58 protein-coding genes and 1 other annotated feature (2 of these 59 only partly in view) are annotated in these 57,671 nt (G+C 41.8%); of the genes, 7 read left to right on the forward strand and 51 right to left on the reverse strand.

What is annotated here, in order from left to right:
- Positions 1 to 377, reverse strand: the 5' portion of a protein-coding gene (locus QM968_RS03480) for a YbgA family protein (protein ID WP_270285316.1). It extends 1 nt beyond the left edge of the window; 377 of the gene's 378 nt are visible here — the first part of the coding sequence; it begins with the start codon at positions 375 to 377; the stop codon is cut by the window's left edge — 2 of its three bases fall inside, at positions 1 to 2.
- A gap of 107 nt (positions 378 to 484) precedes the next feature.
- Entirely contained in the window at positions 485 to 742 is a 258-nt protein-coding gene (locus QM968_RS03485) for a SemiSWEET family transporter (protein ID WP_040803284.1), read from the reverse strand.
- Between the two features lie 280 nt (positions 743 to 1,022).
- Here QM968_RS03485 and QM968_RS03490 point away from each other — a divergent pair, with 280 nt between their 5' ends.
- Positions 1,023 to 1,286 (forward strand): SemiSWEET family transporter, encoded by a 264-nt coding sequence (locus QM968_RS03490; protein ID WP_003012241.1) that lies wholly within the window; start codon positions 1,023 to 1,025, stop codon positions 1,284 to 1,286.
- Positions 1,287 to 1,653: 367 nt separating this feature from the next.
- Here QM968_RS03490 and QM968_RS03495 read toward each other — a convergent pair whose 3' ends face one another.
- From QM968_RS03495 to QM968_RS03530, 8 genes are all read right to left on the reverse strand, one after another.
- Entirely contained in the window at positions 1,654 to 3,639 is a 1,986-nt protein-coding gene (locus tag QM968_RS03495; protein WP_414382288.1) for an FtsX-like permease family protein, read from the reverse strand.
- Positions 3,640 to 4,398 carry an ABC transporter ATP-binding protein gene (locus QM968_RS03500; RefSeq protein WP_414382290.1) on the reverse strand — a complete coding sequence of 253 codons (759 nt, stop codon included), beginning with the start codon at positions 4,396 to 4,398 and terminating at the stop codon, positions 3,640 to 3,642. It lies immediately after the preceding gene.
- A 15-nt stretch (positions 4,399 to 4,413) separates the two neighbouring features.
- Entirely contained in the window at positions 4,414 to 4,542 is a 129-nt protein-coding gene (locus QM968_RS03505; protein ID WP_414382292.1) for a hypothetical protein, read from the reverse strand.
- 113 nt (positions 4,543 to 4,655) lie between these two features.
- A complete protein-coding gene (locus tag QM968_RS03510; protein ID WP_414382294.1) occupies positions 4,656 to 5,744 on the reverse strand; it encodes an AAA family ATPase in 1,089 nt (362 codons plus the stop codon).
- A gap of 4 nt (positions 5,745 to 5,748) precedes the next feature.
- The gene (locus QM968_RS03515) at positions 5,749 to 6,435 is read right to left on the reverse strand and encodes a hypothetical protein (RefSeq protein WP_368403768.1); all 687 of its coding nucleotides are present in this window, start codon (positions 6,433 to 6,435) and stop codon (positions 5,749 to 5,751) included.
- An 8-nt stretch (positions 6,436 to 6,443) separates the two neighbouring features.
- Positions 6,444 to 8,069, reverse strand: a complete 1,626-nt coding sequence (locus QM968_RS03520; RefSeq protein WP_070450363.1) for a hypothetical protein — start codon at positions 8,067 to 8,069, stop codon at positions 6,444 to 6,446.
- Positions 8,070 to 8,084: 15 nt separating this feature from the next.
- On the reverse strand, positions 8,085 to 9,059 hold the full coding sequence (locus tag QM968_RS03525) for a sensor histidine kinase (RefSeq protein ID WP_414326099.1): 975 nt from the start codon (positions 9,057 to 9,059) through the stop codon (positions 8,085 to 8,087).
- Positions 9,052 to 9,729 (reverse strand): response regulator transcription factor, encoded by a 678-nt coding sequence (locus QM968_RS03530; protein ID WP_414382297.1) that lies wholly within the window; start codon positions 9,727 to 9,729, stop codon positions 9,052 to 9,054. Before QM968_RS03530 ends, QM968_RS03525 begins: the two co-directional genes overlap by 8 nt.
- A 169-nt stretch (positions 9,730 to 9,898) precedes the next feature.
- On the opposite strand from QM968_RS03530, the gene QM968_RS03535 reads away from it, so the two are divergent.
- Positions 9,899 to 11,083, forward strand: a complete 1,185-nt coding sequence (locus QM968_RS03535) for a DUF2974 domain-containing protein (RefSeq protein WP_414382299.1) — start codon at positions 9,899 to 9,901, stop codon at positions 11,081 to 11,083.
- A gap of 239 nt (positions 11,084 to 11,322) precedes the next feature.
- On the opposite strand, the gene QM968_RS03540 is transcribed toward QM968_RS03535, so the two are convergent.
- The 3 genes from QM968_RS03540 to QM968_RS03550 all read right to left on the reverse strand — a co-directional run bounded on the left by QM968_RS03540 (position 11,323) and on the right by QM968_RS03550 (position 17,114).
- Positions 11,323 to 14,601 carry a pneumococcal-type histidine triad protein gene (locus QM968_RS03540; protein ID WP_414382301.1) on the reverse strand — a complete coding sequence of 1,093 codons (3,279 nt, stop codon included), beginning with the start codon at positions 14,599 to 14,601 and terminating at the stop codon, positions 11,323 to 11,325.
- A gap of 7 nt (positions 14,602 to 14,608) precedes the next feature.
- Positions 14,609 to 15,544 carry a metal ABC transporter solute-binding protein, Zn/Mn family gene (locus QM968_RS03545; RefSeq protein ID WP_414382303.1) on the reverse strand — a complete coding sequence of 312 codons (936 nt, stop codon included), beginning with the start codon at positions 15,542 to 15,544 and terminating at the stop codon, positions 14,609 to 14,611.
- A 307-nt stretch (positions 15,545 to 15,851) separates the two neighbouring features.
- Positions 15,852 to 17,114: a DUF6287 domain-containing protein gene (locus QM968_RS03550; protein ID WP_414382305.1), complete on the reverse strand. Its 1,263-nt coding sequence runs from the start codon at positions 17,112 to 17,114 to the stop codon at positions 15,852 to 15,854.
- A 248-nt stretch (positions 17,115 to 17,362) separates the two neighbouring features.
- On the opposite strand from QM968_RS03550, the gene QM968_RS03555 reads away from it, so the two are divergent.
- Together QM968_RS03555 and QM968_RS03560 are read left to right on the forward strand one after the other, a co-directional pair.
- The gene (locus tag QM968_RS03555) at positions 17,363 to 17,884 is read left to right on the forward strand and encodes a DUF2975 domain-containing protein (RefSeq protein WP_371495397.1); all 522 of its coding nucleotides are present in this window, start codon (positions 17,363 to 17,365) and stop codon (positions 17,882 to 17,884) included.
- A 10-nt stretch (positions 17,885 to 17,894) separates the two neighbouring features.
- Positions 17,895 to 18,101, forward strand: a complete 207-nt coding sequence (locus tag QM968_RS03560) for a helix-turn-helix domain-containing protein (RefSeq protein WP_003006064.1) — start codon at positions 17,895 to 17,897, stop codon at positions 18,099 to 18,101.
- A gap of 377 nt (positions 18,102 to 18,478) precedes the next feature.
- Here the strand turns inward: QM968_RS03560 and metG are convergent, their stop codons facing one another.
- From metG to QM968_RS03685, 25 genes are all read right to left on the reverse strand, one after another.
- Entirely contained in the window at positions 18,479 to 20,470 is a 1,992-nt protein-coding gene (gene metG, locus QM968_RS03565) for a methionine--tRNA ligase (protein WP_414382308.1), read from the reverse strand.
- A gap of 156 nt (positions 20,471 to 20,626) precedes the next feature.
- A complete protein-coding gene (locus tag QM968_RS03570) occupies positions 20,627 to 21,319 on the reverse strand; it encodes a phosphoglycerate mutase (RefSeq protein ID WP_042768625.1) in 693 nt (230 codons plus the stop codon).
- A 152-nt stretch (positions 21,320 to 21,471) separates the two neighbouring features.
- Positions 21,472 to 22,002 (reverse strand): hypothetical protein, encoded by a 531-nt coding sequence (locus QM968_RS03575; protein WP_414382311.1) that lies wholly within the window; start codon positions 22,000 to 22,002, stop codon positions 21,472 to 21,474.
- Between the two features lie 2 nt (positions 22,003 to 22,004).
- Positions 22,005 to 22,805 carry a hypothetical protein gene (locus QM968_RS03580; protein ID WP_414325082.1) on the reverse strand — a complete coding sequence of 267 codons (801 nt, stop codon included), beginning with the start codon at positions 22,803 to 22,805 and terminating at the stop codon, positions 22,005 to 22,007.
- Between the two features lie 45 nt (positions 22,806 to 22,850).
- Positions 22,851 to 22,979 (reverse strand): hypothetical protein, encoded by a 129-nt coding sequence (locus QM968_RS03585; RefSeq protein ID WP_277754531.1) that lies wholly within the window; start codon positions 22,977 to 22,979, stop codon positions 22,851 to 22,853.
- 129 nt (positions 22,980 to 23,108) lie between these two features.
- The gene (locus QM968_RS03590) at positions 23,109 to 23,567 is read right to left on the reverse strand and encodes a Fur family transcriptional regulator (protein WP_414325081.1); all 459 of its coding nucleotides are present in this window, start codon (positions 23,565 to 23,567) and stop codon (positions 23,109 to 23,111) included.
- A 553-nt stretch (positions 23,568 to 24,120) separates the two neighbouring features.
- On the reverse strand, positions 24,121 to 24,396 hold the full coding sequence (locus QM968_RS03595) for an HU family DNA-binding protein (RefSeq protein ID WP_003006038.1): 276 nt from the start codon (positions 24,394 to 24,396) through the stop codon (positions 24,121 to 24,123).
- A 110-nt stretch (positions 24,397 to 24,506) separates the two neighbouring features.
- Entirely contained in the window at positions 24,507 to 25,340 is an 834-nt protein-coding gene (locus tag QM968_RS03600) for a DegV family protein (RefSeq protein WP_414382313.1), read from the reverse strand.
- Positions 25,341 to 25,428: 88 nt separating this feature from the next.
- Complete coding sequence (locus tag QM968_RS03605) at positions 25,429 to 26,157, reverse strand: metallophosphoesterase (RefSeq protein ID WP_414382316.1); 729 nt, start codon at positions 26,155 to 26,157, stop codon at positions 25,429 to 25,431.
- Between the two features lie 22 nt (positions 26,158 to 26,179).
- Entirely contained in the window at positions 26,180 to 27,838 is a 1,659-nt protein-coding gene (gene recN / locus QM968_RS03610) for a DNA repair protein RecN (RefSeq protein ID WP_414382319.1), read from the reverse strand.
- Between the two features lie 6 nt (positions 27,839 to 27,844).
- Positions 27,845 to 28,279, reverse strand: a complete 435-nt coding sequence (locus QM968_RS03615) for an arginine repressor (protein ID WP_003012247.1) — start codon at positions 28,277 to 28,279, stop codon at positions 27,845 to 27,847.
- On the reverse strand, positions 28,269 to 29,087 hold the full coding sequence (locus QM968_RS03620; RefSeq protein WP_414382322.1) for a TlyA family RNA methyltransferase: 819 nt from the start codon (positions 29,085 to 29,087) through the stop codon (positions 28,269 to 28,271). The genes QM968_RS03615 and QM968_RS03620 overlap by 11 nt, the downstream gene beginning before the upstream one ends.
- Entirely contained in the window at positions 29,080 to 29,955 is an 876-nt protein-coding gene (locus QM968_RS03625) for a polyprenyl synthetase family protein (RefSeq protein ID WP_414382325.1), read from the reverse strand. Before QM968_RS03625 ends, QM968_RS03620 begins: the two co-directional genes overlap by 8 nt.
- Positions 29,952 to 30,164, reverse strand: a complete 213-nt coding sequence (locus tag QM968_RS03630; RefSeq protein ID WP_003006013.1) for an exodeoxyribonuclease VII small subunit — start codon at positions 30,162 to 30,164, stop codon at positions 29,952 to 29,954. The genes QM968_RS03625 and QM968_RS03630 overlap by 4 nt, the downstream gene beginning before the upstream one ends.
- Positions 30,142 to 31,482, reverse strand: coding sequence for an exodeoxyribonuclease VII large subunit (gene xseA, locus QM968_RS03635; protein ID WP_414382327.1), 1,341 nt, complete (start codon positions 31,480 to 31,482; stop codon positions 30,142 to 30,144). Before xseA ends, QM968_RS03630 begins: the two co-directional genes overlap by 23 nt.
- A 152-nt stretch (positions 31,483 to 31,634) precedes the next feature.
- A complete protein-coding gene (locus QM968_RS03640; protein ID WP_414382330.1) occupies positions 31,635 to 31,832 on the reverse strand; it encodes a hypothetical protein in 198 nt (65 codons plus the stop codon).
- 75 nt (positions 31,833 to 31,907) lie between these two features.
- Positions 31,908 to 33,362, reverse strand: coding sequence for a glycoside hydrolase family 32 protein (locus QM968_RS03645; protein ID WP_414382333.1), 1,455 nt, complete (start codon positions 33,360 to 33,362; stop codon positions 31,908 to 31,910).
- Positions 33,363 to 33,371: 9 nt separating this feature from the next.
- Positions 33,372 to 34,217 carry a carbohydrate ABC transporter permease gene (locus QM968_RS03650; RefSeq protein WP_414382335.1) on the reverse strand — a complete coding sequence of 282 codons (846 nt, stop codon included), beginning with the start codon at positions 34,215 to 34,217 and terminating at the stop codon, positions 33,372 to 33,374.
- A 1-nt stretch (position 34,218) separates the two neighbouring features.
- Positions 34,219 to 35,121, reverse strand: a complete 903-nt coding sequence (locus tag QM968_RS03655; protein WP_009732413.1) for a carbohydrate ABC transporter permease — start codon at positions 35,119 to 35,121, stop codon at positions 34,219 to 34,221.
- A gap of 84 nt (positions 35,122 to 35,205) precedes the next feature.
- Complete coding sequence (locus QM968_RS03660) at positions 35,206 to 36,519, reverse strand: ABC transporter substrate-binding protein (protein WP_009732412.1); 1,314 nt, start codon at positions 36,517 to 36,519, stop codon at positions 35,206 to 35,208.
- Positions 36,520 to 36,650: 131 nt separating this feature from the next.
- Positions 36,651 to 37,646 (reverse strand): LacI family DNA-binding transcriptional regulator, encoded by a 996-nt coding sequence (locus QM968_RS03665; RefSeq protein WP_414382338.1) that lies wholly within the window; start codon positions 37,644 to 37,646, stop codon positions 36,651 to 36,653.
- Positions 37,647 to 37,672: 26 nt separating this feature from the next.
- On the reverse strand, positions 37,673 to 38,551 hold the full coding sequence (locus QM968_RS03670; protein ID WP_009732410.1) for an NAD(P)H-hydrate dehydratase: 879 nt from the start codon (positions 38,549 to 38,551) through the stop codon (positions 37,673 to 37,675).
- 52 nt (positions 38,552 to 38,603) lie between these two features.
- A complete protein-coding gene (locus tag QM968_RS03675) occupies positions 38,604 to 39,377 on the reverse strand; it encodes an HAD-IIB family hydrolase (protein ID WP_227197633.1) in 774 nt (257 codons plus the stop codon).
- 13 nt (positions 39,378 to 39,390) lie between these two features.
- The gene (locus QM968_RS03680; RefSeq protein ID WP_227197634.1) at positions 39,391 to 40,245 is read right to left on the reverse strand and encodes a bifunctional methylenetetrahydrofolate dehydrogenase/methenyltetrahydrofolate cyclohydrolase; all 855 of its coding nucleotides are present in this window, start codon (positions 40,243 to 40,245) and stop codon (positions 39,391 to 39,393) included.
- A gap of 165 nt (positions 40,246 to 40,410) precedes the next feature.
- On the reverse strand, positions 40,411 to 40,641 hold the full coding sequence (locus tag QM968_RS03685) for a DUF1797 family protein (protein ID WP_003005989.1): 231 nt from the start codon (positions 40,639 to 40,641) through the stop codon (positions 40,411 to 40,413).
- Between the two features lie 248 nt (positions 40,642 to 40,889).
- Here QM968_RS03685 and QM968_RS03690 point away from each other — a divergent pair, with 248 nt between their 5' ends.
- The 3 genes from QM968_RS03690 (at position 40,890) to QM968_RS03700 (ending at position 44,079) form a co-directional block, all read left to right on the forward strand.
- Positions 40,890 to 43,145 carry an AAA family ATPase gene (locus QM968_RS03690; RefSeq protein WP_414382343.1) on the forward strand — a complete coding sequence of 752 codons (2,256 nt, stop codon included), beginning with the start codon at positions 40,890 to 40,892 and terminating at the stop codon, positions 43,143 to 43,145.
- Between the two features lie 114 nt (positions 43,146 to 43,259).
- On the forward strand, positions 43,260 to 43,709 hold the full coding sequence (locus tag QM968_RS03695) for an NUDIX hydrolase (RefSeq protein ID WP_009732406.1): 450 nt from the start codon (positions 43,260 to 43,262) through the stop codon (positions 43,707 to 43,709).
- A gap of 67 nt (positions 43,710 to 43,776) precedes the next feature.
- Positions 43,777 to 44,079 carry a DUF1827 family protein gene (locus tag QM968_RS03700; RefSeq protein ID WP_009732405.1) on the forward strand — a complete coding sequence of 101 codons (303 nt, stop codon included), beginning with the start codon at positions 43,777 to 43,779 and terminating at the stop codon, positions 44,077 to 44,079.
- 79 nt (positions 44,080 to 44,158) lie between these two features.
- Here QM968_RS03700 and QM968_RS03705 read toward each other — a convergent pair whose 3' ends face one another.
- The 13 genes from QM968_RS03705 to QM968_RS03765 all read right to left on the reverse strand — a co-directional run.
- On the reverse strand, positions 44,159 to 44,593 hold the full coding sequence (locus QM968_RS03705) for a GNAT family N-acetyltransferase (protein ID WP_414382346.1): 435 nt from the start codon (positions 44,591 to 44,593) through the stop codon (positions 44,159 to 44,161).
- Between the two features lie 60 nt (positions 44,594 to 44,653).
- Positions 44,654 to 47,446 carry an isoleucine--tRNA ligase gene (ileS, locus tag QM968_RS03710; protein WP_414382348.1) on the reverse strand — a complete coding sequence of 931 codons (2,793 nt, stop codon included), beginning with the start codon at positions 47,444 to 47,446 and terminating at the stop codon, positions 44,654 to 44,656.
- A 51-nt stretch (positions 47,447 to 47,497) separates the two neighbouring features.
- Positions 47,498 to 47,714, reverse strand: a binding site (T-box leader).
- Entirely contained in the window at positions 47,705 to 48,550 is an 846-nt protein-coding gene (locus QM968_RS03715) for a DivIVA domain-containing protein (protein WP_414382351.1), read from the reverse strand. It overlaps the preceding feature by 10 nt.
- 9 nt (positions 48,551 to 48,559) lie before the next feature.
- Positions 48,560 to 49,351: an RNA-binding protein gene (locus QM968_RS03720; RefSeq protein WP_414325055.1), complete on the reverse strand. Its 792-nt coding sequence runs from the start codon at positions 49,349 to 49,351 to the stop codon at positions 48,560 to 48,562.
- Positions 49,352 to 49,357: 6 nt separating this feature from the next.
- Positions 49,358 to 49,621 (reverse strand): YggT family protein, encoded by a 264-nt coding sequence (locus tag QM968_RS03725; protein ID WP_037614209.1) that lies wholly within the window; start codon positions 49,619 to 49,621, stop codon positions 49,358 to 49,360.
- Between the two features lies 1 nt (position 49,622).
- Positions 49,623 to 50,252, reverse strand: coding sequence for a cell division protein SepF (locus QM968_RS03730; protein WP_414382354.1), 630 nt, complete (start codon positions 50,250 to 50,252; stop codon positions 49,623 to 49,625).
- 9 nt (positions 50,253 to 50,261) lie between these two features.
- Entirely contained in the window at positions 50,262 to 50,930 is a 669-nt protein-coding gene (locus QM968_RS03735; protein ID WP_009732398.1) for a YggS family pyridoxal phosphate-dependent enzyme, read from the reverse strand.
- 2 nt (positions 50,931 to 50,932) lie between these two features.
- Positions 50,933 to 52,198, reverse strand: a complete 1,266-nt coding sequence (gene ftsZ, locus QM968_RS03740; protein ID WP_414382357.1) for a cell division protein FtsZ — start codon at positions 52,196 to 52,198, stop codon at positions 50,933 to 50,935.
- 15 nt (positions 52,199 to 52,213) lie between these two features.
- Positions 52,214 to 53,602 carry a cell division protein FtsA gene (gene ftsA, locus QM968_RS03745; RefSeq protein WP_009732396.1) on the reverse strand — a complete coding sequence of 463 codons (1,389 nt, stop codon included), beginning with the start codon at positions 53,600 to 53,602 and terminating at the stop codon, positions 52,214 to 52,216.
- A 133-nt stretch (positions 53,603 to 53,735) separates the two neighbouring features.
- Positions 53,736 to 54,959, reverse strand: coding sequence for a cell division protein FtsQ/DivIB (locus tag QM968_RS03750; RefSeq protein ID WP_414382360.1), 1,224 nt, complete (start codon positions 54,957 to 54,959; stop codon positions 53,736 to 53,738).
- Positions 54,952 to 56,025 carry a UDP-N-acetylglucosamine--N-acetylmuramyl-(pentapeptide) pyrophosphoryl-undecaprenol N-acetylglucosamine transferase gene (locus QM968_RS03755; RefSeq protein WP_414325049.1) on the reverse strand — a complete coding sequence of 358 codons (1,074 nt, stop codon included), beginning with the start codon at positions 56,023 to 56,025 and terminating at the stop codon, positions 54,952 to 54,954. Before QM968_RS03755 ends, QM968_RS03750 begins: the two co-directional genes overlap by 8 nt.
- A 1-nt stretch (position 56,026) precedes the next feature.
- The gene (murD, locus tag QM968_RS03760; protein WP_414382363.1) at positions 56,027 to 57,376 is read right to left on the reverse strand and encodes a UDP-N-acetylmuramoyl-L-alanine--D-glutamate ligase; all 1,350 of its coding nucleotides are present in this window, start codon (positions 57,374 to 57,376) and stop codon (positions 56,027 to 56,029) included.
- Between the two features lie 90 nt (positions 57,377 to 57,466).
- Positions 57,467 to 57,671: the 3' portion of a DUF3165 family protein gene (locus tag QM968_RS03765; protein WP_009732392.1), read on the reverse strand. 44 nt of this gene lie beyond the right edge of the window; 205 of the gene's 249 nt are visible here — the last part of the coding sequence; the start codon falls outside the window, past its right edge — the gene reads right to left on this strand; it ends in the stop codon at positions 57,467 to 57,469.

A 57,671-nucleotide genomic window follows, 5' to 3' on the forward strand; every position in this document is an offset into this window, starting at 1 on the left:
TATTGACCTCCTAGTAGCGTCGAGTCTTGTAAGTAGCGATTCGGGTAGCGCTCTAGGAGCGTCTGGATCCCCTTGATGAGATCCTCTTGACTAGCTTGTCCATGCTGATATTTCTCAAGTAGCAGCATGAAGTCAGCCTTTTCCTCAGGAGTCGCCTGCTTTTTAAAATAACCCCAGATATGCTGGAAGGCATTGGAGACCTGACCACGATTTTCCGGCAAGGCCAGCGCTTGCTGGATCAGGTCCTCGACGTGGCTGACCTCCACCTGGTCTTGCTTGAGGTATTCTCGAATCTCCTTGTAAATGTTGCTGGAACGACTGAGCACCAGGTATTTATTTTTCGCCCATAGGACCTGACAGTGATGTTTTTGATCCACTCGTGTCTCCTTTTGATCTTCTCTATGAATAGTCCTCCCATTATACCATGGAAATGGGTGAAGTCATAAAAAAAGAAGCCAGACTTTTGTCCAGCTTTTTTAATTAATTACAAGGCTGTGATCGCTGTGATCAAACCAAAGATGATCCCTGGTGCATTAGCTGCAGCAAGTGGGATATCGCGTTCTTTTTTGAAAAGTCCATAATAGACCCAAAGACTACAGTTGATGGCTGCGACAAGAGGTTGAATAAAGTTTCCTTTGTGACCAGCGAGATTATCTATAATTTGTGGGAAGTAAGAGACATACATCATCACAGACATAAAGGTCGCAACCCAACCAAGAATTTTCATTTGTTTTTCATTCATTTTCATGATACCTTTCGTTTTTTAAGTACGCACTATTCTAACGCTTGCCCTCTTAAAATTCAAGTACTTTTTTCAAATGTTACTAAACTGTAAAGTGTCACAATCTTGTGATTTTGCAGGAAGATGGATTTCTTTTCGAGTGAATTTTCTCTCTAGTTGCCATTTTTTGACACTTTGTCTAATTCTTTTGCAAATGTGATCGTTTTCATTTTGCGTAGCATGCAAATTAATTGCATTTTCTTCCTACTTATGCTATTTTGATACACAGAGGTAAAATTTTATGAATAAACAAAAAATCAACCAAATCGTTGGCTCGATCGGTGCCTTTATTGGGATTATCGTTTTCATTGCCTACATCCCACAAATTATTGCTAATTTACAGGGAAATAAGGCCCAACCTTTCCAACCCTTGTCAGCTGCTATTTCTTGCTTGATCTGGGTCATTTATGGTTGGACAAAGGAACCTAAAAAAGACTGGATTTTGATCATTCCGAATTCGGCAGGTGTCATCCTAGGGGGATTGACTTTCCTTACATCACTTTAATAGAAAGTGAACAAAGACTGAACTCTACGGGTTCAGTCTTTTTTGTGTATCCCTTTGAAAAACAAAAACAATCGCAGTCGGTTTTCGTACAAAAAAGCCCGCTATGAGCAAGCTAAAAAAATTGACAATTCTTTTCTTTGAATAACCTATGCTGGATTATTGTGCAAAAATATCCAAATAATATCTGATTATTATTAGAGTATATTGAAACTTTCCGCTGTGAGAAAAGTGCCTGAAATAATTATGTTTCAGGCACTCGGAATTATTGAGACCTTAGGCTCAATAATTAGTCATGGAACTTCTTCGAAGTTCGCTGACGTCCGTACTCACCTAAGGAAAGTTTCTAATTTAATTTGAGTTTCTTTTCCTAAATCTGCACAATCTTGCGATAACTCCGAGAGGTGATCCAAAAGACAACCAGGTAGGTGATGAGAAAGACAGCACAGACACTAAGGGTTACGATGAGGACTTGGCCACTATTAATGACGCCAAGGACTTTGAGGATCAGGCGGATCATATGGTAGGCAAAGGCCAGGTGGACAAAGGCAAAGATGAGGGGAAGGAAGAAGACGGTCCGCACTTGACGGTTGATGGTCCGTTTGACCTCATCTTCATCAAGTCCCACCTGTTGGAGGATGACAAAGCGGTCACGATCTTCATAGCCTTCTGAGATTTGCTTGTAGTAGATAACGATGACGGTTCCGACCATAAAGATCAATGACAAGAAAATACCGATAAAGAAGATGCCTCCAAAGAGGCTATTCAACTCTGCCACATCATTGGCTCGGTTGCCTCCATAGATAAATGTTCCTTGGGCCTGTTGGCTACTCAATTCATCGATCATCTTGTCATAGCTGGCTGCCAGCTTGAGTTGCTGGTCTTCGCCAACATTGACATTGAAGCCACCGTAGATATTGGTATTGATGGCAAGATCCGGAAACTGAGCGACAAAGGCTGAAAGGTCTGGCACGACCAGGTAATTGAAATCCTCCGTCAGCATGTTAAACATGTTTGGGACATGATCCGTGATAAAATCCTTGGTCACTTCTTCCTTGACTTGGAAGTCTTTCCCATTGATAGTGAACTGCTTTTGCCCTATCAGAGCCTTGTTATGAGCAAAGAGGATGACTTGGTTGCCGGTCAGATCGACTTTTTCTCCGGTCATTTGCTCATAGCTAGCTGCATCAAAGACCATAAAGACGGTTTTAGGAGTGACGCTGCGTTCATCGGCTGGAAAGACTGTGAAATCCGTACCCTTTTGTGATTTGACCCCAAAGTTGGCATAGGTCATCAGATCGCGATTTTTGATCTCAAGATGATGCTCAGAAGCAAACTCATCAAATTTCTGATTGATTTGCTCCAGGTCTACCCCTTTTCCTTGGACAGAGAAATCATGAGGAGCCATGATCTTCTTGAACATTTCGCCACCGACATAGATGTTAGTGGCAGCAGAGATCGTTACCAATACCATGGTTGAGAGGATGGCTATAGTCGCAAGCCCCACCGCATTTTTCTTCATGCGATAGATAAGGTTAGAGACCGAAATCATGTTGTTGGGTTGGTAATAATAGTTCTTCTTTTTCTTAAGCAGATGCAAGAAGACGGTGATCCCAGCATTAAAGAGCAGGTAGGTCCCGATCATAACCAAGACAACGGCTAGAAAGAAGATCAAAATCGCAGAGATGGGGTCTTTGACAGACAAAGCCAGGTAGTAGCCAAAACCGAGAGAGACTAAGCCCAGGATAGTTTGGGGCCACAAGAAGCGGGCTTTCTTTTCGCCACTAGCCTTCTCACGCGTCAGTTGTAGGGCATTCAAACGGAGAATGCGCCAAGCATTGAGAAGGACCAAGAGGGCAAAGATGAGACCAAAGGTGACAAAGACCAAGATGACAATCCCAGGTTGGAAGGTAGATACCAGCTGAACCTTCATCTTCATCAGTTTCAAGAGAAAGGCAAAGATCAGCTTGTCAAAGAGAGCCCCGATCAAGACACCGGCTGAGATAGTCACAAAGCCAAAGATCAAGAGTTCCTTGAAGATCATGCTGATGAGATGGCGTTTCTCAAGGCCTAGCATACTGTAAATTCCCAACTCCTTGGAGCGGTTTTTCATGACAAAGCTATTGGCATAGAGCACGATGATAGCCCCCGCAACATTTACCACGAACAGTCCCAATCCAAGGGTGAAGAGGATGGGAGATCCCCCTCGAAGCTCGTGAATATGGGGATTAAAGGTCAGGGAGTCAAAGAGGTAGGCGATGGTCACTGCGAGAATGACTGCAATCGCAAAGGGATAATAGAGCTTGCGGTTCTTGATCAGATTGGAGCAAGCTAATTTAGTGGTTAATCGAAACATCTACCCCACCTCACTTGCCATGACTGTCAGAGTATCTGAGATTTCTTGGAACATCTGACGCTCTGTCTTTTCTCCGCGGAAGATCTGGTTGTAGAGAATTCCGTCCTTGATAAAGAGCACGCGCTTGGCCCGAGCTGCCGCTGCGGTTGAGTGGGTCACCATGAGGATGGTTTGTCCCATTGTATTAATATCTTCAAAGACATCAAGCAACGCAGCTGAAGACTTGGAATCTAGCGCCCCTGTCGGCTCATCAGCAAGGAGGATTTCAGGTGAAGTGATGATGGCCCGTGCTACAGCCACCCGTTGCTTTTGCCCACCAGAGATTTCGTAAGGATATTTCTCAAGAAGTTGGTGAATGCCCAACTCCCTACTGACGCTATCCACCTTACTCATCATTTCCTTGACGGGTCTGCGAGAAAGGACCAAAGGTAAGAGGATATTGTCCTTGACGGACAAGGTATCGAGCAGGTTAAAGTCTTGAAAGACAAATCCTAGTTTTTCCCGACGAAAGCTCGAGGCATCCTTGTTCTTGATGGTCGAGGTATCGGTACCGTTGAGGTAGACCCGTCCTTCGGTCGGCTGGTCCAGCATGGCTAGGATATTGAGGAGTGTCGATTTCCCGGACCCTGATTCCCCCATGATGGCGACGTATTCCCCTTTTTCCACGGTAAAATGAATGTCCTTTAAGGCTTCGACCTGGGTTCCTTGGAAGCGGGTTTTGTAGATTTTTTTGATGTGTTGAACGTCTAGCAATGACATACTTTTCTCCTTTTACTAGTAGATCAAGAAAAATTCTTGGGTTTGGTGTAGGACTTGGCGACCAAATTCCACCTTTTCCAAATCAGTTTGCTCATTTGGTTTCTTAATCTTTTTGGGTTGTTTCATCCATTTCAAGAGTTTCATTTTCTTGACCTCCTTCATTTGATGAGACTATTGTATAAAAAATAAAAGGCGGCTACCATAACCTAACCTTTCATTTTACCGTTTATTTCTTACATTTTTGTAAGATGGAGATTCTATGCCTCAAAATCACACGATCTAAGTAATGACAAAACTGCTATATCATTTATCTTTGCTTTATCTAATCTAACAGATTGATTCATTACGAGATTTTCATATATATTTCGAACAAATCTTCCATTCGAAAAGTTCTTCTCATCATTTAGGATACTTGTTTTAAAATAATTGATCAATTTCAACTTCAGATTATCACTTAATCTATAGTCATCCTTTTGACACAAAAATTCTAATATTTTCAATAGTTCATCTGGTACATAATTCTCAAATTCAATGAAGTAATTAAATCTAGATTTCAACCCGGGATTTGAAGAAAAGAACTGTTCCATTGGTCTCGTATAGCCGGCAACAATCACAACTAAATCATCTCGATAATCTTCCAAGGCCTTGGTTAATTCTGTTAAGCATTCTCTACCATAAGAATCGGAATTTTCATTTTCAGTAATGCTATAAGCCTCATCGATAAATAGAACTCCTCCTTTTGCTTTCTCAATCACATTTTTGACCTTCAAAGCAGTTTGTCCTTGATATCCTGCAATTAAATCTGTTCGTGAAACCTCAATAAAGTGACCTTTAGATAACAAACCGAGTTGTTTATACATTTTTCCAACAATACGAGCTACTGTTGTTTTTCCTGTTCCTGGGTTACCTGTAAATGCCATGTGCAAAGTTCTATTCGGAATTTTCATTCCTTTTTCTTTCCTTACCTTTTGTATTCTTTGATAGGAAATCAGATGATTAACTTCTTCTTTGACATTTTGTAAACCAACTAATCGGTCAAGTTCTTTTTTTAAATCATCAAGTGAGCATTCTTCCGTCACTTGCTCATTTTTATTTTGTTTATAACCTTTTAGACTTACATAGCCTGCATATTTCAAAAGCGATTCTGACAATTGATTTGCTAGAGTGGCGATCTTTTGAGAACCCTCTTGTTTTTCAATAACTAAGTATTGCAAAATATCAATGACTAATTTTTCAGAGTAATCATTGAGCAAAATAATTACACGTTCAAGAAATTTTCCTTTTGAATCTGTTTGGATATCAAATTTTTTTGCTAGTTCAATTAATTCATCCTGATAACGGCTCATTTGCTTACCTCATCAATAAAATGATCAAAGTCACAACAGCAACCCCAGTAGCTATGCCTGTCAAAGCAAAAGAAGCTATTAGTTTATTTGATAGAATATTCAGTTGACTTTTTACAGAATCTAATTCATTCTTTAACTGACTAATTTCTGTGCTTTCATCCTTCAAATCACTAGAAGGTTTTTCCAAAGTCTCAACTCTATTCTCAAGTTGTTCAATAAGACCGATAAGTTGACTAGAATCAATTTCAGATAATTGATTTGACACATTTTCTTTAAACTGTTTTAAGGCGATTAAGGTAGCTTTTTGTTTCTCAATCGTCTGATCAATTCGCTCTTGCTCTATTAAAATCTTTTCATTTGTTTTTTTGATCGCAGAAACAGAAGTTAGTATAGCCTGAATGTAATCCTTATCCAATGCTTCTAAAGCTTTATAAACTTCACCAAATTCTTCAATTAAGTTTTGATCACGATCATAAACCTTTGAAAAATACTTCTGAAGTTTTTCAATCAATGAATTGAGTTCTTTCCCAGTCACTCCGTGTTCAGCCCACTCTAATCCAAAGATATCTTCATGTGTACGAACTTTATCAAACTTTAACTCTTCTACATCTTGTTCAGCAAATTTTTTCAATTGTTCTTTTGCTGCATTAAAATCATGATTACTGACTTGTAAGTCAAATTCCTTTTCCATAATAACTCCTAATCTGTTAACTCTGCCAACAAGGCGTCGATTTCTGTAAATTCATTGTCATTTTTTTCTTTTTCTTCAAGTAAGAAAGAAAGCTCATCCCGCATTATTTCTGCTGCTTGCTGATGTCGATCCCCCATTTGACTCAAAGACTTCATTTTATCCACTTGAACAAGCGCCATTCCAACCGCATTCATTTGGTCTTGTACAATCAGTTTATTATTGTATTTATCAATTTTTTTATTTGTTAATTCATCAATCTGCTTGTCGACAATCATTTGATCAATTAATTTCAAGACAAATGCACCGGCTATACCAGCTACTGTTGCCCCCATAAATGTACCGATCAGGCCAGACAAACTTCCTAGCAATGGAATTTCTACACCAAGTGGAGGAAAAATAGATAACAAAGTTGCTCCAATCGCACTACTTAAAACGATCGCTCCAGCAGCTGTTACTCCTGCAACAATAATTTTTCCTATCTCAAGCATTTTAACACTTGTACTTTTATTTTTATTTTCTGGATTTTTTAAATAGTCAATCGCATCGGTAAGAGATCGCCAACCTTGCTGAATAAATGTCCAAACTTGCATAAATGTTCCAACTACAGGCCCAATGATGGAAGTTGCTAACATGGTAACCATTGATTGCCCAACACCAAGAACATGATGAGAAAGATTGGACATAAAGTTTGAAATTGCTTCCTTTACTTTTGCAATGAAGGTTCCGAAATTCTTCTCTTTTTCACCTAACCAAGAAATAAACTTCTTAACAATTTCCCTCAAAAATTCTGTTAACAATTGAAGTACAGCAGCTTTTAAAGCTTTCCCTGTCACTTTCAAAGCCTCTTTACGTCGTGATTTTTTACCGGATTGTATTGCAATATTTTCATTCTCTGCTTTTCTATTTTTTAGTTCCTCTCTAGCCTCCTGATCATCTTTTTCTAATTGTTTTCTGTCAATATTAAAACGTTCTTCCGGCTTCAACCCATTCCTTTCAGAGTTCAAAAACTCTTTCATAGTTTTATCACCCTTGGACATATTTGCAGATGCATCTAAATCATGCAAGTTTTTAGAACTATTGGCAAATTCTTTAACTTGCTCTTTTGAGAAAAATGTAGCCATTTCAATATCATTTAGTTGTTCTTTAATAGAAACTGTATGATCTTTATGAATAGCAGCGGACCCCATATCTCTTCCCTTATCAAAAAATTTACGCGCATCCTTTTTTAGAACTCTTTCTCCTTTTTTATTAGTAGTAAAATTATCTTGCCACTTGTCATATCTTTCTTGATAATTAACATCTCGATTATGAGTTGCAAAGTTTCCTTTTTCAAAATTTTCAGCAGTTTGTATATGTGCTTCTTTTCGTAAATCTAGTTTTTGTCCGTTGTTATCTTTAATAAACTCTTCACCAATTTGGACTGCTAATTGATTTTGAACTTGATCCCAAATGATATCTTGAATAGCCTCTTCAAGATACTCGTTATTTTGTAATTTTTCTCTATCTTCCTCAATTGAAGAAAGTTCATCTAAAATATCATTTAACTCAACTTGAAGACTACTTTGTAAATCCATCAAATCGCCATATTCTAATTCATTATTAGTAATCTCTAATATTTCATTTTTATTTTCCATAATAATCCCTTTTTCCTAATCCATGACCAACTTCTTCTCTTCAAAGCGAATAGCGACGGTTGTGCCTTGCCCAACCTCTGAGTGGAGGCTAATCTTGTGGCCCAATTGCTCTGCAATTTTCTTAGACAGATAGAGCCCCAGCCCTGAGGATTGCTGGGTCATGTGGCCATTGTAACCGGAGAAGCCCCGCTCAAAGACACGGAGGACATCGCTATTTTTGATTCCAATCCCGCTGTCTTTTAAATAGAGGGTCTGGTCCTTGAAATAGATCTCAATTCCACCTGTACTGGTATACTTGAGGCTATTGGACAAGAGTTGCTCGATGATCACCAAAAGCCACTTGCGATCGGTAATGACGGCGACATCCAAATCATGCAGGTTCACTGCCAAGTTCTTTTGGATAAAAAAGAGGGCATATTTGCGGACCACTTCTTTGACCAAGTCCTCTAGCGACACGCGCTTTAAGACCAGATCGTCATGAAAACTCTCCAGTCGCAGGTACTGCAGAACCAGATTGGCATAGGAATCAATCTTGAAAAGCTCCTGCTCCATCTGCTGCTTGACAATAGGTGTCTCGACATCTTGGACCAAGAGCTGGCTAGCTGCAATGGGCGTCTTAATCTGGTGAACCCAGAGGGTGTAGTAATCCATCAGGTCATTGAACTTGGCCTGGGCTACTTTGCCTTGCTCCAGGCGCGCCTGCTGTTCTTCTGTATATTTTTCATAAAGGAGATGTTCCAGTGGTGAGGCAAGCTCTATTTCCTCATACAGCAAAGCTTTGCGGTACTCCTGAAAGGTCATAGCGAAATCCCAGATCAAGATACAGAGTGTAAAAAATCCTAGCATCAGAGTCGCATAGAGGAAAACCGTCCCCGTCTCTGGAAAGAGAAAGGCAAAAACCAAATCGACCATCAAAAAGATGACTACTAGATAGAGCAGGCGCCTGCGGGATACCACATACTGCCAAAAGATGTTCCCATATTTATTCATGGATTAACCCATAACCGATGCCTTTCTTGGTTTCGATGAAGTTTGACAAGCCAACCTCTTCTAATTTCTTGCGAAGGCGGGCCACATTGACAGACAAGGTATTGTCATCAATAAAGAAGTCGCTATTCCAGAGCTCTTTCATCATATCATCGCGCGCCACGATACTGCCCGCATGCTCAAACAGGACGCGCAGGATCTGAAATTCATTCTTGGTCAGATTAATGACTTCCCCTTCATAGACTAAATCCATGGACTTAAGATTGAGGATGGCTCCTCGATGCTCCAACAGATTTTGATCCGTCCCGAACTCATAGGAGCGGCGCAAGAGGCCTTGGACTTTGGCAAGGAGGACATTTTGGTCAAAGGGCTTGGTGACAAAGTCGTCTCCACCCATATTGATGGCCATGATAATATCCATGGCTTGATCCCGTGAAGAAAGAAACATGATCGGAACCTTTGAAACCTTGCGAATCTCTTGGCACCAGTGGTAGCCATTGTAGAGAGGCAGGCCAATATCCATGAGGATCAAGTGGGGGTCACTTTCGACAAAGATCCCGAGGACATCCATAAAATCCTCTACTGCGACCACTTCATAGCCCCATTGTTCCAATAATTGTTTGACCTGTTGGCGGATAATTTCATCGTCTTCCACTAAGAGAATTTTATGCATGGCTTTCTTTCCTTCTTTTTTTCTTCTTCCTATTATAACAGATTAAACAGCAGAGAAAAAGGCTGTTTCAGAGGGAAAGAAAAGCTGGGGCCTACTTTCTTGATGGGAGGCGCTTTTTCTACATCCATTTTTGTGCTATACTGAAAGAAATAAGACACGGGAGGCACAGATGTCGACGATTTTTGATTACCTAAAAGAAGTGACCTACGATTCTATATATGACCGTCCCTTCAATGAACTGGATGTTCTCGCATTGACAGAGCTGACCTATCTACCCTTTGGACATATTGTGCCTCAAGGAGATACAACAGGGATTCCAGTGCGCCTGTCTGATGCGATGGAACTGATCGACCGGACAACCGATTTCATCGTGAGTAACCAGCACCTGCAATTAGTCGATGGCTTGGCTACTTCAAAGCGCTTTAAGAACATCAAACTCCTCAACTATGTCGATGAGTACGATCCCGATGTGCAAAAACAGTTCGCGGCCATGACCTATCGGCTTAGTCTGGATGCGTATTTGGTCGTTTTCAGAGGGACTGATGATACCTTGATCGGCTGGAAGGAAGACTTCCACATGACCTATATGGACCATGTCCCATCTCAGAGGCGTGCAGCCAGCTACCTACAAAACGTCATGAAGGAATTTCCTAAAGGGCGCTTCTTAGTAGCAGGTCACTCCAAAGGGGGCAATCTCGCAACCTATGCCTGCACTTACCTGCCGGATTCCTTATTTGAACGGGTCGATGCCATCTACAGCTACGATGCTCCTGGCCTCAACAGGGCCATTATCGAGACCGAAGGCTACCAGCGGACATCCCCAAACATTCTTCGCTTTGTCCCACAAGGATCCATCGTCGGCATGATGCTAGAAGTTCCTGAGCCTGCTACAATCGTAAAAAGCCGAGCTTTTGGTGGCTTTGTCCAGCATGACGCTTTTACTTGGATGATTGAGAAAGATAAATTTGTGACCCTGGATCAAACCAGTCCCGATAGCCAGCAGACCGACGAGACCCTGAAGCAGTGGGTTCGCGAAACATCGGCGGATGATCGCAAGAAGTTCTTCGATACCTTCTTCGGCCTCTTCTTAGATGCAGGCATTACTTCAATCAATGATTTGCGGAACTTGAAAAATTTCTCCAAGATCAAAGAGATCTTTCAAAATGCTCAAGACCTAGATCCTACAGAAAGGGAAATGCTGGAACGTCTAGCCAAGCAACTCCTCGATACCCGTGTCCAAGCTTGGAAAAAATGGCAGACGGTCCCCCGCATCCTGGTTCAAATGGCCGCATTTTTCAAGCGAAAAAAAACAGTAGAGCTTTCCTCGCCACTGCTCTTAGAACACAAGGAGTGAGGCTCAACAACTGAAAAAAGAGACAACTTCTTCTATTCACTAAAACGCAAAAAGAGAGTGGGACAGAAATCGGTAATTCGTTAGATTTCGATTTCGTCGTCCCACCTCCGCACAGTTGAGTAGGGCTGTAAAAGCTGATGAAATCAGCGTATTAGAGCCCACTCAACCACTGCGTCTTGCTCGACAATCCAAAAATAATCGAGAGGCTAGGACTTTTGTCCCAGCCTCTTTTCTATTTTCTATTGGTCCTGAGAAGATGGAGCATCTGGCGTGCCTTCTTCTATAGAAGCTGGGCTTGCAGGCTCTGTTTCTGTCTCAGTTGTGGCAGGCTTGTTCCCTGCTGAAGCTGCTGCTTCTGTTTCTACCGGAGTTTCTGTAGCTACAGGCGTTTCGACCGTGCTAGCTGGTTTCCCCGCTTCGCTTGCAGATGGCACCGCTGCCAACTCTGCCTGAAAGGCTTGGATAGCCTGTAGTAAGGCTGCCTTGTCACTCTTTGGATTAGCCAATTGGTCAAAGAGAGCTTCTAAGCGATCAAATACAGCATCACTAGCCCCCTTTTCCTGCAATTGTTGGTGAAGCGCCATCAATTGGTTATAGAGCTGTTGATAAAGGGCGACATCCCCAATCTGAGGCTCTTCTGTTTGCTTTTGTTTTTGCTTTTCAATAGTGTCACTGATTTCGCGTAACAGAGCTTGTCCACTTGCAATAGCCTTGTCTGGATCTGTCTCATTTCCAAGTTGAGCCAAACTTGCTTCAAAGGCAGTTCGTTTGGCCTGGTCTTCGACTTGTGGCAAGAGCGACTGGATTTGCTCTGAGAGCCCTGTCAGGATGCTGGTTCGTTGACGGGATTCTGTCGCCTTGTCCAACTCTCCATATAAGCTCTTGAGGAAATCATAGACCGCTAAGTTATAAGATGGGGCCTGACTTCCTTTTTGATCCAAAACTGTTTTTTCAATAGGATAGGTTTGGCCTTTTTCTTGAGAGAAGAGCTGGTCAATTGCCTGCTTGGTTTGGTAGAGTTCCATAAAGTGAGCCTTAGCATCCCAGGCTTCTTCAAAGGCTTGGGCCCGATAGAGTTTCAAAGCTAGATCTGCCGCCTTGGTGCGCAGTTCTGGTGTCAAGCGCGCGTCGCTCAAGCTTTGGTAGAAGTACTTGAGATAGTCGACCGAGGTCACACCCGTCCGATCTTGCATCTCCTGAACAGCTTCTAATAGCTTCCCTTCCTGCTCTAAACGCTTGCTGTCCTTGGCAGCATAGGCTTCCTGCAGTTGTGAGACCAACCCTTCCTTCTTCAGTTGGAAGGCTTCTGTGTCTAGCAAGCGCACTTGTTCCAGCAATTCCTGGTATCGACGATCGAGGGCTGTCTCTTCTTTTGGCTTGATCGCTTGAGTGGCATGGATGTATTGCTCATCAACCTGTTTGAGACTGGCCAGGTAGCCTTCCGTCGAGTTGCTTGGGAAACTCTTGACATTTTCCAAGAAGTGGCCCAAGATGAGCTCAATCCGTCGTTGCTGCAATGGATCAGAAGCATAGAGAGTCCGGCTTTCTGCTAAGAGCTGGTTGACCTTGTCCTCTACTGCTTTTTTGTCCAAGTCTCCTTTTTTGTAAGGCGATTGGATGGTAGGAAGGCGATGGGCTAAGTAGTCTGCTAGCCCCGCTGATTGCACCTTGATATAGTGGTTGTGATCGCCATGTGGGATGACAAACTGGCCGTTTTCAATCTGGAGGCTATAAGGAGAAATCCCTGAGCGAAGGGCTGTTGCATAGAGCTCATTGATAAAGTCTAGTTCAGGATTGCCAGTTTCAAGTGGGATCCGGACATGTTCCTTCCGAACGGCATAAGGATGGATGTGGGTCGGATCGTATTCTTGGTCTGGATTGTTAAAGACAAAGAAACCATTGGAAACCTTAATGGCCTCACGAGGGACACCGTAGGTCTTACTGATGTACTGGATCTTTTCCTCATCTGAGGCATCGCGAGAATAGCTGGCAACGTCATCTGTCAGTGGCTGTCCCTTGTCCTCTTCCTTCTTACCAGCTAATACTGCCTCTGCAGCAGCGATTTCTTGAGGTGAGAGGTCCTTTTTATAGAAATAATGGGCATGGTTGCCATGAGCGACCATGTAACCGTCCTCGTCCTTACTGATGACCATGTCTGCGTGGAAGCCATGATCGTGCTCCTCTTCGTGCTCGTGATCATGACTATCCCCATGTTCATGCTCATGACTATCCCCATGTTCATGTTCATGCTCGTGCTCATGGTCAATTGGTTTTGTACTTGGACTTGAAGGCCGGTTTGGACTTGTTTCAGCAGGTGTAGTAGCACCTTGGGCCCGAAGCAGTTGGAATTGCCGCGCCATCTCACGTTCTAAAGGAGATAGGGAGCTATAAGGAATAAAGTGGAAATGATCCCCGTGAGGATAGACAATTCCTTGATCGGTCCACTTGGTGATCTTACTTGGATCAAAGACAGAACCATCAGACTCCACATGACGAGAAGACAGAGGTGTTTTTTGCAATTCTTCCATCAGATTGCTCAGGTTTGGACTCGGTTTGGAAGTAGCCGGTTTAGAAGTCGTTGGTGTCGTCTGTGTATGGGTTGGACTAGCAGACGGCTGACTGCTAGCTTGTTTTCCTAAGCTTGGAGAGGCTTGATTTGGAGTCCCTTGATTCTTATCTGCTTCTACACTTGGGCTAGCTAAGTACGAGCTTCCAGCCTGGTGGCCACTTTGACCGCCTAGAACAGAGAGGGCAGCTGCTAACTCGCCAGCAGATAAGGCACTCTTTGGAATATAATGGTAATGTCCACCATGGGGCACAATGAAGCCATCCCCTGTATCTGAAATGACATCTCCAGGACTAAAGACATAACCATCGTCCGTACGATAGCCTCCTCCTGAATGGTTTTTAGCAGTCAGAGTTTCAAGGGTCTTCCCCTCTTTTAGCGCTTGACTTGGCTGACGGAAGTCACGGGTTTTGCCTGCCTTGTGCGAGGAGCTCGCCTGTACCGATCCCGTTTCCCCTTCTTCTTTAGCGCCTCCTTTTTGTTGTTGAGCGATCTCTTCGATCGAGCGCACATTGACCGTATGCTGAGCATCCTTTAAGTAGAGATAGTATTTCCCAGCCCGTTTGATGATATAGCCATCCTTGACCTTGCTGACAATATCAGCTTCTTGGAGCTGATAAGTTGGATCTCGCAAAATCAACTCCTCACTAAAGATGGCATCAAATGGGACCTTACCACTATAGTAATGAAAATGATCTCCATGAGAAGTGACAAAGCCTTCATCCGTAATTTTGATGACAATCTGCTCCGCTTGAGTCTTTTCCTTGGCATTGACCGCTTCGATGCTGTCTTCCTTTTTGCTGGAGGCAGTCGATGACACTTTCTTTTCTGCCTGTAGATACTGAATCTGATCCTTTTTCTCTTCCTTAGCTTGTGGTTGCTGACTGAGCGCATAGGCACATAGCCCTATTCCCAAAGTTGCTACAATTCCAATCGTTCCCTTTTTCTTCATTCTTGATTTACTCCTCTAATTCCTTGGCTAAAGTCGCCATATTTTCTTCTAAATTTTCTAATAGATCCTTATCGTTTTGCGGATCAGCTTCCAGTGGATCCAAGACTTTGACACGCGCTCCTGTTGCCTTGGCGATACTATCTGCCACTTTTGACGACGTGTGCTTCTCTACGAAGATCGTTTTCACCTGATAATCTTTGACAAACTGCTGGATCTCCGCCAATTGCCGGGCGGTTGGTTCCTGCTCAGGGGAAATCCCTGCAATCCCCAACTGCTTGAGACCAAAGCGTTTGGCCAGATAAGAAAAGGCCGTATGCTGAGTCACAAAAGTCTTTTGCTTGGCCTTGTCAAAGACAGGCTGGTAGCGGGCTACTAGTTTCTCACAGCGCTTTTCAAGCTTTTGGGCATTGGCTTGATAGAGCTCCTTGTTCTTTGGATCGATCTCTCCCAGGCGCTGAGCGATGATCTTTCCTTCTTCTGCAATTTTCGCAGGGTCCAACCAGGTATGCGGGTCATACAGGTGCTTGGTTTCCTTTCCTTGCCCAGCCTCGACATCCTCTAATCCAGCCACCTTATCAAGTGTCATTCCTTGACTACCTTCGATCACCTGTAACTTGGAACCTTGTAGATTAGGATCTAAACGACCAGCCCATGATTCCAGAGTCTGAGAATGATAGACAAATACATCCACATCATAGATCTGAGCCACTTCCTTGGTTGAGGGCTCGTAATCATGAATCCCTGCACCGGACTGAACCATCCAGATGTCATTTTGATCGCCAGAGATTTCCTTGACCAAGGCATAGATAGGATAAAAGCTCGTGACAATTTTGAGACCTTTTTTAGAAGGGGGCTTGCCTGCATTTTCTTGACTAGCACAAGCTGCAAGCAGAAAGAAACTGAGGAACAAGATTCCCAGCACCTTCATTTTTCTCCTTATCATCCTTCACCTCTTTTTTATTTTTGTTAACCAGTTTATTAATTAGTTAATTAACTAGTTAATAATACTGCTAATCATTTGCTTTGTCAAGTCTTTTTTACATTTTTTTCCTTTTAATGCTAGGATCTAACCTTTTACTAGCCTCTGCGACCTTTCCTTGCAGAAAAAAAGAGGCTGGGACAAAAGTCCTAGCCTTTCAATTGTCTTTGAATTGTCGAGCAAGACGCAGTGGTTGAGTGGGCTCTACTGTGCGGAGGTGGGACGACGAAATCGAATTCTAACGAATGACCGATTTCTGTCCCACTCTCTTTTATTGACGGTAAAAATATTGATCAGCTGGGTAGTTGCCTGCAGATTGAGTGAGCACCAGACGTGGCTTGCTGGTGTCAGACTGGTCTCCATCTGGGTTTTGGAAGCCAATTTTCAGTAGTCCAATCGCCGCACCGGTCTCACCCATCTTCATCTCAACGTAAGGGATCTTGCTCTTCTTATCCGAATCCGCAACAGCCTTAAGGCTGCCTTGGCCCTTAACTTTTCCGTCTGCTTGGATGACGATCTCAGCACCTTTGCCATTGCGCCAGGTTCCAGCTAGGCTTGAGAAATCGCCTCCGTTAATGGCCGCAATATCTAGATCCTTCTCACTTTTCACTTGTGGATAGGCTTTCCACCACTCTAAATGGTAATCCCGGAAGGCCACATCTCCAAAGATAATTCGACGCTCTTGCGAAGCCACTCCATCAGGACCTGTCACACCTGGCGGGATCAAGTACAAGATTTGCTCCTGCCCTTGGATCACAGTCCCATTGGCCCCAGTGAAATAAACTTCATAATAGCCTTTGCGTTTCTTAGGCTCTTTTTCCCTATTAAAGAGGTAACTGGCCCGAGTCCCCCCACTCCAGAAGGTCCATCCTGTCTCACCATTTAAAATACTTGGAAAGGCGCTAGCCTTGTTTTGGTAATATTCTTCTGGAGTATAGCCGTAGAGTTTGAATCCTGAAGCTGCGATTTCTTTTTCATAGGAATCATTGGAATAGGCACCTTCAAATGCTGAGAGATCGCCATCAAGGATAACGTCGTTAGGATCTGTCGATTTGAAAAAATCCTCCCGATTGGCAAAGACCATCTCGTGATCGGGATTTTGATCAGACATGGTGACCGTGATCAATGGTTTCTTGTCTGTCTTGTATTTGAAGACACGAACCGTAACGGTAAAATCAGTATTGCCATCAGATTTTTTCATCTTGCCCGTCGCAACTTTATTAGCCCCTTCGACCTTCCAATCGGTGCTAAATTCAGCGGACACCTTGCCATCAGCCGTTTTGTAAGCGATCTTCCAGGCTTTGCCATTTTTCTCGATTTTAGCTTCATCCCGTTCATTGGAAATATAATCCCCACTCAAGTCAATGGGTTTTTCTTTTAGCTTGATGACCTTCTTACTGGTCTGACTAAATTCTTTTTGATGGTCCGGTTGGATGTTAGAGCTAGAATAAAGATAGACTCCTCCAATCAGGACAACAGCTCCGATCAGTCCCAAAATCGGGCCCAGGTATTTTTTCTTCCATTTTAGATTCATTTTACTACCTCCATGGAATAAGATCTTTACACTAGTATACCCTAAATCGAAAGTATAGTAAAATTCCCCTCTACGTAGTGGTTTTCTAGGTTTAAACTGACTAGTTATAGCATAGAATACCTGTTTCTCAAAAATAATATTTTGTTTAACATTATTTTTTTATCGTTTTTCGATACTTTTTTATTGACTAATTTTTTATAAGGAGTATACTATAAGTAAATAATAAAGAAACTTCAAGGAGGCTTGCGATGAAAAACTCGAAAACCCTAAAAAATATCATTGAAGTCTTAACGGCTTTCATTTACTTCTGTGGCTTTATGACCGTGGTAGCACTGGTCATCCACTTGCTTTCCCGGATGGGAGTGTTTAAGGATCTCATTCAATCTGGACGCTTGTCCTTTGAGGTAAATGGCATCCAGCTCTTCCCCAAACATCTGCAACCCCTCTGGCAGTTGCTCTTCCCACTAGCCTCAAGCGCTATTTATATTTTTCTTCTCCTCACTATTCGCAGCTTCCTCCAAAATCTCTATCAAGAAAAGATCTTTTCTCACTCCAACATTGATCTTTGCAACCGAGCTTGGAAGATCCTCTTGGTCTTGTCCTTTATGTCTGGTACACTTGAGACCAATGGCAATGCTTATCTCCTTCCCTTCACCTTCCAATTGACCTTTAACACAGGACTTCTCCTTGCTGTCCCAATTGTCTGGATCCTTGGCAAGATTTTAGAAAGAGGGATTGAGATCGCTGAAGAAAATGAGCTGACCATTTAAGGAGGGGACCATGATTATCGTTAATCTAGATGTCATGCTGGCCAAGCGAAAAATGAAATCCAATGAGCTAGCTGACAAAATCGGCATTACGACAGCCAACCTCTCCATCCTCAAGACAGGCAAGGCCAAAGCCATCCGCTTCACCACCCTTGAAGCCATCTGCAAAGAACTTGACTGCCAACCAGGAGATATTCTGGAATACCGGCCAGATGAATAGCTCATGTACTAAGAAATGTAATTGGAGACTTGCCTTATCGACACAAGAAAAGCACTCCCGCGGGAGTGCTTGAGAGCATAGACAATCTGCTCTTCCTTACAAATCAAATAAATTCTATAAAAATTAAAAAATTTATTCGTAAGAATTATTCAATCATCTACTGAAACTTTCCGCCGTGAGAAAAGTGCCTGAAACACAGTTGTTTCAGGCACTCGGAATTATTGAGAGTAAAACAGTTTGGGAAACTGTTTTAGCCTGAGCCCAGAAATTAAAGAGCGAAGGAGCTCAATAATTAGTCATGGAACTTCTTCGAAGTTCGCTGACGTCCGTACTCACCTAAGGAAAGTTTTTTAGATGATTTTTTCTTTGTCTATCGTTTAGCCAATGATGCTTCCATTTGGTACAGATGGATCAACAGTTAAGACTGTTAATTGATCTCCGTGTTCTGCTGAAAGAATCATGCCTTGGCTGACATATTTCTTCATCATTTTACGTGGTTTAAGGTTGGATACGATTTGGAGTTTCTTGCCGACCAATTCTTGTTCATTTGGATAGAATTTCGCGATACCAGAAAGGATTTGACGATCTTCACCGTCACCAGCGTCAAGACGGAAGCGAAGCAACTTGTCTGAGCCTTCGACGCGTTCCACTTCTTTGACTTCTGCTACACGGATTTCAACCTTGTCAAAGTCTTCAAATTTAATCTCGTCTTTTTCAGACTTGAGTTCCACTTCTTCTGGAATCCATTCTTTTTCTTGTGGTTTACCAGCAGTCATTTGAGATTGGATATAGGCAATTTCTTCATCCATGTCCAGACGTGGGAAAATTGGAGTTCCTTTGGCAACTACTGTGACATTTTCAGGGAAGGCTGCTAAGGTCAAGTTTTCAAGATCGAAGTCCAAGTCCAAGCCAAGTTGTTCCATGATGGCATTTGAGGTATTCATCATGAATGGTTGGATCAAATGAGCCACAACACGAAGGCTAGCTGCTAAGTGAGCCATCACTGCTGCCAATTGTTCCTTGTCACCATCTTCTTTAGCAAGGACCCATGGAGCAGTCTCATCGATGTACTTGTTGGTCCGAGAGATGATGTTCCATACGGCTTCCAAAGCGCGTGGGTAATCCACCGCATTCATTTGCTTGTGGTATTCAGCAATGTTTTCTTCAACTACCTTAGCCAAATCAGCATCAAACGCTGTGACATTTTCGACATAAGCTGGAATTTGACCACCAAAGTATTTATTGATCATGGCTACCGTCCGGTTGAGGAGGTTTCCAAGGTCATTAGCCAATTCATAGTTGATGCGGGCCACGTAGTCTTCTGGTGTGAAGGTACCATCTGAACCAACTGGTAGACTGCGCATGAGGTAGTAACGCAGTGGATCCAAGCCAAAGCGTTCCACCAACATTTCTGGGTAGATGACATTTCCTTTAGACTTAGACATCTTGCCGTCTTTCATGACAAACCAACCATGGCCAATCAAACGTTCTGGCAATTTGATATCCAACATCATGAGAAGGATTGGCCAGTAGATGGAGTGGAAACGAAGGATGTCTTTTCCGACCATGTGGAAGACGGTTCCGTTCCAGAATTTGTCAAAGTTTTCATGATCTTCTTGGCCATAACCAAGAGCTGTCACATAGTTAAGCAGAGCATCAAACCAAACGTAGACAACGTGTCGAGGATTGGATGGAACTGGAACTCCCCAGGTAAAGGTAGTCCGAGATACTGCCAAGTCTTCCAAACCTGGCTCGATGAAATTTTTCAACATTTCATTGAGACGGCCATCTGGAGTGATGAAGTCTGGTTGGGATTTGAAAAACTCAACCAAGCGGTCTTGGTATTTGCTGAGGCGAAGGAAATAAGATTCTTCAGAAACCCATTCTACTTCGTGGCCTGATGGGGCTACCCCACCGATGACCTTGCCATTCTCATCACGGTAGACCTCAGCCAATTGGCTTTCTGTAAAGAACTCTTCATCAGATACTGAATACCAACCAGAGTATTCACCCAGGTAGATGTCGTCTTGCGCAAGCAAGCGTTCAAAGATCTGGGCCACCACTTTTTCATGGTAATCGTCTGTCGTACGGATGAATTTATCATATGAGATATCGAGTAATTGCCAGAGTTCTTTCACTCCAACGGCCATCCCATCTACATAAGCTTGCGGCGTGATCCCAGCTTCTTCTGCTTTCTGCTGGATCTTTTGACCGTGCTCATCAAGACCAGTCAGGTAGAACACATCGTAGTTCATCATGCGTTTGTAACGCGCCAAGACGTCACAGGCAATGGTTGTATAAGCTGAACCAATATGCAATTTACCAGATGGGTAATAGATAGGGGTTGTGATGTAGAATGATTTTGTCATTTTCTTTTCCTTTCAAGGCTAATGAAACCTTATGTAATAACACTTCATTATATCATTTTTAGGAGTCCCTGAAAACCAAAAAACAGCTAGGTCTGCGATGAACAAAAAAAGCTGACCGAAGTCAGCTTTTTATGATTGATAACGAATCCCGCTATCTTACTTTCCAAGATAGTATTCAGAAACTACGTTCAATTTTTCGTCAAATTCGAATACCAATGGTGGGAAGTTAGGGATTTCCACGTCCATGATTTCGTCGTCTGACAATTGTTTGATGTGTTTTACAAGAGCACGGATTGAGTTACCGTGTGCTCCTACGAATACATTTTTACCATCTTTAAGCGCTGGAGCGATTTTATCTTCCCAGAATGGAAGGGCACGTTCCAACGTCACTTTCAAGTTTTCAGCATCTGGAATTACTGAGTCGTCAAGTGAAGCGTAACGACGGTCAGTGTGTGCTGAGTGCTCATCATCGCGATCCATGTTTGGAGGCAATACATCATATGAACGACGCCAGATATGAACTTGCTCATCACCAAATTGTTCAGCAGCTTCAGCTTTGTTTTTACCAGTCAAACCACCGTAGTGACGTTCGTTCAAGCGCCATGATTTTTCAACTGGAACCCACAATTGGTCAGAAGCTTCAAGAGCCAAGTTAGTTGTTTTGATCGCACGTTTCAATACTGAAGTGTAAGCTTGGTCAAATTCGATACCAGCTTCTTTGATCAATTTACCAGCGTCGATCGCTTGTTGTGTACCTTTTTCAGACAAATCAACATCAGCCCAACCAGTGAAAAGGTTAGCTTTGTTCCATTCAGACTCACCGTGGCGAGCAAAAACCAATTTTACCATTAGATGGATCTCCTTTTTATTCTCCGAGGTTTCCCCCCGTTTATCTATTTTATTCTACTAGATTTTCAGTAAAAAATCTAGTGGCGACCATAGAAAAGTGCAATTTCTCACAAAAAAGAGCCTGACGGCTCTGGTTTGAAAATGAGGAATGTTTATTTTTTCTCTGAAACAACTTTATTTTCTAATTGATTCTCTTCCCTCAAGGAATTTCGTTGTTCAATCATGTTTCTGATATCTTTTAAATCACTATACATATGAACCATATAAATAAGCAGACAAAAATAGTAGCCAGTTCCCAAGTTATAATAAGCTTTTTGAATCGTTAATGAAAATGCAGCATATATTAAAATCACACTACAAGATAGGTAAATCAAAAACGATTGCAGGCTAGCCAAAAATGGATACCCTTTTTTCTCAAAAGAATCATGAATAAAATAGGCTATAACAGGTAAAAGAATTAATAGTATGAGAGAAATAATAAAGTAAGAATTCACCAAACCTTTAAATTCTTGACCCCAAAATACTGAGTTGCTTTGCCGAAAGAGAAAAACCTGTGAAGCATCAGAATACGAATAATAAAGACCATTCAAAAATGGAAGTCCAACAATTGAAAAAATTAGAATAATATATAATACAAGCTCCCAGACTAAACTAAGATTACTTTCTTGTTTTCTTTCTGACATCTTTAATTCCTTTCCTTAACCACTCTGTCTTCAATCTCAACCTCATCGAAATTCGAATCTGTCACAGTTCCTAAGACATAGAGACCATTTGGCAAACTCGATGTTTGTACAATCGCTTCTAATGCATCCTTAAACCGGATATGATCCCTTTTCACACCTTTGGGTAATGTCACTTGAACATATAGGACATCGTGATCTAAAGCTTCTTTTATCGGAAAACCATACCATCCTCCAAGAACAGTCCGTCCCTTCTTCGCCGATTGTTTCTCGTAATCTTCCAGCCAATGTATCCCGCCAATATACTTTATTTTACTTGAAATACCAAGTTTTAATGCTACCTTCGATCCTCTTAAAATAGAATTTTGATCTATTTTTTTCTTTAATTCCTGTTCCAACCTTTTTCTTTCAGGATGGATTTCTAGGGCTTTTTCAAGAATCGGTACATACGTGCTAGGAGGCTCACTATACATTACCATTGAATCACCAAGTAATCCAAAACGTCCCTCTTTAGCTACAGGCGGAGAATATGGCAAAATGATTTGTTCAAACATCATTTGTTTCTTCAATGGAATAGAGATGACCTCCCCATTAACCATTTCAGAATAGGTATAATTAGCATTAATCACTAGTTTTGTTTCACTTGTAAGCGAAAGACTCGTGATCCGAACCTCTCCTGTATAATGATTATTCTTGTAGATTTCCTTGATATTTGATTCTAAATTTTTATAGAAACAAATACATAAAAGGATAAAAAAAACAACAATGACCAGTAAACTTTTTAGTTTTTCACTCTTTATTTTCATTTTTTAAATCTTTCTATAAGTCCTTATCTCACAAACATTGTTACCCTATCCAACTATATGAGGGGCTGTTTTCAAGAAAAAGAAAGACCATATAGCACCAATCATAAAAATGGTCACTGCTGCTAAGGTATAGACCTGCCACATTTTCCAAGAAAAATTCTCCAATTTTTTCATCTCGCTCTCCTTTTGTTTGATCGTGAAAGTATATTATATCATGATTTTCCCTATTTTTCTCTCGATATAAAATACAGGTAGATTCCCATGGATTAAAAAAAGAGCCTGACGGCTCCTTTTTTATTTTTTCTACTGTTTCTTCTGGCATTCTGGACAAAGACCATAGACAGTGGTTTGGCACTTGGTAATGACGTAACCACTCTTTTCTCTCGCTTCTGCTCTCACATCTGGAACTTCGATGTCAACATCATCAATCTTTCCACATCGTTCACAAATCAAATTCAGATGATCATGTCCCATAAAATCAAAGTAGGTCGTGGTGTCATTGCGCACTTTTATTTCAGAGACAAAACCTTCTTCAATGAGGACCTTGAGATTATTATAAACCGTTGCCAGACTCATATTGGGAAAGGCCGGTCTTAAATCTTGGTAGATGGCATCCGCACTCGGATGTTCCTGGCTTTTGACAAGATAGGAAAGGACAGCCCGACGCGTCTCTGTAATCCGTACAGATTTTTCACGCAAGTGTTGCAATACATCTTCCACTTCTTGTTGTTGAATAGCATCAAGTGTTAAACAAGCTAGCATGGTCTTTCCCCTTTCTATCTTTTCTTTTAGACTATTATATCATGAATGCCAAAATTTGCCTAATTAGAATGTTTGTAAATAAGAAAAGAGGCTGGGACAAAAGTCCTAGCCTCTCAATTGTTTTTGGATTGTCGAGCAAGACGCAGTGGTTGAGTGGGCTCTACTACGCTGATTTCATCAGCTTTTACAGCCCTACTCAACTGTGCGGAGGTGGGACGACGAAATCGAATTCCAACGAATGACCGATTTCTGTCCCACTCTCTTTTGTTTTCTATTCTTAACTTCCCCAATTAAGGATCCATCTCATGGTTCCTAGTAGGACTTTGACAAAGAGGAACATAAAGAAGAGTTCCACCAGAAACCAGAGGCCTTTAAACAGATAAAGAATTGGCTTTATCATGAGCAGAACAAAAATTCCAAAAATCCATCTCATGGTCCACCCTCCATTTCTCACTTTTTTCTATTATACTCCTATTTATAGGCCCTGTCTAGAAACTACTACAAAACAAAAAGTCCCTTCTAGCAAGCTAGAAGGAACTTTTGTAAATCACAATTATTTAACTGCTTCTTTAAGAGCTTTACCAGCTTTGAATGCTGGAACTTTAGAAGCTGCGATTTTGATTTCTTTACCAGTTTGTGGGTTGCGACCTTTACGAGCTGCACGTTCACGAACTTCAAAGTTACCGAAACCGATCAATTGAACTTTTTCACCTTTTGAAAGGTATTCTGAAACAGCTGCAAATACAGCGTCAACTGCTGCTGCTGAGTCTTTTTTAGTCAATTCTGTAGCTTCTGCCACTTTTGCGATCAAATCTTGTTTGTTAGCCATTTAACAAATCCTCCAAATTTTTTTAGGCTTCATGCCTTAACAGTACTATAATATCTAAAAAAAGCCTTTAGGTCAAGTACTAAACCTGTTTTTTCAAACTTTTATTAGGCCTATTCGTAACGCACCAAAACTGCAAATGCATTCTCACCCGTATGGGTTTGAATAATGGATCCTGTTTCAAGAACAGGGATGGCTGTTTCAACGAGTGATTGCAACTGAGCCTTCATTTCATTGGCCCATTCTGCTGTTCCTGCATAAGAAATCCCGATTTCAGCGACCTTGCTACGAGATAATTTCTCAGTCAATTCATCCAACCACTTCTTAAAGGTCTTGTTACCGCGCCCTTTGACGATTGGTTCTAACTGATGATCCTTCATTTCCATCACGACACGAATATTGAGAAGAGAGCTCAAAAGTCCGGTAACACGGCCAATCCGACCACCTTTAACTAGATTTTCCAAGGTAGATACGCCGATATACAACTCTGTCTTTTCTTTGACTTCTTCGATGCGAGCCAAGACAGTGTCTAAATCAGCTCCTTCTTTGGCCAACTTGGCTGCTTCAACGACTTGGAACTTCATGGCTTGGTCTGTAAAGCCACTATCAATCACGGTCACATCTGCCCCTGATAAGGTGGCCCCTTGACGAGCTGCCTCTACTGTTCCTGACAAGGCATGAGACATGTGAATTGAAACAATGTGGGCTCCATCTGCAGCTAAGTTTTCATAAATCTCTGCAAAGACACCAACAGGAGGTTGGCTGGTCTTGGGTAGATTTTTGCTAGACTGCATTAAGCGCAGGAAATCCCCTTGGCCCAACTCACTGTCTGAATAAAGGACTCCATCTACCATCACAGAAAGCGGCACAATCGTAATGCCATATTCTTCAACCACTTCAGGCTCAATTGTAATAGATGAGTCTGTAACTATTTTAATATTTGCCATATATTCCTATACTCTTCCTAGAATGTTCTGCTTTCATTATATCAAAAAACACGAGGTTTTGCAGTGAAAGATAACTAGTTCGGCTCCCTTAATCATCTGCAGCAGAAAAACCTGTATTGTGAAGGACATGGTCTTGGACAATTCCTTGATCATCCAAGAGCAACCCATGGAGAACACCTCCATAAACAGCGCCCCCATCGACACCCATTTTTTGATCTGAAATCCAAAGATTTTCGGTACCGACTGGCTCATTGAGCAGTCCATAGACCGGTGTATGACCAAAGACGATCCATTTGCCTGTCTGATTCTCCGCTTCATGGAATGGTTTTCGGATCCAGACCTTTTGGTAATCACTGGTTTCCCGCCAATTTTCAAGGGTTAAGTCCACCCCGGCGTGGACAAAGTAATAGGTTTCTGTCTCATAATCAAAGGGCAAACTGCGGATGAAGGCCACCAAGTCAGGGACGGTGCTCTCTACTGTTTGCGCATCCGCAATCCCATCTACAGGAGCATCGAGCGGTCGTCCCAATAGAGAATTAATGGTCGTATCGCCACCATTTCTTCGGTAATGATCATAACGCTCTTCTGGATTGTCCAACCAAGCTAAAAACATGTACTCATGGTTGCCAGAAAGACAAATTGCCCCATGATGATCTACGTAGTCTTTCACCAGCTCGACGGATCGTTTCCCATCTTCTCCCCGGTCGATCAAATCTCCTAAGAAGACTAATTGGGCTTTTCCGTCCCACTCTGTCATGAGCTCTTCTAGCATCTCTGCTTTCCCGTGAATATCTCCGACTACAAAGTATGTTGACATGGTTATAAACCTTCTTTCTCTCTTAACGCTTGAGAAGTTGCTCTGCTTGTTGACGGGCAGCTTCCGTTAGATCCTCTCCTGCCAGCATCTTGGCAATTTCTTCGATTCGTTCCTCTCTATTGAGCAAACGTACAGTGGATACAGTTGAATGTTCATCACTGATCTTTTCAATATAGAATTGATAATCTGCTGCAGCGATGACTTGAGGCAGGTGAGAAATGGCGAGCACTTGGCCATTTTGACCAATCTTATGAATTTTCGCTGCGATAGCTTGGGCCACGCGCCCAGAAACTCCTGTGTCCACCTCGTCAAAGACGATACTGGTTTTTCCTTCTTTTCGAGAAAAAGCCGACTTAATGGCCAACATCAAGCGTGACAATTCTCCACCAGATGCTACCTTGACCAGCGGTTTAAAGTCCTCACCTGGGTTGGTCGAAATGTAAAATTCGACAGCTTCATTTCCCTCACGATTAAACTTAGCCTTGCTAAAGCGCACTTGGAAACGCGCCTTGTCCATGTAGAGGTCTGCCAATTCTTGTTGGATCTCATTTTCCAAAGCTTGGGCCAAGGCATGCCGCTGATCACTCAAATCTTGAGCCAAGGATACCAAACTCTTTTCCAAACGTTTGAGTTCTTTTTCTAATTCCTCAGATGAGAGGTCACTTCCAGTGAGGAGGCTATATTCTTTAGTAATTTGCGCCAGGTATTCCAAGACATCCTTGACTTGGCCACCATACTTGCGCGTGATGGAATGAATCAAATCCAAACGTGACTCTACCTGCATGAGGCGATTGCCATCAAACTCCAGACCATCGACCACATCTTCTAAGCGCTTGGTAATATCCTCAAGGGCATAGAAGGTTTCTGCCAGCTGGCCTGAGAGCTCTTTGTAGCTGGGATCATATTCTTCGATACTTTCCAAATCATTCATGGCTGAGCGAACATTGGCTAGACTCGAAAACTCTTCTGCATCCAGCATGGTATAGGCATTGGTTAGGGTATCTGCGATCATCTTGTGATTGAGCAGGCGTTGGCGCTCTTGCTCCAGACGCACATCCTCCTCCACTTCCAAGGCAGCTGCCTCAATCTCCGCAATTTGAAACTCCAACATCTCAATACGGGCCTTGTTTTCCTGCTGGTTACGCTGGAGTTCCACCACTTGTTTGCGCAGACGTTTGTAATCTTCAAAGGTCTGGCGATAAGCGGCTTTCGTTTGGAAAAAGGCTGCGTCTCCAAATTCATCTAGCATAGTGATATGCAATTGGGATCGCATGAGTTCTTCCTGATCGTGCTGGCCATGGATGTCCACCAAATGTTGGCCGACTGCTTTTAAGACCGATAAATTCACCATTTGGCCATTGATCCGGCTGACACTTCGTCCATTTTGCAGGATCTCTCGGCGGATGATCAATTCATCAGTCCACTCTAGTCCTTGCTCTTCAAAGAGCGCTGTCAAGTGGCGATTGCTCTCAACAGCAAAGAGACCTTCGATTTCCGCTTTTGGGGCTCCGTGTCGAATGACATCCGTCGTTGCACGGCTTCCCAGCATCATATTCATGGCATCGATAATGATGGATTTCCCTGCACCTGTTTCCCCTGTCAGTACCGTCATCCCCTTTTCAAAATTTAAGGAAATCTCTTCGATAATGGCAAAGTTCTTAATCGAAATTTCTAATAGCATAGGCTCTTACCACCCAAAGATTGATTTGAGGATATTCTCTGCTTCTGGTGCGGAATAAGCAATCAGCAAGATCGTATCATCATCTGCGACAATACTAAAGATATGATCTTTATAAATCTCCCGCAAACGACGTTTGACTAAAGGCGCTGTCCCTGGAACCATGGTGAAATTGACATATTCTCCCATGCGACGATGAGACAAGATATTGCTTTCAATCATCCCAATTCCTTGGTGGTGCTTACGTGGCAATTCATAGACATAGGTCATGTCTTTCAGAGGGCGTTTTACGATGCCCAATTCTTTGATATCCCGTGATACCGTCGCTTGGGTTGCTGAGATGCCTTCTTCTTTCAAATGTTCGACGATCTCTTCTTGGGTCCCCACTTCATGATCGCGAATAAAGCGACGAATTTTTTCTAATCTGATATTCTTACTCTTCATATTTAAATTCCTTATGTGCCAGCTCCACAACAGCCTCCAGCTGCTCTGTCGTTGGCTTTATTTTCTCTTCTTTTTTTTCTAGATACATCAAAAATTCGATGTTGCCATGGCCTCCTTGGATAGGGGAATAATCCACTCCCATTACAGAAAAGCCATGCGTTCCTGCAAATGTAGCGACCTTTTCAAGGACCGCTAAATGAATCTTAGGCTCCTTAATGATCCCATTTTTTCCGATCTGCTCGCGTCCTGCTTCAAACTGGGGTTTAACTAGCGCAACCACTTGTCCATTTTCTGCCAAAATCCGATGAAGGGCTGGCAGAATCAAGTCCAAGGAAATAAAGCTGACATCGATACTCGCAAAGCTCGGTGTCGCTTCAAAATCATCTGGTTGGGCATAGCGGAAGTTGAACTGTTCCATCGAGACTACCCGAGGATCATTGCGCAATTTCCAGGCCAACTGATTGGTCCCGACATCCACCGAAAAGACCTGGCTGGCTCCATTTTGCAGCATGACATCTGTAAAGCCACCTGTAGAAGCTCCAATATCAATCGCAATTTTATCCTCTACAGTTAAGCCAAATTGGTTCAAGGCTTTTTCTAATTTGAGTCCGCCGCGGCTGACATACTTGAGCTTTTCACCCTTTAATTTCAACTCGGTCGCTTCATCAATTTTTTCACCTGGTTTATCAAAGCGCTCACCATTGATAACGGCAACGACAAGGCCTGCCATCACCCCTCTTTTGGCTTGTTCGCGGGTATCAAATAGGCCTTGTTTATAGGCTAATACATCCACTCTTTCCTTAGCCATCTATTCGTAATCCTTCTATTAATTTCTTGATTGCTTGCGGATCAAAGTCGCAAGCAGCTGTAATCTGATCCAACAAGTCCTCGCAAACGTCTAATTGGCTTGTAAGCAAAGCTTTTGATTCTTCTAATCCCAAGAGGGCTGGATAAGTCGATTTTTCTGCTACTAAGTCCTTTTGAGGAGTCTTGCCCAGCGCTTCAAAATCAGCGACCAAATCCAAAATATCATCCCGCACTTGAAAAGCCAGGCCTAATTTTTTCCCGATTTTTTCTAAGAGCTGACCAATGTCTGCTTGCAACTCTAACATCAAACCTGCTGCGATGAAAGGATAGGCAAGGAGGCGTCCTGTCTTATTGGCATGGATGGTCTGCAATTCTGCTAGCGTGAGCTGTTTGTGCTCCCCTTCCATATCAAGGACTTGGCCAGCTACCATTCCACGACTTCCGGATGCATCTGACAATTCAAGGATCAAAGAGACCTTGACCGCATCAGGAAGGGCACTGGCAGCTATCATTCCAAAGGGATCGAGAAAAAGCGCATCCCCTGCTAAAATTGCCAGGTCTTCTCCAAATTTCTTGTGGTTGGTCAATTGCCCCCGACGGTAATCGTCATTGTCCATAGCCGGTAGATCATCGTGAATGAGGCTTCCTGTGTGGATCATCTCCAAAGCCCCTGCTACTTGAAAGTGAGCCTCCGTCAATTCCTGTCCGAAGGCTTCTAACAATTCTAGAAGGAGCAATGGGCGTAGGCGTTTTCCACCTGCCTGGATGGAATAAAGGACCGACTCCACTAAATGGGGTGCGATGGATTTTTCCTCATAAAAAGAGCGAACCGCTTGCTCTACTCTATTTCGTTTTTCTTCTTGTCTCATGCTAGATCCGCTTCAGTACCATCTGCTTGCATGACCTTAACCAAGGTTTTCTCTGCTTGATCCAAGGTATCTTGCAATTCTTTTGACAACTTCATTCCTTTTTGGAATTCTGTAATAGCTTCTTCAAGAGCCACATCACCACTCTCCAATTTTTGGACGATGGCTTCCAAATCTGCTAAATTTTCTTCAAATTTCTTTTCTTTCGACATGTTTTACCTCTACTTCTAACTGGCCATCTCTCATGATGAGGGATAGCGGGTCTCCTTCTTTTACTTTTGCAACCGAATCCAAGACCTGATCGTCTTGCTTGACCATGGCATAACCACGCGCAATAATCCGACTGGTATCCAGCATCAAGAGGGCTTCTGATAAACCTTGCACCTTGACCTTTTGCTCTTTTAGGACTTGTTCCATTCGGCTGGTTAAAAATCTCTTATCTTGGAGAACACGGTCTTGATAACGCTCGATACGATGCAATGGAGACATAGCCTCTAGACGATGACGCAGACCTTGCAGCTGATTGTCCCCTTGTCCATAAGCTTCGCGCATCCCTTGTTTCAAGCGCAATTGCAACTGGTCAATCTTTTGCAGGTAGCCATCATAGAGTCTTTCAGGCTGTCTAAAAATAACCGATTGGCTTAATTTGGCCAAACGTTCACGATTATAGACCAAGCGATTGGACATGGCTGTTGCCATGCGATTTTCCTGCTTTTGTAAATGGGACAAGAGATCTAATTTGGTTACTGGAGTGGCTAATTCAGCTGCTGCTGTTGGAGTAGCGGCTCGTCGGTCTGCTACAAAATCGGCTAGAGTCGTGTCTGTTTCATGTCCCACACTGGAAATAATGGGAATTCTAGACTCAAAAATAGCCCGCACAACCGGCTCTTCATTAAAGGCCCAGAGGTCTTCAATCGAACCACCCCCACGACCGATGATCAAGACATCTAGGTCCGTCCGAGCATTGGCCTTCTGGATATTAGCAACCACCTCACTTGCAGCGCCTTCTCCCTGGACCTTGGTCGGGTAGAGCACGATGTCCACACCAGGAAAACGACGGCTCACCGTTGTGATAATATCGCGAATCACGGCGCCACTTTGACTGGTTATGACCCCGATCTTTCTTGGAAATTGCGGCAGAGCTTGCTTCCACCGATCCTGAAAGAGCCCTTCTTCGGTCAACTTTTTCTTGAGCTGCTCAAATTGGATAGCCAAGGCCCCTACTCCATCTGGCTCCGCCTTTTCGATGACAATGGAATAACTCCCACTTGGCTCATAGAGCTGAATCCGACCAATAACATTGATCTTCATGCCTTCTTCTAGCTCAAAACCAAAACTCTTATAGATCCCAGCCCAGACAGTCGCCTGAATCACAGCCTTTTCATCCTTTAGAGAGAAATACTGGTGATTGGGACGCTTCCGAAAATTCGAAACCTGCCCCGTCAAATAGACCCGCTCCAGATAGGGGTCCTTATCAAATTTTAATTTGAGGTATTTGGTCAGACTGGATACCGATAAATAGTTGGACATAGGAACTCCTTTCTGCAGAATATGATCAAGTTTAATTATACCAAAAAACACCAAAAAAGGCTGGCAGACAAAGCGAAATCATGAATTTCCTTTCTCTCCAAGCCTCATTTTATTCAAGTCACTTTCTACTGGTCTATTTTAAACCAGCTTCCTTATTTTTCACACTTCTCTAATCGTTCAATAAAGGAGCTAAGAAGTGCTTGGGGTTCCCCTTCACTTGGATAGGCATAACTAATATAGAAGACTGTTTTTTCCTCTTCAACCAGCGGAATTTTGACAAGATTTGGATATTCCAGAAAGAGAGTTAGATCCGTCATGAGGCCAATTCCCAAATTTTCTTCGATGAACACAAATCCTATTTAGGATACAACAAAAAGACAAGTAATGCGACTTGTCTTTTTCTTCTTTAGGAGGTTTTTGTGTCCCTATTTTTGATAGGTTTTCACAACCAATTCGACCCCTTCATCTGCCGTAAGGGTATAGACGGGATTCTCAGTCGTTTCATAAAAGGTCATCGAGAGAGTTTTGCCATCCACGAATACTTCGATTGAATTGGTATCGCGAAGAATCGAGAAATGGTGATCCTTTTCAGCATCCAACTGAATCCATCTTGATTGAAATTCTGGGCTTTCTTTTCCAGAAATGAGGTGTCCAAATCGGTCTCGACTCAAGCTAAATCGTTTATTTGAGGCATCGTAAATCAATTGCAAGGCACTATCAACATCGGATTCATCCCCATATTTTAGGATAAAGGAGCGACCTGATTTGGAATCTATCTCAAATAAGGTTTGTTTCCCTCTAGCCGGGATCATGATCTGATTGCCCTTAACAGTGGTTTCTGGTGCATTCTCTACAAGAAAGTGACTTTTCACAGACTCAGGTAGCTCCTGAACCAATCTTCCGTCTTTCAAGCCTAATTTTCTAGGAACCGTCATGCTTCCTGCCCAACCATGACCTAAGTCATGACTAGGGATGGAACGTTGCCACATTTGCATCCAAGCAACCATGTATCGTTCGCCATTTGGTCCTTGACAAGTTTGAGGAGCATAGAAATCCAAGCCACCATCAATTTCATCATAGGAATCGACAACAAACTGACCCGTTTCCCAATTCATGTCACCGATAAAGGCAACAGTCGAATTTAAATTCCAGTATTTTTCTTGCTGTCTTTCCATTTCAATGGGAGACAGAATCAAGACCCATTTACCATCTAAGGGAAAGAAATCCGGACATTCCCACATGATACCTTGCCCTTTTTCACCTTCCAGTAAGACTGATTTAAAGCTCCAATCTACTAGATTACTTGACGCAAACAAGAGAATTTGCCCTCGATCATCTACTGTTTTGGAAGCAACTACAGTATAATAGATTCCTTGGTATTCAAAGACTTTGGGATCACGAAAATCAGCAATATCTGCGATACCCTCAATATGCTGCACATGAATCACTGGGTTGGCTGGCAATTTTGCGAAAGTAACTCCATCCGTTGAAACTGCAAGACACTGGGTTTCTTCTCGCTTCTCCTCATCATCTATATGACCCGTATATAGCAAATAGAGCTTGTCCTCTTTCACAATAGCACTTCCTGAGAAACAACCATCCTTATCATAGTTTTCACTTGGTGCTAAAGCTACTGGTAATTCTTCCCAATGGAGGAGATCTTTTGACTTAGCATGCCCCCAATGCATAGGTCCCCAAACACTATCATAGGGATAGAATTGGTAAAACAAATGGTATTCCCCACGGAAATAAACAAAGCCATTAGGATCGTTCATCCAGCCAATTGGAGGTAGTAAGTGAAAGGTTCCTCTATATTGCTGGTCAACCTTCTCCCTGTTTTCATCGATATACTGATTCGCTTTTCGAATAGCTTCCTTCATACTGATCACCTACTTAATACCTGTTCCAGACCCACCTAAACCTTGAATAATATATTTTTGTGCTACGATATATACTAGAATAAGTGGAATTGTAGAAATTGTCAAAACAGCCATCACTTGATTAATATAAACTGGTTGAGTTGTATTAATGGTTGTAATCGCAACCTGCATTGAAAATTTTGAAGAATCGGTTAACACCATCAATGGCCAGATATAATCATTCCAACTAGAAATAAAGGAAAGAACACCTACTGTTGCAACTGCCGGTTTCGACATCGGCAACATAATCTTGAAAAAGATCCGTAAGATACTTGCGCCATCTATTTTTGCAGATTCGATAATTTCTTCTGGAATGGCAATAAAGAAGTTTCGGAAAAGATAAATATTAAAGACACTAGCTAATCCAGGGATAATAACCGCTAAACGATTATTGACTAAGCCAAGTGAATTAATAATTGTAAATTGAGGAATCAACACTGTTTCCATCGGAATGATTAACAAGGCCAATAAAAAGCCAAACAGAATTTTTTTACCTGTAAAATTTATTTTTGCAAATGCAAATCCCGCTAAGGCATTAACAATAATAGAGCCAAGTGCAAATGTTCCTGCATAAAAAATACTGTTCCCCAGGTATGTTAGAATACTAAAACGTGAAAGAACTTCTTGGTATGGTTTAAACCAATCAGCTGGATTTAAACTAGGTAAGAATGCTTTCCAACTTGTTAAATTCTTGTACACATCTGCTTCTGGTTTCATAGCTGAAACCACCATCCAGATCATAGGAAATAGAAAGAGGCCTGCTAATAGAATTAATAAAATATATTCTAAAATAGAAGTCGGTTTTAAACGTTTCATCCTAATCGTCCTCCTTCAAAACTCGCCGTTGTACAAGACTGATCATACCAATCAATGTTGTAAATACTAAGGCAATAGAACTTGAATAACCAACGAGACGGTCTGTGAAACCTTGTTGGTAAATATAATATACCATTGTAATTGTTGAGTTTAGTGGTCCACCTTGAGTCATGACCATTGGTTGCACAATCAATTTAAAGGCTGAAATCAACGTTGTCAATAGAACAAACAAGGCCGTTGGTTTCAATAAAGGCATTGTGATGTATCTGAATTGAGCCCATTTTGAAAATCCATCTAACTCAGCAGCTTCATAGATATCTTGTGGAATATTTTGCATTCCTCCAAGGAACAACAACATTTGATATCCTGCTCCTTGCCATGCAGAAACAAAGACAATCGCATACATGGCCTGCTTTGGACTTGTCAAAAATGGTTGGGATGAGATACCAATTTTATTCAGTAGGGCATTGAGCAAACCATTATTTGGATTTAACAAGTATAGCCAAAGGATAGAGATAACCACGAGAGACATCACAACAGGAGCAAAGAATGCTACCTTAAAGAACATGTTTCCTTTACGTTTCTTATTTACGATTAAAGCCATACCAAGGGCTGCCCCAAGTTGTACTGGAATAATCCAAACAACAAATTTCAAGGTATTCAAGAAGCTTTTTATAAAGATCGGATCTTGTGCTAAGCGCATGAAATTTTGTAGCCCTACAAATTTTCTGTCCTCTGGGGTCAATAGGTAATAATCTGTAAAGGCATAATAGATGACCATACCAACAGGTATCACCAAAAAGATAAAAAGTAATACTAAGGCTGGAGCTAAAAAGCTATAGCCCATAATATTTTCTTTAAGACGTTCTTTCTTTTTTGTTTCGACTTTCTTTGTTTCGCTCATTGTTCGTCTCCTAAGATGAAATCATTAAATAAAATAAGGTGGAAGGTACATTTCATAACTTTCCTTCCACCTTTTGAATATCAACTATTTATTTAAAGATTGGTCGATTGCTGTTTGCATTTCTTTCGTACGAGCATCTAATACTTTTTGTACATCTGGATTATCTTTATAATAGCTGATATCTTGCATCGCTTGTTGGAAAGCGCGTGAAACTTGTGGATAAGCTACTACAACAGGACGAGGATGGGCTGATACAGCATTTTGTTCCATCAAGAAGCGCAATGGTTCAGATACTTTATCCTTAATATTTTTAATTGTTGATTTTCTGATTGGAAGAACACTGTTCCCCAAGCTTATAATTTCACTAGATTCTGTATTTGTTGCAAACTTAACAAATTCAGCAGCAGCTTCTTTTTTATCAGATTTTGTTGTAACAGCTAATTGCCAACTACCTGAAGGTGAGACCAATTTCTTCGTTTTATCTGAAACTGGATAAGGAAGAATACCAAAATCAATATCTTTGTAATTTGTTTGTAGATCCCCAATCGTCCAAGACCCGCTTAGAACCATCGGATACTCACCTGTTTCAAATCCTTTTTCAACAGGACTAACTGTAGTGTAATCCTCTTTTACTAGATTTTGAATAAATTGAACAGCTTCAACACTTTCCTTACTATTGAAGTAACCTTCAGCTTTTGTTCCTTTAGAATTTACAACAGAACCACCATTTGACCAAATAAGAGGCATATAAGCATATGGTAACATCTCATCATTTGAATTCAAACGGAAATCGATTGCTGGTTTATTAAAATGATCTTTTAATTTCTTAGCAATGGCATTAAACTCAGACCAGGTCCATGGCTTTTCAAGGGTTGGCAAACTCGCTTCATCAATCCCAGCTTCCTTAAACATCTTCTTGTTATAGTATACACCTACATTTGATTCAGAAAAACCAAATGCATAGAATTTACCATCATAAGTTCCCTGTTGTTTAATACTGTCCAGTACATCATCCATGTCATTGTCCTTTAGATAATCATCCAAGGGAGCAATCACTTTTGATTTTGCATAGGCAGCAGTATTTGGTCCATCTAGCGTAATAACATCTGGTAAACTATTTGTCGTAACAGCAGCGTTGACTTTATCTTCATATCCTCCACCGCTACCACTACGTGGAATATATTCTGTCACAACCTTGTATTTGGTTTTCTTTGACTTGTTGAAATTATCAACAACTTGTTGCCAAGCTTTTCCCTCAGCTGTTTCATCTGAGAATTGAACCCAGACTTTTATTTCGTCCGAAGAACTTGCAGTTTTGGATTTTGATCCCCCACCACATCCTGCAAGCAATCCTAATGATAGTGCTGCAACTACAGATAACTTAATACCTTTACGCATAGCGTCCTCCTTTTTTGAAACGTTTCATTTTTTATTTGTTTTTTAACCCAAACTAAAATAGTTGAGTTTTTTGAAACGTTTCATTTTATGAGTAAATTATAACAGCGCTTTCATAATTTGTCAAGCACTTTTTATAATTTTTTTGTTGTGTTTCCTTCAAAAAAATGTACCGGTAAACTAACTACATTCTGATCTATTTTTTCTTCACGAATTAATTTAAGCAATAGTTCAACTGCTGCTTGAGCCATCTGAGCAATTTGTTGAACAATCGTAGAAAGTAAGTAAGGTTGATCAAAAGCTGGTCTTAATCCATCAAAACCAATAATCTGATAATCTTCTACAGGAGTTTTTCCCATCTCCCCTAAAACTTTTATCACACGAAGAGCCATAAAATCATTTACTGTGAAAATCCCATCAATCTGAGGATGCTTTTCAAAAAAGGTTCTTATTTGCTCTTCTGCTTGATTCAGTGGTTCCGGCATTTCAAGACAATAAAGGTTCGTATTTTTCTGTTTAGCCTCCGCTTTGAAGCCTCTCCCCCGTTCCGTTGTTTCATTCAAATGTTTGTTCACACCACTAATGTAAGCTAGATTTTGACAATCGCGTTTGACTAATTCGCGACAAGCTAGTTGACCACCATGAAAATTTTCAGAAGTTACGCAATAGACATTTTCAGAAAAATGACGGTCAATACTGACAAAAGGTAAATTTGATGAGACATACTTATCAATATCTGAATAGGTGATCCCTATAATCCCATCTACCTTATTTTTTTCAAGTAATTTTATGTACTCTATCTCGTTTTGAGCATCTTTATCTGCATTACAAATCAATAATTTACATTGATTTTTCAATAATTCCTTTTCTACATGATAAGCAAACTCAGAAAAGAATGGATGCCAAATGGTTGGAATGAGTAAAGCAATAATATTACTACGATTTGTTTTTAATCCTCTCGCATATTCATCTGGGACATAAGAAAGTTTTTCAATTGCCTGTTGAACTTTTTTTAAGGTCACCTCTTTAATGCCTTTTTCATTATTGATGACACGAGAGACTGTCCCAACACTAACTCCAGCTTCTGCTGCAACATCTTTCATGGTAATCGATTTTTTTTGCTCATTCATTTTTTCACCTCCTTTCATCCATACTATCATGAAAACGTTTCATTTTCAACATTTTCGTTTAAATTGTCACTCCACTTCTTCATCCATTTGGGAATTTCTTTGCTGATGGTTGTTGGTAAAACTACATAAGCCTCCTTGCTCAAGTCTTCAGCAATAGCTGAATGGAGGTAGGTCGCGACCACCACGCGCTCATAGAGACTGACCTGTGGAAATTGACCTGCAAACCCCGCGATCATCCCTGCCAAGGTATCTCCCATGCCACCTGTTGCCTGGTAAGGACCACCAACATCTAGCTGATAGCCCACATCTTGCCCACTTGTCCAAATTCTTGTGTGGGGCCCCTTTTCTACTATGACAGTCCCTTCACGAAAGTTCTGTACAGCTCTTTGGCTCTTCTCTTCTGTCTGGCTTGCTAGATCAAGTCCCGATAGTTTTTCCCATTCTTTTTGATGAGGGGTAAAGACCAACTGAGCTTCTGGCAAGTCAAATTGAGAAGTTGCAAAAAGACTAATAGCACCTCCATCTAAAATCAGAACCTGATGCCTAGAGACCTGCTCAAAAATCATTTGTAAGACTCCTTGGTTTTCATTAGATTCCTTTAAGCCCGGCCCTACTAAAATCACGCTAGCTTTTTGCAATTGCTCACAAAGGAGTTCATGATCCGCTAGATCAAAGCCCATGGATTCAGGAAGATGGCTATGAAGGGCCGTCAGATTGTCAGGATCTGTTGCGACAGTGACCAGCCCCGCTCCACTGTGAACCGCAGCGAGGGCTGCCATAATAATGGCTCCACCATAAGGATAAGTCCCCCCAATCAAGAGCAGACGGCCAAAATCACCCTTATAAGATCTTGACTCTCGCTGCACAATGACACGCTGAATCTCATCTTTCTGAACTGTTTTCATACTTTCCTCATTTCTAGCGAAAAAGGAGAAGCCACAACTCCCCCTCCTTCTTTTATTTTCCTCTGAATTCTGCGAAGACTTGCAAGATCTTAGCAGCAACAGCTTGTGGTTGATTTTGTTTGGCCACTAATTGATCATCCGCATAAGGACGAAGGGATGGAAAATCGCCAATTTGAATCGCATAGAGAGCTTTTTCAAAGAGCTCAATATCGTTTTGATCATTGCCAAAAGCCACGAAATTTTCTCCACAGAGTTCTTCGACCGTCGTCGCTTTATGTGTGTCTGCAGGATTAAGATAGATGCATTTTTCATGCGCATGATAGCGAATATGGGCCTTATCTGTCTTTTCGATCCGTTCAATGATCTCATCCACGAGTTCTTCATGACCACCCATATAGATCACAACCTTAATCGGGTCCGTTAGGTCCTCTAACGAACGATACTGGGCTTTTTTGAGGGGATCCACATTCGCAATAAAAGGAATCTTTTCCAAAATCTGACCACTATAATCAAAGGTATCGTCCACAAAAAATGGTAGATTGAAATGGCGACAAAAACCAAGGACTTCTCGATAAACATCCTTGTCCAATTGATCCTCATAAACCAGTTGGCCCTGACGATAAGCTAGCCCGCCATTTAAGCCAATCACGAGTTGCTGACTCAGTTGATCCCCTAAAAGGCCTAAACAATCCCGATAAGAACGCGCAGAAGCAAAAGCGACTTCATGGCCAAATTCTTCTGCTCTCAATAAGACCTGTTTGATTTCATCATCGATGGTAAGACCATCGAATGACAAGGTTCCATCTAAATCAAAGACAAACTTCATCTCGTTCACACTTTCATTTTTTTAAGGTACGAACAGCTGCTTCGTAGGTTTGCTCCATCAACATGGTAACGGTCATAGGACCAACTCCTCCTGGTACCGGAGTAATGTGACTAGCCAGGGGTGCAACAGAGTCAAAATCGACATCCCCACATAATTTGCCATCTTCATCGCGATTCATCCCGACGTCAATGACCACTGCGCCTTCTTTCACGAAGTCTGCTGTTACAAATTTCGCACGACCGATCGCAACAACCAAGATATCCGCTCTTCTAGCAATTTTAGGCAGATGATGGGTCCGGGAATGGGTCAAGGTCACCGTCGCATTTTTTGCGAGGAGCAACTGCGCCATGGGTTTCCCAACAATATTGGAACGACCAATCACGACCGCTCGCTTCCCTTCCAGATCAATCCCGTACTCTTTGAACATCTCCATGATCCCAGCTGGGGTAGAAGGAACCATGAGGGGATTGCCAGCCCATAAACGTCCCATATTCAATGGATGAAAGCCATCCACATCCTTTGTCGGATCTATGGCTAAAAGGACTTCATCCGCATCGATATGCTTAGGAAGGGGCAACTGCACCAAAATCCCATGCCATAGAGGATCTTGATTGTATTGTTCAATCACTTCTAATAATTCATCTTGGCGAATGCTTTCAGGAAGGCGTCTCACCTCACTGCGAAAACCTGCCGCAATAGCAGATCGTTCTTTATTTCTTACATAGATCTTACTGGCTGGATTATCTCCTACCACGATCACAACAAGACCAGGTACCAGGCCTGTCTCTTCTTTTAATCGTGCTGTTTTCTTCGCAATCTCACCCTGTAATTTTGTAGCGAGCGCCTTCCCATCAATAATTGTCGTCATGTCAATTCTCTTTCTAGTCAAGTAATGAAAATATTTCTCTCTATTATAGCAGATTTCATCTCTCAAACCTAACTGTTCCTATTTAGAATTTCCTATAGACGAAAACTATAGCCAGGTAGACAAAAAATGAGCTTGAGACCACCCCAAACTCATCCACTAACCTGCTTAGTAAAGCAATTCATAAATTTCCATTGCAATTAAATCAATGCTATCAAAGGTATAGGTTTCACGTGCTTCAACATCACGAAGGGTAAAGGTTGAACCTTCTTCTTCATTGTGATTGTATGCTACTTCCGCGACAACAACACCGTCACGTTCAAAATTACGTTTTAAGTTTCCACCGTCTTTTGTCATCGTCTCCAAACGGTTGATAATCCGTACTAAATGTGATTCCATTTTATTTCTCCTCTTTACTTTCTACTCCTCTATTTTATCATAAAAGAGAAAGCTCTTCCAATAAAAATTCACATTTTTCCATCGATTTACTTTCTTATCCATTCTTCAGCATCAATCCGTAGCAAATTCTTGCAAACTTCTAGAATACTGATATAATGAAACTATAAATCTTTGACTATTTTTGACCTTTTAAAAATAGGCTATTCTCTTGATGGAAGACCATCAAAACCCTACTGTGAGGTATGTATATGCTTTGTCAAAATTGTAAAATAAATGAATCAACCATCCATTTATATACAAATGTAAATGGACGTCAGCAACAAGTAGACCTCTGTCAAAATTGCTATAAAATTATGAAAACAGACCCAAATAACAGCTTCTTGAAAGGCATGACCCAACGGAGTCAACTGACTGGAGACCCTTTCGAAGATTTCTTTAATAACCTTGGAAACTTCCAAAGTCCGCAAGAACCCCAAACACCTCCAACTCAATCTGGAGGAAATTATGGAGGTGGCGGCTACGGCCAAAACAATAACCGTGGTGGCGGTCAAGACCCTCGTCAAGCCCGTCCTCAAAAGCCAAAAGGGCTTTTAGAAGAGTTTGGAATCAATGTCACAGAGATTGCCCGCAAAGGGGATATTGACCCTGTCATCGGCCGTGATGAAGAAATTATCCGTGTCATCGAAATCCTCAACCGTCGAACCAAGAACAATCCGGTTCTGATTGGAGAACCTGGGGTCGGAAAAACTGCTGTTGTAGAAGGCTTGGCCCAAAAAATCGTCGATGGTGATGTTCCTCACAAATTGCAAGGCAAGGAAGTTATTCGCTTAGACGTTGTCAGCCTGGTTCAAGGAACTGGTATCCGGGGCCAATTTGAAGAGCGCATGCAACAATTGATGGAGGAAATCCGTCGCCGGGAAGATGTGATTTTGTTTATCGATGAGATCCATGAAATTGTCGGTGCTGGATCTGCTGGAGACGGTAATATGGATGCTGGAAATATCCTCAAACCAGCCCTCGCTCGTGGCGAATTGCAATTAGTCGGTGCGACTACCCTCAATGAATACCGAATTATCGAAAAGGATGCAGCCCTTGAACGCCGGATGCAACCCGTTAAGGTCGATGAACCAACGGTGGAAGAAACCATCACCATCCTCAAAGGCATCCAAAAGAAATACGAAGACTACCACCACGTCCACTACACCGATGGTGCAATCGAAGCTGCGGCGCTTCTTTCCAATCGCTATATCCAAGACCGCTTCTTGCCAGACAAGGCCATTGACCTCTTGGACGAAGCCGGCTCTAAGATGAATTTGACCCTGAATTTTATCGACCCTAAAGTCATCGACCAGCGCTTGGTTGAAGCAGAAAATCTTAAAGCCCAGGCGACGCGCGAAGAAGATTTTGAAAAAGCCGCTTACTTCCGTGACCAGATTGCAAAATACAAGGAAATGCAAGGACAACAGGTTACTGATCAGGAGACTCCTGTCATCAGCGAAAAAACCATTGAACATATCGTTGAACAAAAGACCAATATTCCTGTTGGTGATTTGAAAGAAAAAGAGCAGTCCCAATTGATCAATCTAGCTTCTGATTTAAAAGCCCATGTTATCGGCCAAGATGACGCAGTGGATAAAATCGCAAAAGCTATTCGACGCAATCGTGTCGGTCTTGGATCACCAAATCGTCCCATCGGAAGCTTCCTTTTTGTCGGACCAACCGGTGTCGGGAAGACCGAATTGTCAAAACAATTGGCGATTGAACTCTTTGGCTCTGCAGATAATATGATCCGCTTTGATATGAGCGAATACATGGAAAAACACAGCGTGGCAAAACTAGTCGGAGCACCTCCAGGCTATGTTGGCTACGATGAAGCTGGACAACTGACTGAAAAAGTTCGTCGCAATCCATACTCTCTCGTTTTGCTAGATGAAGTTGAAAAAGCCCATCCAGATGTTATGCACATGTTCCTGCAAGTCTTGGATGATGGTCGTTTGACAGATGGTCAAGGCCGTACGGTTAGCTTTAAAGATACCATTATCATCATGACCTCTAATGCTGGAACCGGCAAGGCTGAAGCCAATGTTGGCTTTGGAGCAGCTCGCGAAGGGCGAACCAACTCTGTTCTTGGAGAACTCGGTAACTTCTTTAGCCCTGAATTCATGAACCGTTTTGATGGGATCATTGAATTCCAACCTCTATCAAAAGAAAATCTGCTTCAAATCGTTACCCTTATGCTGGATGAAGTCAACCAACGTCTTGCACAAAATGAGATCCATTTAGATGTAACAGATAAAGTCAAAGAAAAACTAGTCGATCTGGGTTACGATCCTAAAATGGGGGCGCGCCCACTCCGTCGCACCATTCAAGACCATATCGAAGATACTATTACTGATTTTTACTTGGAACATCCAAGTGAGAAACAACTCAAGGCCGTTATGACCAGCAATGGAAATATTAGTATTAAATCGGTTTCTAAGACAGTTGAAAAGACAGAAGAATAATCATCCAAATTATGAAAGAATGAGGCTGAAAAATCCAGTCTCATTCTTTTTTCTCTCCAGATTTTTGCTAAAAAATATGATATAATGATCAAAAAAACAAGAAAAGAGAAAACCATGACCATTCCAAGTTTTGGTGAAAAGAAAAATGATGTGACCTACGTCCATCGCTATGGTGTCTACGCTGTTATTCCTAATAAAGATAGAGATCAGATCATTCTCGTACAAGCTCCTAACGGGGCCTGGTTCTTACCAGGTGGCGAAATCGAAAAGGGAGAAGATCACCTGCAAGCTCTTAAACGGGAACTGATTGAAGAATTAGGCTTTACTGCTATCTTAGGTCAATACTATGGCCAAGCAGACGAGTACTTCTATTCTCGCCACCGCGATACCTACTACTATAATCCTGCCTATATTTATGAAGTCGTTGACTACACAGAAGCTCAAAAACCACTGGAAGATTTTAACAATCTCTCTTGGTTCCCAGTAGAGGAAGCTATTGAAAAACTTAAACGAGGAAGCCATAAATGGGGCATTGAACAGTGGAAAATTGCCCATAAAAACTAAAGGAATTCTTTCACAAAATAAAAAAAAGTGCTATAATAAATGAAGATAGAGGTCAGGAGGAACTCATATGAAGCTCATTAATACCACCAATAGTCATGCTACCTTGGTTAAAAATCAACTTGCTAGTACTGACGCCTTGCTTGTCGAGGTTTATTCCGCTGGCAATACTGATGTTATTTTTACACAAGCCCCAACCCACTACGAATTGTTGATCAGCAACAAACACCGAGCTATTCGTGAAAACGAAGTTGAAAAAATTCGTGAGTTCTTTTTAAAACGTAAGATCAATCTTCAACTCATTGACCAATCTGCTATTAAGACCCTCTATTCTGATAAACTGATCGAAATTTCTTTCCCAATTGCTAAGTAAGGTGCTTCTACCTTACTTTTTTCTTTAGTATCTTTTTCCAAAAAAACCTTTCACCTCAATCATGAGATGAAAGGATTCTTTATTTCTGATAGATCATTTTTACGTGAGGGGTAGAAGCCAAGATAAAGGGTTCGCTCACCGTTTGAAAACCTAACTTTTCATACAAGCCGACCACCTGCTCTTGAGCCTCAATTTCAATGGTCCGTCCAGGAAATCTCTGTTCACACAGGTTCAAAATCTGCTCTACCATGTCTTTTCCCAGTCCTTGGCCACGACTATCTTTGGCAACAGCCACTCGGCCAAAATGAATCGTCACCTCCTTTTCAAAGATGCGCGCATAGGCATCCACACGCCCTTCCCTATTTTGATGAAAAAGATGGATAGATCGATAATCAACATCATCTAGATCATTGTAGATCCTAGTTTGTTCCACGACAAAGGTCTCTAATCGCAGCTGAACGATCTCATAAAATTCTTTTAGTTCTAGTTCCTTAAATTCTTTCTGGTCCCACATAACTTCCTCTTTATTGAAAAGTCGCAAGGAGACTCTCTCCCTGCGATTTTTCACTTCTTATTATTTGGCTTCAAAGCCTTCTGCTACTGCGTTTGCAAAGTTCTCTTCAACGATGCTTGCACAGTGGTCACAGATGGTTGCATGGTAGCTACGTTCTGCTGTACTTGGATCGATACGACGGCAACGGTCACAAACTTCACCAGCTGCCCGTTCAACTGTGAAGGCTACATCTTCAAAGGCCACTGCACCTTCTGGAGCTGGACCTTCTGCAATGGTCAATTCTGATACAATCAAGAGTTGAGCAACATTACTATCTACTGCCCCAAGAAGAGTCTTCACTACTTCATTAGGATAAACTGTCAAATGAGCTTCAAGAGATTTACCGATCACTTTTTCATTACGAGCTTCTTCCAAGGCTTTTTGAGCTTGTCCACGGAAGTCCATGAAGGCTGACCAGGCATCCAAGATTTCCTCTTGATTCGCAAATGTTTGAGCTTCAGGTAATTCTGACAATTGAACAAAGTCTTCTGCTTCAAACTCAAGATAGGACCAAATTTCTTCAGCAGTGTGAGGAAGAATTGGTGTCAAGAGTTTGGTGATTTTCACCAAAATATCATAGAAGACAGTTTGCATTTGACGGCGTTCTAGTGACTTAGCTCCTTCGATGTAAACAACATCTTTGGCAAAGTCAAGGTAGAAGGCAGACAAATCAACATTGATAAAGTTCACTAGGGCTTTGTAGATGGTCAAAAATTCAAAGTTAGCATAAGCATCACGAATAGTTTTGACAAGTTGGTTAAAGCGGATGGTCATGTACTTATCAACAGAACGAAGTTCTTCGTAAGCGACTGCATCCTCAGCTGGGTTAAAGTCAGATGTGTTGGCAATCAAGAAACGAAGGGTATTACGGATCTTACGGTAAGTTTCAGAAACTTGACTCAAGATATCCATCGAGATCCGTACGTCGTTACTTGAGTCTACACTGGTTACCCAGAGACGCAAGATTTCCGCACCAAATTGTTTTTCGACATCGCTTGGAGCAATGGTGTTTCCAAGAGATTTAGACATCTTCTCACCTTTACCGTCCAAAGCAAAACCTTGCGACAAGATTTGTTTGTATGGTGCAACACCATGATTAGCCACAGATGTGATGAGAGATGAGTTGAACCAACCACGGTATTGGTCTGAACCTTCTAGGTAGAGGTCTGCTGGATATTTAAGTTCGGGGCGATTAACCACGACACCATTCCATGATGAACCAGAGTCGAACCATACATCCATGATGTCTGTCTCTTTCTTGAACTCACCATTTGGTGAACCTGGATGGGTAAATCCTTCTGGCAAGAGGTCTTTGGCATCCCGTTCCCACCAGATGATGGAACCATGTTCTTCAAAGAGTTGAGCTACATGCTCGATAGTTTCAGCTGTCATGATTGGTGTTCCGTCTTCTGCATAGAAGATTGGAAGTGGCACACCCCAAGCACGTTGACGAGAAATCACCCAGTCACCACGGTCACGGATCATGTTGTAAAGACGAACTTTACCCCACTCTGAGTGGAACTTGACTTTTTCAATTTCGTCCAAGATTTCTTGGCGGAATTTAGATACAGAGGCAAACCATTGAGGCACTGCACGCCAGATGATTGGTTTTTTCGTACGCCAGTCAAATGGGTAGGAGTGAGAGATTTCTTCTTGAGCAAGAAGTAAATCACCAAGTTTTTCAATAACCGTTGGCACAACCTTGTCGTAGAATTGACCTTCAAATTCCTCACCTGCGTTGGCCATCATGATCCCGCGTTCGTTGACAGTTACAGCAACTTCAAGTCCGTTTGCAATACCGACATTGTAGTCATCCTCACCAAAACCAGGGGCTGTATGGACGATACCTGTACCGGAGTCTGTTGTAACATGGTCACCAAGGATAACGAGTTCATCTACTGCTGTATCCCATGGGTGCTCTGTCACGATGTGATTCAATTCTGAACCACGGTAAGTAGCCAACACTTGAACATCTGCCCAGCCAAATTTTTCAGACAAACTGCTCAACAATTCTGAAGCGACCACAAACTTACGAGCTTCGCCAGCTGGTTGCAGCAAGACATAATCAATATCTGCACCAACAGTCAACCCACGAGAAGCCGTGATGGTAAATGGAGTTGTTGTCCAAACAACAATGTAAGTATCAGTGTCTAGGACACCTTTGCCATCTTTAACCTTGTTGGCATAGTAAAGTGAAGTTGATACCAAGTCATGGTATTCAATTTCCGCTTCGGCAAGGGCTGACTCAGATGACCAAGACCAATAAACAGGCTTGGCTCCACGGTAGATATAGCCCTTGTTAGCCATTTCACCGAAGACGCGGATTTGCGCTGCTTCATAGTCAGGAGTCAAGGTTACATAAGGATTTTCCCAGTCACCTGAAACACCCAAACGTTTAAAGTCTTCGCGTTGTTTATCGACTTGAGAAAGAGCGTATTCACGGCAAAGCTTTAAGTACTCAACCAAGTCCATTTCTTTCCGTTTAACACCTTGTTTGGCCAAGACTTGCTCGATTGGCAAACCGTGTGTATCCCAACCTGGGATATAAGGTGCGTAGAATCCTGACATAGATTTAGAACGAACAATGATATCTTTTGAAATCTTGTTCATGGCATGTCCTACGTGGATATTTCCGTTGGCATACGGAGGGCCATCATGCAAGGTGAAATGAGGTTTTCCTTGGTTCAATTCTTGACGGCGTTGGTAAAGCTTTGCTTCATCCCATTCTTTTTGCCATACTGGTTCTTTTGTGGGAAGACCTGCCCGCATTGGGAATTCTGTCTTACCTAAATTCAAAGTCTCTTTGAGTTTCATGGAGTCTCCTATAAAAAATAATCATACAAAATAAAAGACCACGACCTCGCCAAAAAGGACGACAAGTCGTGGTACCACCTTCATTCAAGAAAGAGAATCCTCTCTTTCTCCTCTTTTGTCGCTAACGCTGACCAGCGTTAGTGGTTACTCGTTTCACCACTAAGATTTGTAAAAGGATCAATCCTATCAAAGGAAGTACAGGTCTTCCACCATCACCTGCTCGCTAAAACTATTTGATAAGATCACTGTTTTTACAGATTATAAAATTGAAACAGATTCCCGTTGTTCTTCCACTTCTGGATCATCGATATTAGCAACTTGAGGAGATTCTACAACAAGATCATCAATAGAATCTTCTTCTACATGACTTTTTTCTGCTTCTTCTAAGGCAGATTGAACTTTTTCATTCAAACCTTCAAACGCTTGTGTAGCACCCAATTCTAAGTTAGCTGCTTCAATGCGTTTTTGTAATTCTTCGATTTCAGCCGGAGTAAATTGACGCGTCAAGTCAATGTTATCATCTTCTGCATGATGATGAACAGACTCACCCAATGCTTTTTCAACAATTTCACGGAAAGCTTCATCGCTAGTTTGAATATACATGGCTGTTGGACGAAGAATTTCATCCCATTCAGGCGTGTCAATAATGCTCAATTGACTCTCGATAGTTGATTTCAAACGTTGATGGAAGACGCGTGTCTTGTTCTTCAATTCTTCTGTTTCAACGGCAACTTTCTTTGCATTATCGGTTGCATGGCGAAGAATTTCATTTGCTTTTTGTTTTGCTTCATCAACTAGGTGTTGTGCATCTTGCTCCGCTTGACGAACGATCGTTTCTGAGCGTTCATTTGCTGCATGTTTTACACGTTCAGCAGTATCTTGCGCAATCAAAACAGATTGGCTCAATGAATCTTTCATTTCATCGAAATAGTTTAGGCGTTCTTCAAGAGCTTGAATTTTTGCTTTTTGATCATGATTCAAACGAACAAGATCTTCATAATCGCTAACAACGATATTCAGAAATTCTTCAACTTCGTTCGCATCATAACCTCTAAATTTAACGCCAAATTTTTTATCTTTAATTTCTAAAGCAGTAAGAGCCATAACTCCTCCTTATTTTTTACTTAAGAGTACTTCAACAGTTACTTTATATTTTCCACTCTTTGAAATACCATTTTCAGAAACCATTTTAAGACGCCCAAAGCGTCGGACACTGACTAAATCATTCAGACCTACAGCATAGCTACTATTGGTAGTTGTTGCATAGTTAACTTTCACTAGACCAGAGCTAATCAGTTGGCTGGCCTGAGAACGTGAAAGCTTAAAGGTTGCAGCAATCACTTTGTCTAGTCGAAAACTCGACACGAGAATATCTCGGTGCTGGCTGTCCTCTTCTATGACAAGTTGTTGAGATAGCGGAACTTCCTTTAGCTTAACAGGCACTCGCGAAATTTTCTGGATATGGTCCATAAAATAAGGAACAAAGCGCCGTTCTACAAATACTTGGATCTTCCCATCGCTCGTCAAAATGTCTCCAAAAGACTTGCGCTCCACTCCTAATTGATGAACAATGGTCCCCAACACTTGAGAATGCGTCAAGTGATGAAATTTTGACGCATAGACCATTTCCAATAAAGCCAGATCAAAATCATTAGGATCCAATTGGTAATAGTCCGGAGCCACAATGACTTTGGCATATTCCATTTTTTGCTCATCGCTAGAAGCAAACACTTGTAACTGATAGCTACTAGCAACATTTCGTAAAATAGCCACCTGGTGAGGATTTAAAAATCCTGTGACCTCAACAGAATACCGCTCGATCACTCTTTCGGACAATTCAATGCAACGATCAATAAATTCATGATCATCACGGTTGAAATGTTGGTAAATGTCTTTCTGTCCCATCTGTATCTACCCAATCAGTTGTAGAAATAGTCGCCATAGCAACTGGTTTAATCCATTCAAAACCAAGAGGGCTACCAGAACCGTAAAATCAAGGCCACCAACCTGCAAAGGTAACTTTCTAAAAAGGCTCAAAAATGGTTCAACTAATCGGTGAACCATTTGTCCAAGTGTACTCTGAGGTGCACCTGGAAACCAAGAAAGCAGGGCATAGATGACAAGAATAAAAGAGTAGATTTGAATGATGTTTGATAGATATTGAAAAAAGATCATCTTAACGATTGCGTTTCATATCATAATCAAATTCTGTCACTTCCACATCATTTGGAAGGCGAATATCTTCAACATTAACGACCACGTTAATTGGAGTCAACAAGTACATGGTACTTGCAACACGACGAAGATTTCCTGCTAAAACATAACGAGCACCATCCAAATAATCCAAACAACGACGTGCTTGTACTTCTGTCATATATTGGAAATCAATCAAGATACTCTCATTAGATAGTAATAGATCAACAATTTCAGTCGCTTCCTCGTATTTGCGGGGATAGCGAACATCGATCGTAATCTTTTCATCAGTATTAGCACGCTTAGCAGCCAATTCACGTTGGCGTTCATGCAAGCGAGTAATATTTTCAGATGTATTTTTCGTTGTTGAAACAGGTTCCTTCACAGCTACTGTTGATACAGGAGTTGTAACAGGTGCAACAGGAGTTGATTTTGGTTTTACTGGTTCTTTTTGACTAAGCTGTGGACGTGGAGAAGTCACTTGAGGAGTCGGTTGAGGCTGTGGAACTGGTTGCGTTTCCGCCCCAGCTGCTTTTGCCTCCCGAACTTCTACTTCTTCACCGTCTTCTGTGAAGTAGTCAATAAAGTTGTTAAATTTATCTTTTAATGACATAGTTCTTTCCTATTTAAAAAATGATGTCCCAATTCTAACAAAAGTCGCTCCGTTCGCAATGGCTACTTCAAAGTCACGACTCATACCCATACTTAGTTCTGAAAAAGGCATATTTTTTAATTGTTTCTTTTCTAGTTGTTTCTGAAGTTGGTGAGTTTTTGAAAAAATATCTTGCAACTCTTCTTGACTAGCCTCAAAAGGAGCCATCGTCATTAAACCAACAATTTCAATTTTGTCCAGCTGTGCGATTTCCGCTAAAACATCATCCAGTTCATCGGGTGCAAATCCATGTTTACTTTCTTCACCAGAAATATTCACCTGGAGGAAACACTTGATTGGGTGCTCTGCTCGCTTTTGAATTTCTTGAGCTAGCTTCACCGAATCCAAGGCATGAAAATAATCAACGAGATTAATCACATCTTTTACTTTCCGTCGTTGGAGGCTCCCAATCAAGTGCCAAGTGAGATTGTACTCTTTTAGAGCTTGATACTTTTCTAGGAATTTATCAACACGATTTTCACCGATATCTTGAATACCTGTTTTGACCAATGCTTCTGTTGTTGCAACATCCACATATTTGGTGACAGCTATCACATTGACTTGATCTTGGCGGTGTGCTTTGTTTCTTGCTGTTTCTACTTGTTGCCGTACAAGATCAGCATTCTGTTCCAGATTCATGATTAACGATTCCGGAAGAATGGAGGTGTTTCCAATTCATCATCATCTGAAGATGAGTCTACATAACGATCAACTTGATGTGTTGATGTTGGTTCAGTTTGGCGAACGATATTCTCTCGACGAATATCCCAATCACCAAAGGCTGAACCACGGTTTGGTTCTACCGCTGGACGACTTGGAGTTGTTGGCAATTCAACATCTTGTTTCAGATCAAATTCACGGTCAAATGGTGCAGCTTGTGGACGTTGTTCACGAGGTCCTGTTTTATAAGGACGATGTGAAGAAGCAATACCGCTAACACGTTCTACTTTATCTTGACGGACACCTGTTGCAACAACGGTTACGCGGATTTCATCTTTAAGGGTTTCATCGATAGAGGTACCCAACCAGATGTTCACTCCGTGACCTGCAGCTTGGTTCACAATTTCTGAAGCTTCTTCAGCTTCGATCAAGGTCATATCCAAACCACCAGTAACGTTGACAATCACATCTTCTGCACCGTCGATGGTTGTTTCAAGAAGTGGAGAGTAAATAGCCTTACGAGCCGCTTCAATCACACGCTCTTCTCCGCTACCAACACCGATACCCATAAGGGCATTTCCTTTGTTTTCCATCACAGTCTTCACGTCTGCGAAGTCAAGGTTGATCAAGCCTGGGCTTGTGATCAAGTCAGTGATCCCTTGAACACCTTGACGAAGAACGTTATCTGCTTCACTCAAAGCTTCAAGAAGTGGTGTCTTCTTGTCCACAATTTCAAGCAAGTTGTTGTTAGAAATAATCAACAAAGTATCCACATGCTCGCGAAGTTCATTGATCCCTTCAATTGCGTAGTTTCCTCGTTTGGAACCTTCAAACCCAAATGGACGAGTCACAACGGCTACTGTCAAAGCACCAACTGCTTTAGCAATGCGAGCAATAACTGGTGCAGCACCTGTACCAGATCCTCCACCCATTCCTGCAGTGATGAAGACCATATCTGCACCTTGCAAAGCTTCCGTTAAAACTTCTTCGCTTTCTTCTGCTGCCTTACGACCAACTTCAGGTTGACCTCCGGCACCCAATCCACGAGTCAATTTTGGACCCAATTGGATAACTGTTTCAGCTTTTGCACTTGAAAGTGCTTGAACATCTGTATTGGCAGCGATGAATTCTACACCGGCTACCCCTTCGTCAATCATACGATTGATGGCGTTACCGCCACCACCACCGACACCGATTACTTTAATAATTGCACCTTGTGCCGCTGCTGTGTCAAATGAAAATGTCATAAATACTTACACTCCTTAATCAAACATATTACCGATCAAATTTTTCATTCGGTCTGTGAATGTAGTTTTGGGTTCTTGTTTCTGATCATTGCTTGCTACTGGAATTTCTTGAGCATCTACTGGAGATTCAATCTTCTCAGCATTGTACGCAGGTACTACCGGTTGTGCTGGAGCAGCAGGTTGTGGTTGTACTTGTGGTTGCACTGGACGATCAAATTGAATCGGTTGTTGACGCAAGACTTCGTCTCCATGAACCGCAGCTTGAGCAATAATATCCACATCTGTCAAATTGCCTGCATATTCAGACAAACTAATCACATGGGCAAAAGCTGGATTGCGAATTCCAATTTGATTTGGAACAAACAATTTCACATTTACACCAAAGACTTCTTGAGCCAATTCTTCAACACCCGGAAGGATCGCACCTCCACCGATAATGACAATACCACCAGGAAGATCTAATAAATGTCTTCTCTCAAGATCTTGCTTGATTTGCTCAAAGATGTGTTTGATACGTGCTGAAATGATTTCAGCTAAGTACTTCTCAGTCACTTCAACTGGCTCTACTTCACCAATGACTTCTACATGGAATACTTCGTTTCCAGCAGATGGCACATAGGCTTCTCCGTAGTTGAACTTCAATCCTTCTGCCAATTTTTGAGAAGTCTTCAATACTTTAGAAATATCTTTGGTAACGTAATCGCCACCTTCTTGGTAGATATTTGTAAATTGAAGTTCTTGGCTACGAACAGATGCTACTGTTGTTTGGCCACCACCCATATCAATCACAGTTGCTCCGAATTCACGTTCGCCTTCGTTCAAGACTGTTTTGATCATAGCAAGTGGGGAAATGATGATGTTTTCAACTTGTAAACCTGCACGTTCAACCGTTTTACGCAAATTGTGCAAGATTGTACGAGGTCCTGTGTAAAGAAGACCACGCATTTCAAGTCGGATTCCCATCATTCCACGTGGATCGCGAATTCCTTGGAAACCATCTACTGTGAATTCTTCAGGAATAAAGGTGATCACTTCACGATCTGGTGTCATACTTTTTGTAAGAGCAGATTTGACAACATTTTCAACATCTGCATCTGTGATTTCTTTCGAATCACTTGTGACTGGAATCATTCCTTGAGTTGCTTCAATTTGTAGTAAGTTTGCAGGCAACCCAACATTGACTAGATTGATTGAAATCCCTGCTTTTTCTTCAGCTTGGCTGATTGCATTTTTAATTGCATTTGAAGCAGCTTCGATATCTACTATAATTCCATCTTTGACGCCAGCACTTTTTGCATTGCTGACTCCAATTACATTCATTTCTCCATTGACATGTTCTGCCACCAATACTTTTATTGAACTAGTACCGATATCTAAACCTGTAAAAAAGCCGTCTCTAGCCATTACACCAGTCCTCTCTCTTTTTTTGTTTTCACTTTACATCTATTTATAGCCCTTTTAGTTGGAACTATCCAAACTTCATTATAACACAAAGAAGCCTAAAATGGATATTTTTTCTACAATTATTTGAGATAATTTATGGGGTTTCCACATTTCCAGAAGAATTTTCTCCCTCTGTATTCTGTTCTACATTCTGCTCTTGGGCCGCTTCCTCAGAATGCTCAGCTTGATTTTCTGTACTTTCAGCCTTTTCTTTTTCAGCTTGCTCTTTGGCATCTGCAATGGATTGTTCACTATAGCTGAAAACTCCAGCTTCCATATCGATCGTTGAATCATCGTCCAATTGCTTACTGATTGTCTTATAGTAAGGCAACTTACGGGTAATTTGGGAAACCGGAACCAAGATTTTATTATCATTTTTCATGGTAATGGTTATCAGATCTTTCGTGACCTTGCTCGGTGTCAAATCAACCGATACAATTTTATCCTTAATCGAAGACGAAATGGATTTCATTTGTTGAACAAACTGTCTAACCAATTCCCGATCTGAAAATTTCAAACTGATATAAGAGGATGGTAATTCTGAAGCAGGTGTTACTGCCTCTACTACTTCCCCATTTTCCAATACTGGATAGTGATCTTCTCCCGTCACATAATAGGCCACCACTTTGTGTTCTGTCACATTGACTTTAAAGGTCACAGGGAATTGATAATGCATGTGAACCTCTTTGATCCATGGACTAGTTGTTTTCATATTCTGTTCATAGACCGACTTATGAAGGAAGGTCGTAAGAGTATAATCTTCTTCTTTGATGCGACTTTTTTCATACAATTTTTGCTGGTCAACAGCTTTGTTCCCTGAAAATTCAATCACTTTCTGTGTAGACAAGGGACTTAGAAAATAGATCGAGACTAGAGCTACGATTGAGCTGATCCCGATAACAGGAAGAGCACGATAGAGATGCCGTTTTGCAACCGTAGGTTCCTTCTTCGGTTTATTCCTTTTCAAACGATTGAAAAAGGAAGTCTTTTTCCCCTGCTCTTCTGGAATATCTAGGTCCTCTACAGCCGAATCAGGCATTTCAGCATCTGAACCTTCTGATTCAGAACCTTCTGATGCTGGCCCTGTTTCAGGCTCAGATTCAATTTCCACATCTGATTCTTCTAGATCATCCTCTGTCGCGGAATCCACATCTTGCTCTAAAAGTTCTGCAACTTCTTCGCTTTCCAGCTCTTCTGTTTCAGCCTCCTCGACTTTTTCTAGGGCTTTTTTTTCTAAATATTCTTTGTTTCTTTTTTGCCAGGCTGACAATTCTGTAATCTTGTCTTCCTTGGGTGTTTTTTTATTGTCCTCAGTCATTTTTTCCCTTACTGATATCCTTTTGAAGCAGGCCATAAAAATCGTCCAGTGACAAGAGTTCTGTCGATTTTTCCATCGCTTGATGGTAGACTTGACTCTGCTTCAACATTTCTTGAATGGTTTCGTTAAAGGTCTTAAGTGTTAATTGATCTTCTTGCAGTTGTTCTGCATAGCCTTTATCCACAAAATATTGGGCATTTTCAAGCTGATCTCCACGGCTGGCTCCTTTTCCTAGCGGTACAATCAAATGGAGTTTATTCATGGCCAAGAGTTCAAATAGGGTATTGGCTCCGCCTCTTGTCACCACTAAATCCGCCTTTTGGAGCATTGGTAAGTACTGATCGGTTACATAATCCACTCGATACAGACCCCCTTCTGCTTGATTCAAAGTAGGATCTCCCGTCAAATTAATGATATTGTAGTGCTGTAAAAGCTCTGCTTGATGTTCTGTCACAAATTCATTGAAGACACGCGCACCTGCTGATCCTCCAACAAATAGAAGGGTTGGTAACTCTTGCCGGAATCCTTTTGTTTTCTCATCCAGTAGATCCGAAGTTGCCGGCTTCTGATCTGTAACCTTAGTGACCGCACCGATATGCGCACTCTTTGTTAAACCATGAGCTTGCTCAAAAGTCGTGTACATCTTGGTAGCGAATTTATAGGCTATTTTATTGGCCAATCCCATAGAAAGATCGGACTCATGGATATAGACAGGAACACGCGTGAGTCGGGCTGCGATCACTGGTGGAACCGAGACAAATCCCCCTTTGGAGAAGAGAACTTGTGGACGCACACGAAGCAGGATTGCTATGGACTGGAGCGTTCCCCAAGCCACCTTGAACACATCCATCATATTTTGGAAAGAGAAATAGCGGCGCAATTTCCCCGTTGCAATTGAATGGAAGCGCACGTCTAAGCCAGACTTCTTGATTTCTTGGTACTCAATTCCTTTTTTGTCGCCTATGTAATGGACTTCCCAACCATCTTCGATAAATTTTGGAATCAAGAGGAGATTAAGGGTCACATGGCCCACTGTTCCTCCGCCTGTAAACATTATTTTTTTCATCTTATTTAAACCCTTTTACTGTAGCAAGGAATTCATCCCCACGCACTTCAAAATTCGGATACATATCCCAGCTGGCGTTGGCAGGACTTAATAGGACAACATCTCCAGGACTGGCCAACTCGAAGGCCTTCTTTGTCGCATCTGCCACATCTGCTGCATCGACATAAGGGACGCCTGCTTTATCGGCTGCGCGTTTCACTCGAGGAGCTGATTCCCCTAGAATCACCATTTCTTTTAGACCAGCAATGTGAGGCACTAAGTCATCGAACTCATTGCCACGATCGAGCCCTCCTGCAATCAAGATAACCTTGCTGTTATCAAAACCAGAAAGAGCTTTTTGTGTGGCTAAACTATTGGTCGATTTACTATCATTGTAGAATTTAACACCTTGAATTTCATCCACATATTGAAGACGGTGTTTGACACCCCCAAAGGCTGACAAGGTTTCTTTAATGACTTCATTCTCCACTCCACGGACTTTTGCAACAGCAATCGTTGCCAAGGCATTCTCTACATTGTGACTACCTGGAACGCCGATCTCATCCGCGCGCATAACAACTTCTCCCTTAAACTTGAGAAGTCCATCTTCCAAATAGGCCCCATCCACTTTTTCGACCGTTGAAAATGGAAGGACCCTTGCCTTGGTTTTTGTAGCAAGTTCCTTGGCCAGGTCCTGGTTGAAGTTCAAGACAATGACATCTTTTTCTGTCATATTCTTTTGAAGATTCCATTTGGCAGCTACATAATGTTCGAAAGAACCATGATAGTCGATATGGGTTGGCATGAGGTTGGTAATCACTGCAATCTCCGGATGGAAAACTTCAATCCCCATCAATTGGAAAGAAGACAATTCCATGACCAAGACTTCCTTTTCTGTCGCTGTTTGTGCAACTTGACTAGCTGGAAAACCAATATTTCCAGACAATAGACCGCCTTGTCCGGCAGCTGTCAAGACTTCACCGATCATGGTTGTCGTCGTCGTTTTTCCATTTGATCCTGTAATCCCAATGATCGGCGCATCTGAAACCAAGTAAGCTAATTCCACTTCAGTAAGGACTGGGATGCCTTTTTCCAGCGCTTTTTCAACCATCGGGTTTGAATAAGGAATACCTGGATTCTTGACCATAAGCGCAAAGTCTTCATCCAACAACTCCAGAGGGTGGCCTCCTGTCACGACTTTAATTCCTTCTTCTAGTAAACTTTGAGCTGCTGGGTTTTCTTCAAAGGGTTTGCCATCATTGACGGTCACAATCGCTCCTAGCTGATCCAACAAACGGGCTGCTGACTCACCCGATTTGGCCAAACCTAATACAAGAACCTTTTTATTTTCAAATTGTTTCACAAATTTCATATTTTTGTCGCTCCATTTTTATCACCCTCTATTTTACCTTTTTTTAGCAAAATTAAAAAGCCCAAAGGGCTTTAAAAATCACGTCACTGTTTATTTTTTCTGTTTGGTTGTCATTCTGGAAATATCTACCAAAGCCAGATAGCCAACAAAGGCCAGAAAGGCGCCGACAAAAAACTCAGACGGTAGTTGGAAGATCTGAAAAATGGCCAGACAAGTTAAAACAATAATTGAGACGATCAAGACCACCATGGTGACACTGTTCAAGGTGCCACGAATACTTTTTGGGGTCATAAAA

This window comes from Streptococcus sp. OMI870 (assembly GCF_047460295.1).
GTDB lineage: Bacteria > Bacillota > Bacilli > Lactobacillales > Streptococcaceae > Streptococcus.

Excerpts from the sequence above, each read along its gene's own strand:
- QM968_RS03505 (WP_414382292.1), bottom strand. The coding sequence starts at position 4,542 with ATGAAACTCTTGAAATGGATGAAACAACCCAAAAAGATTAAGAAACCA.
- QM968_RS03755 (WP_414325049.1), bottom strand. The coding sequence starts at position 56,025 with ATGAAAAAAATAATGTTTACAGGCGGAGGAACAGTGGGCCATGTGACC.
- QM968_RS03625 (WP_414382325.1), bottom strand. The coding sequence starts at position 29,955 with ATGAGACAAGAAGAAAAACGAAATAGAGTAGAGCAAGCGGTTCGCTCT.
- ftsZ (WP_414382357.1), bottom strand. The coding sequence starts at position 52,198 with ATGACATTTTCATTTGACACAGCAGCGGCACAAGGTGCAATTATTAAA.
- QM968_RS03490 (WP_003012241.1), top strand. The coding sequence starts at position 1,023 with ATGAATAAACAAAAAATCAACCAAATCGTTGGCTCGATCGGTGCCTTT.
- QM968_RS03600 (WP_414382313.1), bottom strand. The coding sequence starts at position 25,340 with ATGGCAAATATTAAAATAGTTACAGACTCATCTATTACAATTGAGCCT.
- QM968_RS03570 (WP_042768625.1), bottom strand. The coding sequence starts at position 21,319 with ATGGTAAAATTGGTTTTTGCTCGCCACGGTGAGTCTGAATGGAACAAA.
- QM968_RS03665 (WP_414382338.1), bottom strand. The coding sequence starts at position 37,646 with ATGAATGAGCAAAAAAAATCGATTACCATGAAAGATGTTGCAGCAGAA.
- QM968_RS03615 (WP_003012247.1), bottom strand. The coding sequence starts at position 28,279 with ATGAAGAGTAAGAATATCAGATTAGAAAAAATTCGTCGCTTTATTCGC.
- murD (WP_414382363.1), bottom strand. The coding sequence starts at position 57,376 with ATGAAATTTGTGAAACAATTTGAAAATAAAAAGGTTCTTGTATTAGGT.
- QM968_RS03725 (WP_037614209.1), bottom strand. The coding sequence starts at position 49,621 with ATGATCTTTTTTCAATATCTATCAAACATCATTCAAATCTACTCTTTT.
- QM968_RS03715 (WP_414382351.1), bottom strand. The coding sequence starts at position 48,550 with ATGGCTCTTACTGCTTTAGAAATTAAAGATAAAAAATTTGGCGTTAAA.
- QM968_RS03550 (WP_414382305.1), bottom strand. The coding sequence starts at position 17,114 with ATGAATCTAAAATGGAAGAAAAAATACCTGGGCCCGATTTTGGGACTG.
- QM968_RS03495 (WP_414382288.1), bottom strand. The coding sequence starts at position 3,639 with ATGTTTCGATTAACCACTAAATTAGCTTGCTCCAATCTGATCAAGAAC.
- ileS (WP_414382348.1), bottom strand. The coding sequence starts at position 47,446 with ATGAAACTCAAAGAGACTTTGAATTTAGGTAAGACAGAATTCCCAATG.
- QM968_RS03685 (WP_003005989.1), bottom strand. The coding sequence starts at position 40,641 with ATGGAATCACATTTAGTACGGATTATCAACCGTTTGGAGACGATGACA.
- QM968_RS03575 (WP_414382311.1), bottom strand. The coding sequence starts at position 22,002 with ATGTCAGAAAGAAAACAAGAAAGTAATCTTAGTTTAGTCTGGGAGCTT.
- ftsA (WP_009732396.1), bottom strand. The coding sequence starts at position 53,602 with ATGGCTAGAGACGGCTTTTTTACAGGTTTAGATATCGGTACTAGTTCA.
- QM968_RS03540 (WP_414382301.1), bottom strand. The coding sequence starts at position 14,601 with ATGAAGAAAAAGGGAACGATTGGAATTGTAGCAACTTTGGGAATAGGG.
- QM968_RS03485 (WP_040803284.1), bottom strand. The coding sequence starts at position 742 with ATGAATGAAAAACAAATGAAAATTCTTGGTTGGGTTGCGACCTTTATG.
- QM968_RS03730 (WP_414382354.1), bottom strand. The coding sequence starts at position 50,252 with ATGTCATTAAAAGATAAATTTAACAACTTTATTGACTACTTCACAGAA.
- QM968_RS03500 (WP_414382290.1), bottom strand. The coding sequence starts at position 4,398 with ATGTCATTGCTAGACGTTCAACACATCAAAAAAATCTACAAAACCCGC.
- QM968_RS03510 (WP_414382294.1), bottom strand. The coding sequence starts at position 5,744 with ATGAGCCGTTATCAGGATGAATTAATTGAACTAGCAAAAAAATTTGAT.
- QM968_RS03515 (WP_368403768.1), bottom strand. The coding sequence starts at position 6,435 with ATGGAAAAGGAATTTGACTTACAAGTCAGTAATCATGATTTTAATGCA.
- QM968_RS03690 (WP_414382343.1), top strand. The coding sequence starts at position 40,890 with ATGCTTTGTCAAAATTGTAAAATAAATGAATCAACCATCCATTTATAT.
- QM968_RS03630 (WP_003006013.1), bottom strand. The coding sequence starts at position 30,164 with ATGTCGAAAGAAAAGAAATTTGAAGAAAATTTAGCAGATTTGGAAGCC.
- QM968_RS03605 (WP_414382316.1), bottom strand. The coding sequence starts at position 26,157 with ATGTCAACATACTTTGTAGTCGGAGATATTCACGGGAAAGCAGAGATG.
- QM968_RS03595 (WP_003006038.1), bottom strand. The coding sequence starts at position 24,396 with ATGGCTAACAAACAAGATTTGATCGCAAAAGTGGCAGAAGCTACAGAA.
- QM968_RS03670 (WP_009732410.1), bottom strand. The coding sequence starts at position 38,551 with ATGAAAACAGTTCAGAAAGATGAGATTCAGCGTGTCATTGTGCAGCGA.
- QM968_RS03545 (WP_414382303.1), bottom strand. The coding sequence starts at position 15,544 with ATGATAAGGAGAAAAATGAAGGTGCTGGGAATCTTGTTCCTCAGTTTC.
- QM968_RS03680 (WP_227197634.1), bottom strand. The coding sequence starts at position 40,245 with ATGACGACAATTATTGATGGGAAGGCGCTCGCTACAAAATTACAGGGT.
- QM968_RS03580 (WP_414325082.1), bottom strand. The coding sequence starts at position 22,805 with ATGAAAATAAAGAGTGAAAAACTAAAAAGTTTACTGGTCATTGTTGTT.
- QM968_RS03695 (WP_009732406.1), top strand. The coding sequence starts at position 43,260 with ATGACCATTCCAAGTTTTGGTGAAAAGAAAAATGATGTGACCTACGTC.
- QM968_RS03705 (WP_414382346.1), bottom strand. The coding sequence starts at position 44,593 with ATGTGGGACCAGAAAGAATTTAAGGAACTAGAACTAAAAGAATTTTAT.
- xseA (WP_414382327.1), bottom strand. The coding sequence starts at position 31,482 with ATGTCCAACTATTTATCGGTATCCAGTCTGACCAAATACCTCAAATTA.
- QM968_RS03700 (WP_009732405.1), top strand. The coding sequence starts at position 43,777 with ATGAAGCTCATTAATACCACCAATAGTCATGCTACCTTGGTTAAAAAT.
- QM968_RS03735 (WP_009732398.1), bottom strand. The coding sequence starts at position 50,930 with ATGAATCTGGAACAGAATGCTGATCTTGTACGGCAACAAGTAGAAACA.
- QM968_RS03645 (WP_414382333.1), bottom strand. The coding sequence starts at position 33,362 with ATGAAGGAAGCTATTCGAAAAGCGAATCAGTATATCGATGAAAACAGG.
- QM968_RS03650 (WP_414382335.1), bottom strand. The coding sequence starts at position 34,217 with ATGAAACGTTTAAAACCGACTTCTATTTTAGAATATATTTTATTAATT.
- QM968_RS03655 (WP_009732413.1), bottom strand. The coding sequence starts at position 35,121 with ATGAGCGAAACAAAGAAAGTCGAAACAAAAAAGAAAGAACGTCTTAAA.
- QM968_RS03720 (WP_414325055.1), bottom strand. The coding sequence starts at position 49,351 with ATGGGACAGAAAGACATTTACCAACATTTCAACCGTGATGATCATGAA.
- QM968_RS03530 (WP_414382297.1), bottom strand. The coding sequence starts at position 9,729 with ATGCATAAAATTCTCTTAGTGGAAGACGATGAAATTATCCGCCAACAG.
- metG (WP_414382308.1), bottom strand. The coding sequence starts at position 20,470 with ATGACAAAATCATTCTACATCACAACCCCTATCTATTACCCATCTGGT.
- QM968_RS03585 (WP_277754531.1), bottom strand. The coding sequence starts at position 22,979 with ATGAAAAAATTGGAGAATTTTTCTTGGAAAATGTGGCAGGTCTATACC.
- QM968_RS03620 (WP_414382322.1), bottom strand. The coding sequence starts at position 29,087 with ATGGCTAAGGAAAGAGTGGATGTATTAGCCTATAAACAAGGCCTATTT.
- QM968_RS03520 (WP_070450363.1), bottom strand. The coding sequence starts at position 8,069 with ATGGAAAATAAAAATGAAATATTAGAGATTACTAATAATGAATTAGAA.
- QM968_RS03535 (WP_414382299.1), top strand. The coding sequence starts at position 9,899 with ATGTCGACGATTTTTGATTACCTAAAAGAAGTGACCTACGATTCTATA.
- QM968_RS03675 (WP_227197633.1), bottom strand. The coding sequence starts at position 39,377 with ATGAAGTTTGTCTTTGATTTAGATGGAACCTTGTCATTCGATGGTCTT.
- QM968_RS03750 (WP_414382360.1), bottom strand. The coding sequence starts at position 54,959 with ATGACTGAGGACAATAAAAAAACACCCAAGGAAGACAAGATTACAGAA.
- QM968_RS03560 (WP_003006064.1), top strand. The coding sequence starts at position 17,895 with ATGATTATCGTTAATCTAGATGTCATGCTGGCCAAGCGAAAAATGAAA.
- QM968_RS03660 (WP_009732412.1), bottom strand. The coding sequence starts at position 36,519 with ATGCGTAAAGGTATTAAGTTATCTGTAGTTGCAGCACTATCATTAGGA.
- QM968_RS03555 (WP_371495397.1), top strand. The coding sequence starts at position 17,363 with ATGAAAAACTCGAAAACCCTAAAAAATATCATTGAAGTCTTAACGGCT.
- QM968_RS03590 (WP_414325081.1), bottom strand. The coding sequence starts at position 23,567 with ATGCTAGCTTGTTTAACACTTGATGCTATTCAACAACAAGAAGTGGAA.
- QM968_RS03525 (WP_414326099.1), bottom strand. The coding sequence starts at position 9,059 with ATGAATAAATATGGGAACATCTTTTGGCAGTATGTGGTATCCCGCAGG.
- recN (WP_414382319.1), bottom strand. The coding sequence starts at position 27,838 with ATGCTATTAGAAATTTCGATTAAGAACTTTGCCATTATCGAAGAGATT.